The 57,671-nt window shown below is 32.9% G+C and carries 41 protein-coding genes and 1 pseudogene; 28 read left to right on the top strand and 14 right to left on the bottom strand.

What is annotated here, in order from left to right; translation table 11 throughout:
* Positions 1–511 precede the first annotated feature (511 nt).
* The 3 genes from HHU12_RS09500 to HHU12_RS09490 are packed head-to-tail and all read right to left on the bottom strand — an operon-like array spanning position 512 to position 2,239.
* A complete protein-coding gene (locus HHU12_RS09500) occupies positions 512–1,090 on the bottom strand; it encodes a class I SAM-dependent methyltransferase (protein WP_169656507.1) in 579 nt (192 codons plus the stop codon).
* A 38-nt stretch (positions 1,091–1,128) separates the two neighbouring features.
* Positions 1,129–1,764 carry a hypothetical protein gene (locus HHU12_RS09495; RefSeq protein WP_169656506.1) on the bottom strand — a complete coding sequence of 212 codons (636 nt, stop codon included), beginning with the start codon at positions 1,762–1,764 and terminating at the stop codon, positions 1,129–1,131.
* Positions 1,748–2,239 (bottom strand): RNA polymerase sigma factor, encoded by a 492-nt coding sequence (locus HHU12_RS09490; protein WP_169656505.1) that lies wholly within the window; start codon positions 2,237–2,239, stop codon positions 1,748–1,750. The genes HHU12_RS09495 and HHU12_RS09490 overlap by 17 nt, the downstream gene beginning before the upstream one ends.
* A 170-nt stretch (positions 2,240–2,409) precedes the next feature.
* Between HHU12_RS09490 and HHU12_RS09485 the strand changes: the two genes are divergently transcribed.
* The 3 genes from HHU12_RS09485 (at position 2,410) to HHU12_RS09475 (ending at position 5,102) form a co-directional block, all read left to right on the top strand.
* Positions 2,410–3,795 (top strand): cation:dicarboxylate symporter family transporter, encoded by a 1,386-nt coding sequence (locus HHU12_RS09485; RefSeq protein ID WP_169656504.1) that lies wholly within the window; start codon positions 2,410–2,412, stop codon positions 3,793–3,795.
* A 271-nt stretch (positions 3,796–4,066) separates the two neighbouring features.
* Positions 4,067–4,384 carry a DUF6150 family protein gene (locus HHU12_RS09480; protein ID WP_169656503.1) on the top strand — a complete coding sequence of 106 codons (318 nt, stop codon included), beginning with the start codon at positions 4,067–4,069 and terminating at the stop codon, positions 4,382–4,384.
* Positions 4,385–4,784: 400 nt separating this feature from the next.
* The gene (locus tag HHU12_RS09475; protein WP_169656502.1) at positions 4,785–5,102 is read left to right on the top strand and encodes a hypothetical protein; all 318 of its coding nucleotides are present in this window, start codon (positions 4,785–4,787) and stop codon (positions 5,100–5,102) included.
* A 434-nt stretch (positions 5,103–5,536) separates the two neighbouring features.
* On the opposite strand, the gene HHU12_RS35015 is transcribed toward HHU12_RS09475, so the two are convergent.
* The 3 genes from HHU12_RS35015 to HHU12_RS09465 form a co-directional block, all read right to left on the bottom strand.
* Positions 5,537–6,109, bottom strand: coding sequence for an alpha/beta hydrolase fold domain-containing protein (locus HHU12_RS35015; protein ID WP_205959837.1), 573 nt, complete (start codon positions 6,107–6,109; stop codon positions 5,537–5,539).
* Positions 6,110–6,427, bottom strand: coding sequence for a hypothetical protein (locus HHU12_RS35010; RefSeq protein ID WP_205959836.1), 318 nt, complete (start codon positions 6,425–6,427; stop codon positions 6,110–6,112). It abuts the gene before it with no gap.
* 296 nt (positions 6,428–6,723) lie between these two features.
* Positions 6,724–8,361, bottom strand: coding sequence for an acyl-CoA carboxylase subunit beta (locus tag HHU12_RS09465; protein ID WP_169656501.1), 1,638 nt, complete (start codon positions 8,359–8,361; stop codon positions 6,724–6,726).
* Between the two features lie 660 nt (positions 8,362–9,021).
* On the opposite strand from HHU12_RS09465, the gene HHU12_RS09460 reads away from it, so the two are divergent.
* The 6 genes from HHU12_RS09460 to HHU12_RS09435 all read left to right on the top strand — a co-directional run bounded on the left by HHU12_RS09460 (position 9,022) and on the right by HHU12_RS09435 (position 16,379).
* Entirely contained in the window at positions 9,022–9,525 is a 504-nt protein-coding gene (locus HHU12_RS09460) for a hypothetical protein (protein ID WP_169656500.1), read from the top strand.
* 237 nt (positions 9,526–9,762) lie between these two features.
* Positions 9,763–12,318, top strand: coding sequence for a leucine-rich repeat domain-containing protein (locus HHU12_RS09455; RefSeq protein ID WP_169656499.1), 2,556 nt, complete (start codon positions 9,763–9,765; stop codon positions 12,316–12,318).
* Between the two features lie 138 nt (positions 12,319–12,456).
* Entirely contained in the window at positions 12,457–12,744 is a 288-nt protein-coding gene (locus tag HHU12_RS09450; RefSeq protein ID WP_169656498.1) for a TIGR03643 family protein, read from the top strand.
* A gap of 2 nt (positions 12,745–12,746) precedes the next feature.
* The gene (locus tag HHU12_RS09445; protein ID WP_169656497.1) at positions 12,747–14,219 is read left to right on the top strand and encodes a cryptochrome/deoxyribodipyrimidine photo-lyase family protein; all 1,473 of its coding nucleotides are present in this window, start codon (positions 12,747–12,749) and stop codon (positions 14,217–14,219) included.
* Positions 14,220–14,228: 9 nt separating this feature from the next.
* On the top strand, positions 14,229–15,719 hold the full coding sequence (locus HHU12_RS09440; RefSeq protein ID WP_169656496.1) for a cryptochrome/photolyase family protein: 1,491 nt from the start codon (positions 14,229–14,231) through the stop codon (positions 15,717–15,719).
* 48 nt (positions 15,720–15,767) lie between these two features.
* A complete protein-coding gene (locus tag HHU12_RS09435; protein ID WP_169656495.1) occupies positions 15,768–16,379 on the top strand; it encodes an alpha-ketoglutarate-dependent dioxygenase AlkB family protein in 612 nt (203 codons plus the stop codon).
* Positions 16,380–16,649: 270 nt separating this feature from the next.
* On the opposite strand, the gene HHU12_RS09430 is transcribed toward HHU12_RS09435, so the two are convergent.
* The 4 genes from HHU12_RS09430 to HHU12_RS09415 form a co-directional block, all read right to left on the bottom strand.
* Positions 16,650–18,161, bottom strand: a complete 1,512-nt coding sequence (locus HHU12_RS09430; protein WP_169656494.1) for a hypothetical protein — start codon at positions 18,159–18,161, stop codon at positions 16,650–16,652.
* 18 nt (positions 18,162–18,179) lie between these two features.
* Complete coding sequence (locus HHU12_RS09425; protein WP_169656493.1) at positions 18,180–19,817, bottom strand: RagB/SusD family nutrient uptake outer membrane protein; 1,638 nt, start codon at positions 19,815–19,817, stop codon at positions 18,180–18,182.
* Positions 19,818–19,831: 14 nt separating this feature from the next.
* Complete coding sequence (locus HHU12_RS09420) at positions 19,832–22,933, bottom strand: SusC/RagA family TonB-linked outer membrane protein (RefSeq protein ID WP_169656492.1); 3,102 nt, start codon at positions 22,931–22,933, stop codon at positions 19,832–19,834.
* 573 nt (positions 22,934–23,506) lie between these two features.
* Positions 23,507–27,700 carry a hybrid sensor histidine kinase/response regulator transcription factor gene (locus tag HHU12_RS09415; RefSeq protein WP_169656491.1) on the bottom strand — a complete coding sequence of 1,398 codons (4,194 nt, stop codon included), beginning with the start codon at positions 27,698–27,700 and terminating at the stop codon, positions 23,507–23,509.
* Between the two features lie 740 nt (positions 27,701–28,440).
* Here HHU12_RS09415 and HHU12_RS09410 point away from each other — a divergent pair.
* The gene (locus HHU12_RS09410) at positions 28,441–29,955 is read left to right on the top strand and encodes an alpha-L-fucosidase (RefSeq protein ID WP_240970892.1); all 1,515 of its coding nucleotides are present in this window, start codon (positions 28,441–28,443) and stop codon (positions 29,953–29,955) included.
* A gap of 399 nt (positions 29,956–30,354) precedes the next feature.
* The gene (locus HHU12_RS09405; protein ID WP_169656489.1) at positions 30,355–32,085 is read left to right on the top strand and encodes an ABC transporter ATP-binding protein; all 1,731 of its coding nucleotides are present in this window, start codon (positions 30,355–30,357) and stop codon (positions 32,083–32,085) included.
* 413 nt (positions 32,086–32,498) lie between these two features.
* Here HHU12_RS09405 and HHU12_RS09400 read toward each other — a convergent pair whose 3' ends face one another.
* A complete protein-coding gene (locus HHU12_RS09400; protein ID WP_169656488.1) occupies positions 32,499–37,943 on the bottom strand; it encodes a leucine-rich repeat domain-containing protein in 5,445 nt (1,814 codons plus the stop codon).
* A 311-nt stretch (positions 37,944–38,254) separates the two neighbouring features.
* On the opposite strand from HHU12_RS09400, the gene HHU12_RS09395 reads away from it, so the two are divergent.
* The 16 genes and pseudogenes from HHU12_RS09395 (at position 38,255) to HHU12_RS09325 (ending at position 53,053) form a co-directional block, all read left to right on the top strand.
* Positions 38,255–39,337 (top strand): DegT/DnrJ/EryC1/StrS family aminotransferase, encoded by a 1,083-nt coding sequence (locus HHU12_RS09395; protein ID WP_169656487.1) that lies wholly within the window; start codon positions 38,255–38,257, stop codon positions 39,335–39,337.
* A complete protein-coding gene (locus HHU12_RS09390) occupies positions 39,337–39,906 on the top strand; it encodes an acyltransferase (RefSeq protein WP_169656486.1) in 570 nt (189 codons plus the stop codon). The genes HHU12_RS09395 and HHU12_RS09390 overlap by 1 nt, the downstream gene beginning before the upstream one ends.
* Positions 39,907–39,949: 43 nt before the next feature.
* Positions 39,950–41,110: a TDP-N-acetylfucosamine:lipid II N-acetylfucosaminyltransferase gene (locus HHU12_RS09385; RefSeq protein WP_169656485.1), complete on the top strand. Its 1,161-nt coding sequence runs from the start codon at positions 39,950–39,952 to the stop codon at positions 41,108–41,110.
* Between the two features lie 208 nt (positions 41,111–41,318).
* Positions 41,319–41,492, top strand: a pseudogene (locus HHU12_RS35305) (transposase); the annotation flags it as partial.
* Between the two features lie 278 nt (positions 41,493–41,770).
* Entirely contained in the window at positions 41,771–42,757 is a 987-nt protein-coding gene (locus tag HHU12_RS09380; protein WP_169656484.1) for a glycosyltransferase family 2 protein, read from the top strand.
* Positions 42,747–43,544, top strand: a complete 798-nt coding sequence (locus HHU12_RS09375; RefSeq protein ID WP_169656483.1) for a putative nucleotide-diphospho-sugar transferase — start codon at positions 42,747–42,749, stop codon at positions 43,542–43,544. Before HHU12_RS09380 ends, HHU12_RS09375 begins: the two co-directional genes overlap by 11 nt.
* Positions 43,541–44,320, top strand: coding sequence for a glucose-1-phosphate cytidylyltransferase (rfbF, locus tag HHU12_RS09370; protein WP_169656482.1), 780 nt, complete (start codon positions 43,541–43,543; stop codon positions 44,318–44,320). The genes HHU12_RS09375 and rfbF overlap by 4 nt, the downstream gene beginning before the upstream one ends.
* The gene (rfbG, locus tag HHU12_RS09365; protein ID WP_169656481.1) at positions 44,311–45,393 is read left to right on the top strand and encodes a CDP-glucose 4,6-dehydratase; all 1,083 of its coding nucleotides are present in this window, start codon (positions 44,311–44,313) and stop codon (positions 45,391–45,393) included. The genes rfbF and rfbG overlap by 10 nt, the downstream gene beginning before the upstream one ends.
* Entirely contained in the window at positions 45,390–46,361 is a 972-nt protein-coding gene (locus HHU12_RS09360; protein WP_169656480.1) for an NAD-dependent epimerase/dehydratase family protein, read from the top strand. Before rfbG ends, HHU12_RS09360 begins: the two co-directional genes overlap by 4 nt.
* Positions 46,348–46,857 carry a dTDP-4-dehydrorhamnose 3,5-epimerase family protein gene (locus HHU12_RS09355; protein WP_169656479.1) on the top strand — a complete coding sequence of 170 codons (510 nt, stop codon included), beginning with the start codon at positions 46,348–46,350 and terminating at the stop codon, positions 46,855–46,857. Before HHU12_RS09360 ends, HHU12_RS09355 begins: the two co-directional genes overlap by 14 nt.
* A 9-nt stretch (positions 46,858–46,866) precedes the next feature.
* Positions 46,867–47,793 carry a glycosyltransferase family 2 protein gene (locus HHU12_RS09350; RefSeq protein WP_169656478.1) on the top strand — a complete coding sequence of 309 codons (927 nt, stop codon included), beginning with the start codon at positions 46,867–46,869 and terminating at the stop codon, positions 47,791–47,793.
* Positions 47,790–48,881 (top strand): glycosyltransferase, encoded by a 1,092-nt coding sequence (locus HHU12_RS09345; protein ID WP_169656477.1) that lies wholly within the window; start codon positions 47,790–47,792, stop codon positions 48,879–48,881. Before HHU12_RS09350 ends, HHU12_RS09345 begins: the two co-directional genes overlap by 4 nt.
* 25 nt (positions 48,882–48,906) lie before the next feature.
* A complete protein-coding gene (locus HHU12_RS09340; protein WP_205959835.1) occupies positions 48,907–49,968 on the top strand; it encodes an acyltransferase family protein in 1,062 nt (353 codons plus the stop codon).
* Entirely contained in the window at positions 49,958–50,821 is an 864-nt protein-coding gene (locus tag HHU12_RS09335) for a glycosyltransferase family 2 protein (protein ID WP_169656475.1), read from the top strand. The genes HHU12_RS09340 and HHU12_RS09335 overlap by 11 nt, the downstream gene beginning before the upstream one ends.
* Entirely contained in the window at positions 50,818–51,972 is a 1,155-nt protein-coding gene (locus HHU12_RS09330; RefSeq protein ID WP_169656474.1) for a glycosyltransferase, read from the top strand. Before HHU12_RS09335 ends, HHU12_RS09330 begins: the two co-directional genes overlap by 4 nt.
* A gap of 13 nt (positions 51,973–51,985) precedes the next feature.
* Positions 51,986–53,053 (top strand): glycosyltransferase family 4 protein, encoded by a 1,068-nt coding sequence (locus tag HHU12_RS09325; protein WP_169656473.1) that lies wholly within the window; start codon positions 51,986–51,988, stop codon positions 53,051–53,053.
* On the opposite strand, the gene HHU12_RS09320 is transcribed toward HHU12_RS09325, so the two are convergent.
* From HHU12_RS09320 to HHU12_RS09310, 3 genes are all read right to left on the bottom strand, one after another.
* On the bottom strand, positions 53,036–54,361 hold the full coding sequence (locus HHU12_RS09320) for a hypothetical protein (RefSeq protein WP_169656472.1): 1,326 nt from the start codon (positions 54,359–54,361) through the stop codon (positions 53,036–53,038). The genes HHU12_RS09325 and HHU12_RS09320 overlap by 18 nt on opposite strands.
* Before the next feature lie 301 nt (positions 54,362–54,662).
* Positions 54,663–55,184 (bottom strand): helix-turn-helix domain-containing protein, encoded by a 522-nt coding sequence (locus tag HHU12_RS09315; RefSeq protein ID WP_169656471.1) that lies wholly within the window; start codon positions 55,182–55,184, stop codon positions 54,663–54,665.
* 335 nt (positions 55,185–55,519) lie between these two features.
* Positions 55,520–56,008 carry a hypothetical protein gene (locus tag HHU12_RS09310; protein ID WP_169656470.1) on the bottom strand — a complete coding sequence of 163 codons (489 nt, stop codon included), beginning with the start codon at positions 56,006–56,008 and terminating at the stop codon, positions 55,520–55,522.
* Between the two features lie 385 nt (positions 56,009–56,393).
* Here HHU12_RS09310 and HHU12_RS09305 point away from each other — a divergent pair.
* A partial coding sequence (locus HHU12_RS09305; RefSeq protein WP_169656469.1) for an AAA family ATPase occupies positions 56,394–57,671 on the top strand: 1,278 nt, incomplete at its 3' end.

Below are 57,671 nucleotides of genomic sequence, written 5' to 3'. Positions count from 1 at the left end.
ATTGGCTTATTAATTTATATATGTAAATATTACACTTATAATGTGATTTTCTGATAATATATGTCACTAAAAAAAGGTGACTTCATGCAATTGAAATCACCTTTTACAGTTAAGAGGTAAGAAGGATGAGGGAAGAGGTGTGAGGGTATTTCTTTCAATCAACTTAAATTGAAAAGATTTTGCTTTGAGATTCAGGATGACTCAAGTACTAGGACAAATGAAACGGGTGTTTTGTAGACCCATAATTGAAATTATGGGCTTTTGGGGAGATAACTCTTTTTTCAACATTTGATTATAATAATTGGCTTAGTACTTATCCATATTGTAAATAGATGTAATAACTGTAAACCTTTGAGACATATCAAGTTTATTATGAAAGTTGAAAAATGGGACAGCTTCCCATAAGCCCATGACTTCTAGTCATGGTGCACGGTACATTAACCTATTCCTTCTGTGGTAGTACTTATCGTTTAAAAGCCACAACACAAACCACCTCTTCCCTCTTAATTCTTCATTCTTCCCTCTTAACTTTTGCTATAATGACCAAAGAGTCTTCTTCTTCAAACTCTTTGTAGGTTTCTATTTTTAAAACCTCGAAATGCTCTTCATATAAAGCTTGGAGCGATTCCTCAGTTTGATAATTAACAAAAAGGCCTTTGTGGATTTCGTCTCCTTCACCTTTCCAGTAAGAGTGACAAATAACTCCACCTTTATTCAAAATAACAGTATGTTTTTCTAAAGACCTTTTGATTTCATCATCTGTAAGATGTTGCATCACCTTGTTGGCATAAACACCATCAAAACGAAGAAAAGTATCTAAAGTAATCGCATCGAGATGAAGGAAAGTACCAGCAGGATTATTTCTTTTCAGGTATTTTACAAACTCCATTGAATAATCAGAACCTACTGCAGTAAAAGTCTGACTCAAAATTCTCCAATCTGTTCCGGGACCAGACCCCAATTCCAACAACATAGCTTGAGGTGCAAGATGTTCTTTTAGTTTTTCAATCAGCGGTTCACTATTAACCTCTTTGGCCATGTTGACATATTCTTCAACTCCTTCTTTACTTAGATAATAAGTTCCTTCCATATATTAATTTTAGTTTTTGAGATGCTCAGCACATGCTCTTATTCTTCATTTTTCAACTCCTCCATTTCTGTAATCATCTCTCTCAATTTCCTGAATTGAGCCCCATATACCAGATTCATATCAAAATGATATATTTTCTTAGTGAAAACAGCCAATAAAACAGCTCCGACTGCCACCATCAGCAATCCCGTTTTGGGCATTCCCCACAACAACTCTGAAGCTTCAAAATGTTCAATTATTTCTTGCTTCAAAAATGCTTCCCAAACGCCCAAAGTTGAGATAATAAGTACTAATGGATAAACGAATCTATAAATTTTTGTATAACCATTAATTGTATTTTTCAACCAAGCGTCAAATTGTTTGATATAATCATAACTTGTATTAGTTTTTTCTAATCCTTGAAGCACAGTAAGCTGTTTTTGTCCGTAGTACACCACATACCAAAGTGCCAAACAAATGATTATTCCTAAGCCTAAAACATTACCGATAATACTCAAAACGATAGGGACAATAGTAAATATAGCAATTGCCCAAAGATTGATCTTAAAATCTCGAATAAATTTATCAACAAAATTGATGGATTTCTTTTCATAGAGTGCATTGATTTTGGGTGCTACTAATGCTTCTTGATTAATAAATCCTTTTTTCCAGATGTTTTCAATTGACTTTTCCATGTAATAATTTTTTTAATCGTTCTTTAATTCTTTTGATTCTCACCCCAATATTGTTGGGTGTAGCATTAAATGTCTCAGCAATTTCCTGATAGCTTTTTTCCTCCAAGTAAAGTAGAATAATGGCTCTATCGATTTCGGAAAGCTTACGGATAGCATCATAGAGAAGAGAGAGGTCCTCATCATCAAACACTTTCGTTTCCGCTTCCACTTCCGGCGGTAAATAATCGCTGGCGAAATTCTGAACATTGTTTTTCTTCTTTTTCAGCAATGTCAGGCAAACATTCACCGATAATCGATACACCCAAGTAGACCAATCTGATTTCTGTTGGAAGTTGTCTTTGCTTCTCCATATCTGCAGGCAAACCTCCTGATAGTAATCTTCAAAATCCTCTTGAGTGTTGGTATAAGCACGGCATATCTTAATGATAATTCCACTATGAGGCTGAATGTACGTTGTATAAAAATCACTGCTCACAATACTTTTTTTATTTGGTTAGTGGCTCAAAAATGAAATTATTACACCCTTGTCATTTTTTTCGAAATTATTATAAATGAAATCAACTTCAAACAATTACTAATTCTGATAATTTGTGATTTTTTTTCAGTACATTTCTCCACCATTTAAGATTATCAAAAATAAATTACATGTATTTAATCATAGCTTTACTAGCTTTTGTAGGCCTCCTCGGTGTCTTAAAACTTTTATCGGATCGAAAAATTAAATTTCATTATCGCAATCTTTCAGCCATTGGATTAGGAATTCTTTTTGGTTGGGGACTCTTTGAATTTTTACCTAAAGAGACCTATCAGGAATTACAATATTATATGAAAACGGTTTCCAATGTATATATCCGTTTTCTGAAATTGATGATTGTACCTATCGTATTTATCAGTATTACATCTACTCTGGTGAATTTGAATAAGGAATCAAATATTGGAGACAGAATAGGAAAGGTGATCACTTATTTTATTGTGTCTATAGCAGGTGCGGCATCTATTGCATTTATGATGGCCAATTTCTTTAATTTTTCATCACTAATTGATGTTACAAAGCTGTCAGAAGAAAGTATTGCTTCAGGTTATGCCAATAGAATTGAGAGTATTGGTGATGCTTCTTTGGGAAAAGTGATTTATGGTTTTACACAGAAAATTCCTACTTCAATTTTTGAAGCCTTTTCTGAGAATAATATTATCGGAACGTTATTGATCGCACTTCTAATAGGGTTAGCCATCAGAAGAATGGAAAAACGTAAGCCCGAAGAGATGGGAAGAATTATTCGCCTATTGGATAGCACAAAGATCATTATCAACTCCATTACAATGACCATCATTAAATTGACGCCCTATGGTGTATTTTCTTTAATGACCATTGCAGTTTCTAAAAACGGACCTACGCTATTTGGTGATTTAGCAATTTTCATTGGTGTATCTTATTTAACTATGGCATTGATTTTTGGTATGCATATGTTGGTACAGTTGTCTGTAGGAAATAATCCTGTGAAGCATTTCCAGAATCTGCTTCCTGCAATTATTACAGGTTTTTCAACACAATCATCAGGAGCGACACTTCCTGTTACAATTAATTCTTTGACTGAACGTAATGGAGTAGATACAGAAACAGCAAATATTTCCGCTTCATTAGGAACAACTATGGGTATGAATGCCTGTGGTGCAATGTGGCCCGTATTTATGATAGTACTTTCAGTAGGTGTAACCAATGCGTTAGGAATTCAACAAATAGATATTTTATCGCCGGGTGTAATTATCACAATGTTTATTTCTGTGATTATTTCTTCCTTTGGAATTGCTGGTTTACCAGGTACTGCATCATTTGCAGCCATTACAGCAATGACCATTATGGGTATTTCACCAGAGGTGATGGGAATGGTACTGACATTTGTATTATCTGTAGACTCATTGATTGATATGGGACGAACAGCCACTAATATTTTTGGGGTTTCTTCTGCTGCAACATTTATCTCTAAGAAGGAGAAGCAAATGGATATGGAAGTTTTTAACCAGGCTTCATAAGTAGTGTGACAAAAGAAATGGAACAATAATTACGTGCACCATGACTGAAGTCATGGGCTTATGGGAAGCTATAACATTTTCCAGCTTTCATTATAAACTTGATATGTCTCAAAGGTTTACAGTTTTTAAATCTATTTAAATACGAATAAGCCAAATATTATAATCGAAAGTTGATCAATGAGTTATCTTCCCAAAAGCCCATAATTTCAATTATGGGTCTACGAAATATTCTTTTTCATTTGTCCTAGTACTTAACTTAAACAATCAAGTTATGCCTTTATACAAAAATATTTTACTGAAATTTTGCTTTTGCCTCTCATTATTAGTCTTTGTAAGCTGTGAATCGATAGGAGAAGAGAGTGCTGATAAGCCTCGTGTGATTATCGTTACAGAGCAGTGGAAAGCGGATTATGTAGTTGTATCTGTAGATCAGGCTTATAAAGCAGATAAGGTGATTTCCTCAAAATCATGGGAGACCACTGCTGATTGGATTTTGGTAGATGAATTGTACAAGGCCGATTTGAAAATCTATCTTACCTCACAAAGTTATAAAGCTGACTACAAAGTGTTTTTTAAGAAGAAGATTTAAAACTGTGATTTCTTTTGTGGTCCTTAACAATTATTATACTACCTTTGCATCAAAGAAACTTCAAGGGTGTTAACTTTGAAGTTCATTCATTCAAGGTATCGAACAAATAATTAGCCATTGGTTAATTTAAAAATATATCGAAGTATTCTGCCTAAGTGCGCATGCACAAAAAAGGAAAGAACGCTTTCCATGGGGTGTCATTAATTTGGCACCTCTTTTTTTTGTCTAATTTTTAATGAAAATACTTCGGTAATGTTCTCTGTTTAAATAATTTACAATTAATGATAAAAAAATAAACATTTAATTTGTTTAAAAAATAATCATTACCTAAATTTGAACTATCAAACGATCACAAAGTGATTGTAAACAGTAAGAGTTTGTAATTTAAACAGAATATATAATGAGAAATTTCATAATTACCATGTTGACAGTGTGTTTGTTGAGCTTCACAAATAATGCAATTTCTGAAACGTCTCCATCAGCACCTTCTACTAAATCCGCTACGAAAGAAATAAACAGTAATAAAAGAATTATTGCTAATAGTTATACCATTAATGTAGGAAGAGGTGCTACATATTTTGGCATATCAAAGCAGTTGTCACAAGTGGCACATGTCGAATGGTCATGGGAATTGGTTGATACTGTAAAAGGTTATCATCAGTTGAAATATAGAGACGAGGTATTGAAGCCCAATCATCGTTTTACAGTGTCACTTTAGGAATGAAGAATGTAGGTGGTTCGTGTTGTTTCTCTAATGCAATAGGCTGTTGAATGCTAGGTAAAATTGTATCATAATCGTAGAAGAGAATAATGGAACAGCCTGTTGTTAGAAATAACGCAAGTATTAGGGCAAATGAAAATGGGTGGTTCGTAAATTCATAATTTCAATTATGGACTTTTAGGAAGATAACTCATCTATCAACTTTTGATTATAATATTTGGTCTATACCATTTTAAAAAGGAAATGAAGATTATAAATTTTTATGTATACCAAGTTTATCATGAAAGTTGAAAAATAGGATAGCTACCCATAAGCCCATGACTTCTAGTCATGGTGTACGGGATTTTAACCTATTTCTCTTGTCATAGTACTCAAATACTTAATTCAATAGATATTATTAATAACCCAAAACCAGCTGTGCACGGACCGCCTCATTCTTCATTCTTAATCCACTCAATAATCTTATCCAATGCTTCTTTACCCTCTTTCATTACAGGGAGGAAAGCCCAAATATGAGGCATTTCCTCCCCATTAATGACTTCAACTTTCATTTCAGATGCTTTCATCTTTTCAACGGTCAATACTTGGTCAGGATAGGTGACATCATGTTCAGCCATTAAAAATAAGGTGGGAGGAAAGCCATTAAAATGACCGTTTAGTGGAGAAATTCTAGGATCATCTAAATTTTCACCAGCACTCATTTTTTTAGCACTTCGTACGCCCACTGTAGAAAGCATAGGATCTTTAGGTTCAATTTTATCAATTTGAGTATTGCTCATTGAAGCGTCCATTACTGGAGATAATAAAATCAACTTAGATGGTAATTTTCCATTCTGGAGTACTAGTCTTTGTGTCAGTGCGGTAGCTAATGTTCCCCCTGCGGAATCACCAATTAGTAATATTTTACTGGAAGGGTGACGTTGTGTGAGTTTTTCATAAACCCTATCTATGTTTTCTGACACTTCCTCAATTTTATGTTCAGGTGCCTTGGGATAATTACACATCTAAGCGTTTACTTTTCCTTTTTTTACGATGGTTTTCAATACTTCCCAATGATGTTCAGCAGGACCTGAAATAAATGCTCCGCCATGAAGGAAAAGCACAATTTTGTCTGGGGCATCAAGCGTTTTTATCTCAGTGATTTTTGAATTTAATATTTGAAAGGAAGTTATATTTTTTTGTTTGTAGAATGTACCCTTAGGGTGGTGAATATCTCCTTTGCGTACTTTCAAGTAGTCAATAGGATCTTTGCTGAAATCTTTCTTTATACCTTTTAGTTGAAGTACAGTTTTGATAATATAATATGTAAGGCTGTGTTTCATTTTTAGGAAGTAGGTTGATATAAAAAACAGTCTTATAACATTGAATAAAGCATTTGAACATTTAAAATTGGGATAAGTTGGAGCATAATTTTTTAGTCTAATCAAGGCAGAATAGAATAACATAGCCATAGCTACGTGATGATATTCTAACGCTGAGTAGACAAAAAAAGAAAATCCAAAACTTCCAATTTTAAATATCCAAATGCTTAAAAGACTGTTAATTAAAAAATTATCACCACATCAATAGCCCACGACCTAAGTCGTGGGCTATTGATGTGGTGATTCAAATATGATTTTTAAGTTTGAATAACACCAACATTAAAACGTTTATCAATAGGATTTTGATTGGCCATCTCAATGCCTTTTGAAATATACTGACGCGTTTCTTCTGGTTGAATTATCTCATCAATCCAAAGTCGAGCGGCAGCATAATAAGGAGATAATTGACTGTCATATTTTGCTTTTATCTCATCAAACATAGCCTTTTCCTCTTCCTTATCAATGGTTTTGCCTTGTGCTTTAAGAGTCGAAACTTTGATTTGTAATAAGGTTGTAGCGGCAGATTTGCCACTCATCACTGCCAGCTGAGATGTTGGCCATGCTAACATTAATCGAGGATCATATGCTTTACCGCACATCGCATAATTACCCGCACCGTAAGAATTGCCAATGACTAAAGTGAATTTAGGAACAACACTATTCGCCATGGCATTGACCATTTTTGCACCATCTTTAATAATACCATTATGTTCAGAGCGACTCCCTACCATAAAACCTGTAACATCATGAATAAAAAACAGTGGTATTTTTTTCTGATTGCAGTTCATGATAAAGCGTGCGGCTTTATCTGCAGAATCAGAGTAGATCACACCGCCCATTTGCATTTCACCCTGTTTTGATTTTACAATTGTACGCTGATTGGCTACAATTCCCACAGACCATCCGTCAATTCTGGCATAACCGCAAAGGATACTTTGACCATAACCTTCTTTGTATTGCTCGAAATCAGAATCATCCACAATTCTTTCAATTACCTCAAGCATATCATAAGGTTTGGTGCGGTCTTCAGGGAAAACATCATAAATGCTATCCATTGACTTATGAGGGGCCTTTGAAGTGGCTTTATTAAAGCCAGCTTCATTAGAGTTACCCATTTTATCTACTAGGTTTCTTATTTTATTAAGGCAAGCCTCATCATTCTCACATTTATAATCGGTCACACCCGAAATTTCACAATGTGTACTGGCACCGCCAAGCGTTTCATTATCTACGGATTCACCTATAGCAGATTTCACCAAATAAGAACCTGCAAGGAAAACACTGCCCGTTCCGTCAACAATCAACGATTCATCTGACATAATAGGAAGATAAGCCCCACCGGCCACACAGCTTCCCATAATGGCGGCAATCTGTGGTATACCTTCCGCAGACATTACAGCATTGTTTCTAAAAATTCTACCGAAATGTTCTTTATCAGGGAAAATCTCATCTTGCATAGGCAAGTAAACACCAGCACTGTCGACGAGATATACTATTGGTATTTTATTTTCAATGGCAATTTCCTGTGCTCGAAGATTCTTTTTACCTGTAATAGGAAACCAAGCACCTGCTTTTACAGTAGCATCATTTGCTACAATCACGCAGTTTTTACCTGATACTTTTCCGACTTTTACGACTACACCTCCAGAAGGGCAACCTCCATGTTCTTTGTACATGTCTTCACCGGCAAAAGCACCAATTTCAATTGCCTCATTTTCATCATCAAGCAGAAAGCTAATTCTCTCCCTTGCAGTCATTTTGCCTTTGCCTTTATGCTTGGCAATTTTCTTCTCTCCACCACCGAGAAAAACCCGTTCTCTGTTGTCAAGTAACTGTTGGGTGAGTGATTTAAGTGAAGTTTGAGAGGCAGATTTTTGGTTAGTTGAATAATTCATGATTATATGTGTTGTGTTATTATGTTTTAAGCACTAACTGAGAATTATATTAGTACTTATAATTAAGTTAAGAATTAAAAATCAAAAGTGAACAACAGAATACATTTTTTCTTTTTTTATTAGGTGCGAGGATATATGAAAACGGATGTTTCGTAGACCCATAATTGAAATTATGGGCTTATGGGAAGATAACTCATCGCTCAACTTTTGGTTATAATAACTGTATTTAAATGAGCTAAAAAACTATAAACCTTTGAGACATAACTAGTTTAAAATGAAAGTTGAAAAATGTTGTAGCTTCCCATAAGCCCATGACTTCTAGTCATGGTGCACGATATTTTATTCTTATCAGGTATTTAGGACAAAAGAAATGGGATTTTTTAATGAAGAATGAAGGAAAATGTGGTTCGTGTTGTGGTTCAGTGGACGTTGCAATGCAACATCCCTACGAAAAACTACATCACGTAGCACAACACGAACCATATTTCTTAACTCTTCATTCTAAACTCTTAACTAAAATCCCCCTCCCTATAACAAATCAGAAAATGTTAATTCTTTTAGAAAGGTGATTTTTCATTATTCAATGTTAATTATTCATTTAAAAAAAGCTATATCTTTACGCCACTAAACCGAAACATCAAACATTAGTTAGATTTCAGAATGAAATACATCAAATTTATTTGGGCACTTTCCCTTTTCATTTTCCTAGGATATTCTTTGTTGGCATATATCTATTTTCCTGACAGCGGAGTGATGGTAATGGGTGCTACAGAGAACGAAAGTGCAATGGTGATGTCTAAAAGCGACTTTTTCTATAGTTCAATGGGAATTTTGCTTTTTATAAATGTTGCCTTAGCAGGGTTGGGTGCTAGTGTTTTACATTTACCACAACAACTGATTTTGGTGCCTAATAAGGCAAAATGGCTACAATCAAAAGAAACACAACAACAACTTTTGGAGTCTATAAAAGGCTGGACAAAAGGATTAGCAACTTTAATTAACGGATTGTTGTTGACGACGTTGGGTGTGATTTATAGAACTCAAGGGCATGACATTGAAGCTCCAAAAGTAGAGTATTCACCAATGGTATTTTCAATTCTTATTGGCGTATGGTTTTTGGCGTATTTCTTTATCATGAAAGCTCCCAAAAACACAGACGATTAGGCGTAAAGCCGATTGAATAAGATACAAAAGATCCCTATTTGTTTTTCTAAAGATGAAGAGCAGATAGGGATTTTTTTTCAGTATTTAATAAGTAAATAATCCTTATATTCGAGAATATTACTTTTTTAATATTTTACGGCTGGAATGATAAATCTTCAATGATAGAATAAACGACTGAGACAGTGAATTTCAATGCTGTTTACCTTATTTCGGCTTATAAAAAACAAACTTTTGAAAATGAATTTCGACAAATTTCAACCCAATTTATATTGGGATCACTTGAAGCAATTGCAAGGTTTTCCTCAAAATTTTATAGCTCCTATTTTTTTGATAGGCAAATTGACACAAGACAATACTATTGTAGAGGAAATAAAAGAAATTCTTAAAAATAATTTTAGTGTACAAACACTCAAAGCGTTTAATAGTAGGAGTAAAATACCTGTTACAGGGGAACGTAATGATATTGAGAAGACGGTTTCAGCTTTACTTTCTTTTGGTAAAATTGATCCACATTTACCATTAGGTGAAATATTTAATCTTTTAGAATTTGATAATTTATATTTTTCCAACTCCTCCACACTTAAAAAATTAGCGAATAATATACAGTGTCTAAAACAGTTTAATGGAGTTAAAAAATTCTGTATATATAAAGATACTTTCTCTTGCATTCCAGAGGAATTAGGTGAGTTGATTTCCCTCGAAGAATTGCAGATTTTAGGTGATTATGATAGCTTACCTTCAAGTTTAGGCAAGTTGGTGCATCTTAAGAAATTAGAATTAAGCATGCCAAAATTGAAAGAATTACCTCAGTCTATCTCAGATTTAGAATCGCTCAATGTACTCATGGTTAATTCCAACGTTTTGGAAGAAATTCCTGAGGGTATCAAAAATATACCTTACTTGGAAACTCTAGAATTGGGGGCCGATATGTGGACTAGGGGATTGAATGAGAACTTGGGTATTGAACCATGGTTTTCTGAATTATTGGTATTAAAAAAATTGGAGCTGAACAAAGTTGTGATTGATGAAATAACTGAACATTCTTTACCACCGAACTTAGAAGTATTGAGACTTTCTTCGATAAAAAACCTCTCTCAATTACCGGAAAGTATTGGGTCTTTAAAACATTTAAAAGAGTTAGAATTAGTAAGATGTACTAACTTAAAAGAACTGCCAGATAGTATTGGTGAACTAAAAAGTCTTGTGCAATTGGATATCAGTGGTATACCTCAACTTATCACATTGCCAGAAACGATGGGTAAACTAAGTAATCTTGAGGAATTCAATTTAGGTGGTTGTGATAACTTTACACATCTTCCTGAGAGTATGGTATCTCTTTCCTTAAAAATGTTACGCCTAAAAAGACTTCCTGCACTCAAGGAAATTGATGGCACTATTACATTTTCACCTTTAATGGAAATATTATACATAGAAGATGGTCATATCACTATAACTCCACCGGATAAAAAGGTTTTTCATGGTACTTCTTTGACTATTTCGAACAATGCGTACTACACCCACTTAATCAAGAATACAGATTGTTTTCCAAGTTTAGAGCATTTAGTACTTAAGAATATAAACTGCAATACACCTGGAATAGAAAATCTTAAAAACCTGAGGTCGTTAAGTATTGAAAAAGTGACAGGACTAGAATCATTTTTGAGTACTATTTCACTTTGTGAGGATTTAAAAGAAATAAAAATCAAATCATGCAGTGGCACAGTAAATACGGATCTTTTCCCTAAGCAGCTTCATCTGCTTGAAATAGACAATGTGGATTTAGTAGAGATAGGTGATGAAGTTATTCAGCTGAACTCTTTTGTGTGTTCAAGATCTGATATCCTCAATTTCGATAAAATAGACAGGCTTCAAACTAAAAAAATAGCATTTCATATACTCTCTAAGAATACAGTTGATAATGAGGGTTATATACAATCCTTTCCTGAAAGTTTAAGGAATATCAAAGAGCTCACGAGCTTTAAGTTTAGAGGGAGTGTTCACACTGTAAACCATATAGATGCACTTCAAAATCTAACAGAGTTACACTTAGAAGGACATGGTTTGTTTATTTATGATGGAGATTTAACATATCCAATTAGAGAAATTGTCCCCTTCCAATTACCGAATTTGAAGTCTCTTTCTCTTCTTAATTTTATGGGTGATAATTTAGAAGAGATTCTTAAAGGGCTTCCAAATTTAGAGGAACTTAAGCTTAGATCACTGACAGAAAAAGTCTTTCCAAAAGGGAACTATCCTTCACTTAAGACTTTGGATATACATGAATGTGATTTTGAAACAATTCATGCTGTAGAAGCTCCTAATATAAAGACACTAAAAGTGGCACATTGTGATTGTTTCAATAATTCTTCCTTTGATCAAATTAGCCAATGGAGCACTTTAGAAAATTTATCACTTCGTTTCCTTAAATGTATCACAACTCTGCCAGAAAGTTTAGCAAATTTACCTCTTAAAAGTCTTTCAATCGCTTATTTAAATATTGGGGAAGTACCTGATTTTATTGGTGACTACAAAGATTTAGTACTTTTATCAATTGAGAGTATGAATATAGAAACCCTCCCGAATGATATAGCTCAACTTCCAAAATTGGAATATTTAAGCCTATCTGGAACAAAATTAGAGACTTTATCTGATGAGTTTAGAAGCCTAAAATTGAAGGAATTGAAAATGTATAGGAGTAAATTCTCAGGTAATAATATGAAGGAAAAGATTTATGCTAAACTTTTGTCACCTAACTACACTAAAATTATGGATTTACAATTCAGTATAGAATAAATCTACTTGTCAAAGTATTTTTTAGATGGACGTCCTTTGTTTTTAGAGGACGTCTATTTTTTTGCCTCAGTTTTAAGATTAATTCTTTTAATAATAGATGATCCTAAAACAATATCTTATTTCTTTAGTTAACACCTTATGAAATTGCTACTAAATGACGAAGAAATTGACCGTGTAATCGAAATGGCATGGGAAGACAGAACACCATTTGAAGCCATAACAGTACAGTTCGGACTATCAGAAGCAGAGGTGGTAAAGCTGATGCGTAATGAAATGAAAAGGCAAAGTTTTAAAAGATGGAGAAAAAGAGTACACTCAAAAGACAGCAGTAAACACCTCAAGAAACGGTCAAGCGAGATAAGCAGATTTAAATGTAGCAGACAGAGATTAATAACCAACAACAATATCAGCAAAAAAACTTATTGATTATGAATGAAAAGCAAAGAATTAACATCGTTTGGTTGAAAAGAGACCTTAGAACACAAGATCATCTTCCACTACATTTTGCAGAACAAAGTGATTTACCTTACCTCATTCTCTACATCTTCGAAACAAGAATTCTGATGTATAATGATACCTCTTCCAGGCACTTGCAATTTGCTTTTCACTCTATTGTTGATATGAATAATCACTTGTCGGCTTACAATAAAAAAGTGAGTATGACCTACGGTGATGCTGTAGATATATTTGATTATCTGATCAATATATTTGATGTAGATACTGTATTTAGCTATCAGGAAAGTGGCATACAGCTGACCTATGACAGAGACAAAGCAATTAAAGCACTCTTTCAAGGGAATAATATCAAATGGAACGAATTTCAAAGAGATGGTATTAAAAGGGGTATCATCAATAGAGATAACTGGGACAAAGATTGGTACGTGACCATGAAACAGCCCGTAGTAGAAAATAAATATTCAATACGGGAAGAAGTGGAGTATGCTAATTTATATCCCTTACCGGCTTCGTTTAGAAATGTCATCAAAAACTACAGTGAACAATTCCAACCTGCTGGAGAGACGTTTGCTTGGAAATACTTGAATTCATTCACCAATGAAAGAGGTAAGTACTATAGCAAATTTATTTCGAAACCGTTGGAAAGTAGAAAAAGTTGTGGGAGACTTTCGCCTTATCTAGCATGGGGCAATATTTCGATAAAACAAGCCTATCAGCATATAAAAGATCACCCTAACAGAGCTGAATATAAGCGTTCTTTTAATGGAATATTGATCCGTTTGAAGTGGCACTGTCATTTTATACAGAAGTTTGAAGTCCAATGCTCTTACGAGCAGGAGTGTTTAAACAGGGCATTTGAAAATTTGGATCACCAAAACAATAAGCAGTTTTTGGAAGCGTGGAAAACAGGTAAAACAGGCTATCCTATGGTTGATGCATGTATGCGCTGTTTGCATGCTACAGGGTGGATTAATTTTAGAATGAGAGCCATGCTGGTGAGTTTCTTATGTCATCATTTGGATCAAGATTGGAGAAATGGAGTATATCACCTCGCAAAATTGTTCCTGGATTATGAGCCTGGTATACATTTTACACAGTTTCAGATGCAGGCCGGAACTACCGGTATTAATACCATCAGAATTTACAACCCTGTCAAGCAATCTCAAGATCATGACCCTGAAGGTGTTTTTATAAAACAATGGGTGCCTGAACTGAAAGAAATTCCCACACGTTTTATTCATGAACCTTGGCAAATGACTTCTTTGGATAAGGCGTTTATTGGCATTAAAAACTTTAAGTATCCTGATCCAATTGTTGACTTGAAAGTGAGTGGGAAGAAAGCCCGTACTAAAATTTATTCTTTCAAGAAAACACCGGAAGTCAGACAGGAAAAAGAAAATATATTAATACTCCATACCCGGAATATAAAATCAAAAACGGTTTAATTAAATTAGATGATTGCACTTGTCTTTCCTCATCAATTATTTGAAAATTCTCCTTTATTCAATACAGATTGTAATACTTATGTATTGGTAGAGGAGTATTTGTTTTTCTATCAATATAAGTTTCACAAACAAAAACTGTTATTTCATAGGACTTCTATGATGCAATATGCCTCCTTTCTTGAAGAAAAAGGATATGAAGTGGTGTATAGGAAGGCGGAAAATGCGGAGGTATCAGATATACATTATGTGATCAAAGAATTAGGGAAAAAGAACCCTCAAGAAATAGTATATATAGATCCTGTAGATGATTGGCTGAGCCGTAGATTGATCGCTTCATCTGAGAAAGCCAAACTAAAGTTGAGACAACTTAAAACACCTATGTTTTTAAATGATGCTGAGGAAAATTCAAATTATTTTAAAGCAAAGGCGAAGAAATTTTATCACGCTAATTTTTATAAAAAACAAAGAATAGCTCATCGTATATTGATCACAGAGGATAAAAAACCTGTGGGAGGGAAGTGGTCGTTTGATGAAGAGAATAGGAAAAAATATCCAGCGAAAAAGATTCCTCCTTTTACAGCTTTCTGTAAGAAAGACGGCTATGCAACGGAAGCAATGGAGTATGTAGAGGAAAATTTCTCAGGCAATTATGGCATAATGAATAGTAATTTTCTATACCCAACTAATTTTGTCTCAGCAAAGCAGTGGCTAGAATCGTTTTTAATGGAAAGATTTTTAGAGTTTGGTACTTATGAGGACGCAATTGTAAGCCATCAAAGTGTATTGTATCACAGCTTACTATCACCTTTACTCAATGCCGGCTTACTGACTCCTGATTATGTAATAGAAAGGATTAAGGAATTTACTTTTGCAAATAATATTCCTCTTAATTCAGCAGAGGGATTGATTCGTCAGATCATCGGCTGGAGAGAGTTTATTAGAGGTGTTTATGAAGCGAAGGGAAGAGAAGAAAGAACCTCTAATTATTTTAGATTTGATAAAGAAATCCCACCTTCATTTTATGATGGAACAACAGGTATAAGGCCAGTGGACATCACGATTAAGAAAGTGTTGAGCACAGGTTATTGTCATCATATAGAGAGACTTATGGTGCTCGGTAATTTTATGTTGCTTTGTGAATTCAATCCCAACAGTGTTTACCGCTGGTTTATGGAACTGTTTATAGACGCTTATGACTGGGTGATGGTCACGAATGTATATGGCATGAGTCAGTTTGCAGACAGAGGGTTAATGTCCACCAAACCGTATATCAGTAGTAGTAATTACCTTATGAAAATGAGTGATTATCAAAAAGGAGACTGGCAGTTGGTTTGGGATGGATTATTTTGGCGTTTTATGGACAAGCAACGAGATAAAATCGGCAATAACCCTCGTATCAATATGCTTTTAAGAAATTTCGATAATATGAATACAGAAAAAAAAGAATTACTTTTAGAGAAAGCAGAAGACTTCTTGAATAAACTAAATGTAGTCATATAATTAATACACAATTTTAATTGTTGGACTACTTAATAACAAACCAAAATTATGCTCTCATTATTTGATCAAACCGCTGATAAAGCTCAAAATTTGTTGCCTTACGAAGGGGAGGTGTATTATTATGGAAAAGTGCTTCCTTATAATGAAGCTACATCATTTTACAACCTTTTGAATGATACCATAGATTGGCAGTCTGATTTAATCAAAATGTTTGGCAAAGAGATTTTAACCAAACGCAAAATGGCCTGGTACGGCCTGCAACCTTACGAATACACTTATTCAAAAGTCAAGAAAATAGCACACCTTTTTAATGATTCACTAACTCAATTACTGAAAATTGTAGAAGCAAAATCGGGGGAAACTTATAATTCCTGCTTGCTCAACCTTTATCATAATGGAAGTGAAGGAATGGGGTACCATAGCGACAATGAAAAGGAAATGAAAGAGTTTGGTGCTATAGCCTCTTTATCGCTAGGGGCAGAGCGTAAGTTTTCATTCAAACATAGAGAAACAAAAGAAAAGGTAAACCTCCTGCTTGAACACGGTTCACTTTTAGTCATGAAAGGAGAGACGCAGAAACATTGGGTACATTCCCTTCCTGTTAGTAAAAGGATTGTAAAGCCAAGAATCAATTTGACGTTTAGAACGGTAGTGTATTGAATGAAGAATTAAGAGTTAAGAATGAATAATGATGGTTCTTGTTGTGGCTCTTGAAGTGGTTTGTAGTGTGAATTTTTTAAAGATTTGAGAAAATCGTCTCTAGACAAATTTCAATTACCATCACAAATAGAACTTACGAACCACACCACGAACCATTACTCTTAACTCTTAACCAAAAAAAATCTTCATTCTTAACTCAAAAAACCTATTAAACCAAAAAAGCAGAGCACCCATACGGATACTCTGCTTTATTAATTCAATTGATTTATATTATTCTGCTGGAGCCACTTCGTACTCGTACAGTTTAAAGTTATCAAATTCAATTTCTGTTTGTCCACCAGCACCACTAGACACTTGTATGTTAATCTTGGCACTATCCCAATCAGCAGGAGGTTGCTTGTCTGTCAAGATTTGAACTTTTTGCCAAACACCTTCACTATCAGCTTTTAATTGGTCAGTACAGCAAACGCCCAACCATTGTTTATAGTTATCTGCCCAACCATCACTAGGCATTACTCTCCAAGTCATTTGAAGACCGTTTCCACCAGGATTGTTTTTCACTTTCACCCAGAATTCTAAAGCGTATGTTTTATCCTTGCTTAGAGAGAAGAATCCATCATTCATGCTAATTTGAGCATTTGAACCTTCATCCATTACAATGTTTAAAGCATTTGTACCAGATTGAGCTCCAGATGAAACAACAGTTAAATTAACTCCTCCTTTGATAAGGTTTAGATCATCAAAAGGAGAATAATTACCATCCTCAAAATCAGGATTGATATTCAGCAAGTTTTTCGCATAAACAATGACGTTTTCATCAGTGAATGTCTCCAATTTAACAAAATCAGAAGACTGAACACTACCCGCTGAAGCATCATAAGAAACAACTGCAGTCTGTGAATTGTAAATGTCATTTTCCATTACAACTTCAACAATACTTGCATCATTTTTATTCAATTGTACTGTTTTAATTGAACCTGCTACGCCATTTACTTTCACAGTGAAAGCAGAAATATCATTAGCATCAATAACATCCATATCTCTAGAGAACTGTAATTGTATAAAACCAGGGTTCGAACTTTCACTAACACCAGTAAGCTCTACAGGAAGAGTAGAAGGAATAACTTCAATGAAATCCCACACTACTAAACTATCTGGACGACCATAAGGCTCTTTTCTCGAAGAAACTAATCCAACAGTATAAGTACCTAGTTTTTTGAATTGAACCTCAACAGTTTTTGTTTCTAAAATTTCTGACTGACCATCAATCAACCATTGGTAAGTATCAGGACTACCTGACGATGTATCTGTCATTGTAACGATAGAACCCGCTTCAACAACATATTTTCCATCAGCTTCTGTATAGTTACCAGCAATGTTAGTTACAGCAAAATCTGTAGTTATGGTATCAAGTACTGAAACCATAAATGTAGAATCTTGCATGTAAGACCCTGTAGAATCTTGGAATTGCCATTGGATGGATAAAGGAATTTCACCTACTTCCATAAATTTCACAAAAGCAGTTTCTTCTGTCAATACAGAATCCTCATTATTTAAGAAGTAAGAAGGGAAGGGAACGGTCCATTTTCTATCTACAAAACCTTTAGAACCATCAGCAATTGAAATCTGCTGATTCACTTCTACTGTAATTTTGCCTGCATAAGGAGAAAAGATGGCAATATCCTGGAAGTCACCATAAGGTACAACCTCATCTTTTTGGCAGGATGTGAGAGCTATTACTAAAGCAATCACTCCAAGTGATATATTTTTTAGAATTTTCATGTTCTAATTTTTTTTAAATTATTGGCTAATGTTAGGATTAGTAAGTGCTTCGTCTACAGGAATAGGGAAGTAATCATGTACTAGAGGAGTATATGTAGCAGCTCCTTCACCATATTCTTGTAATTTTGGAAGATCAACATCATCAACAGTAGCATATCTTAAATTCTTATCTTGTAAGATAAATTCTAACTTAGATAAACGTTCGTACTGCTCTTTTACTTTACCCCAACGTCTTAAATCTACCCAACGCGTGTCATGACCTTCAAACATTAATTCTTTTGGTCTCTCATCCCACATAATATGCTCCATCAATGACTTTGCAGTGTAGTTTACTGGGTCAATTTGAGTTACACCAGATCTCGCTCTGATTAAGTTTACAAGGTTAGTAGCTTCGTTTACTGCACCGTCACCGCTTAACTCTAAGATACACTCAGCATATAGTAAGTAGATATCAGCCAAACGAATGATTCTTTCATTGATACCTGAGCTATATACATCACCTAAACCATCATTTTCAAACTGGTGATTTTGGAACTTTCTTAAGTAGGATGCTTCACTGTTATTGAATCCCATGTCCTCTACATCTTTAGTGTAAAAAGTAGTACCGTCATCTGCTACTGCAATTGAAGCTTCACATCTTAAAGAATAAACTCGACCATTATTTCTTGAATCGTTAGGATCCATAGGGTCTTCCTTCAATTGCATTGTCATCCAATATGATGGCATTACAACTCTCCATCCACCTGCTTCACCTGGAGCTAAAGTTCTTGCTCTTGTAGTTCCTTCAGATCCAGTAGGACCATCTGGTGAGCCTGCAGCACCTGAACCAGGTTTTTGAGTTGCAGAGAAAGCTACTTCAAAGATAGATTCTGAGTTAAATTCGTGTTCTGCATCAAAGTTCCAAGAGATTTCAGGAGTCAATTGATACAAATCAGATCTGTCGATTAGCTTCTTGTATTCCGTCTTTGCTAATTCATAGTTGTGCTCATTGATATAAACATGTCCTAAGAAGCCAGTAGCAGCCCCCCAAGTTGCACGACCCACGTATTTTTCTTCCCATGTTTCAGGAAGATTCGCTTGAGCGTGTTGTAAGTCTTCTAATAAGAATGCTAAAACATCCGCTTTGTCAGATAGTGGCTTTGCAAAATCCTCTTTCGAAGCAGGAACTGTTTTATGTAAGATTACATTGCCATGGTTGTAAGTAGAATATAACCAGTAATAACATAAACCACGTACAAAACGAGCTTCAGCAATAAATAATGCTTTCTCATCCTCATTCATCTCAATACCAGGTACTTTTTCAATTACTTGGTTGGCACGAAGGATAGCTGTGTATAAATCAGCCCACTTTTCTTTTACTACGTTAGTGTTATCGTTGAAAGATAACTTCTGTAAAGACTGTGCACCTGCATTCCAGTTGTTTGGTCTACCTGTATCAGATCTTACCGGCGTATTCACTGCAGAAGTACCACCTGTAACGCCATGTCCTTGTAGACCACTATATGTAGCCATTAGTCCTTTAAACGCATCCTCTCTTGTTTGCCAGAAAGAAGCCTCAGTAATTGTATTTGTATTTTCAACATCGAAATAGTCTGAGCAGCTTGATAGTGCAGCTGATAAGGCAAGTCCGACAAATATTTTAGATATAAATTTCATGATTGTAAGTAAGTTTAGAATTCAAGAGAAAGACCACCTCTGTACACTGCTGAAATTGGATAGTTACCTCTATCAACACCTCTTAAGAAGATACTTTGTGAACCAACTTCTGGATCAAAACCAGTATAATCAGTGAATGTGAATGGATTCTGAGCACTAACATAAAATCTTAAGTTGTTCATCTTCAATTTGCTGATAACAGCTTTTGGTATTGTATATCCTAATGCGATGTTTTGAACTCTTAAGTAACTAGCATCTTCTAAGAAGTAATCTGAGAAAGTACGAGTGTTGAAGTGTTCGATCTCATCTCTCGGCATTGGGATATTTGAAGTCGGGTTGGCTGGCGACCATGCATTTACAAGTTCTGCATTTCTCTTCGTCAAGTATGAATAAGCTCTTGAACCGTTGAATACTTTTGCACCTACTGAAGCGAATAGCTGAACACTTAAGTCAAAACCTTTGTAAGCAACATTCATATTAAGACCTGCTTCCCATTCTGGAGTACCTGAACCCATGTACTGACGATCTTCTTGGTCAATTAGACCATCACCATTAGTATCGATATATTTCAAGTCACCCATTTGAGCTGAAGGAATCATTTTTTGGTAAGCTGCTAAGTCCTCAGCAGTTTGGATTGTACCATCTGTAGGAATCAAGAAGAATGAACCTGCAGTATAACCTGGCTTTAAGAATGTAGTGGGCTCACTATCTCTAATCAGCATTGGTTTACCACCTGAGATTGATTCAACTGAAGGTGCAAGCGAAATTACTTTATTTACGTTTCTTGTAAATGTACCGTTCACTGAGAACTTCACATCACCGAAGTGGTTATTATAACCTAATGCAATCTCAAGGCCTTGGTTTGAAAGGTTACCAACATTTTGCCAAACTCTGTCATAGTTATTTGAAGATGTCGCACCAGTTGATGGAGGAATCTGTACTGCTAATAACATGTCGCGTTTGTCGTTTTGGTACATATCAACTGATAAAGTAATACGTCCTTCCATGAATTCAGTATCTATACCAATGTTTTGTGAGATGTTAGTTTCCCAACGGATCGCTTTATCTACGAATGTTGGAGCAATAGAACCGAAATATAAGTAATCACTACCTTCTCTACCTAAAATATAATCCACTTGAGGAGTTACGATTGATTGGTAAGGAAGGTCAGCCATTAAGTTATTCAAACCTTGACCTGCCTTATCACTACCTGTTTCACCGTAACCATATCTAATTTTGAAGTTAGAAACGTACTTCTTGATTGGTTGCCAGAATTTTTCCTCTGAAATATTCCAACCTGCAGAAACTGAAGGGAAAGTACCCCATCTATTGTCCTCGTGGAATCTTGATGAACCATCACGTCTGATCGAAGCACTGAATAAATAACGGTTGTCGTAAGCATATTGAACACGACCAAGAATACCGATATTTTTATTTTCAGAATATCTTTCGTCTGCTGCAACTATTTCGTTGGCAGCGCCAATTGATTGTGTATCATTGCTAGGGAAGTCTCTAGCAAATATATAATGTCTATTTCCTTGAGATGATTCAAAAGTAACACCACCTACAAAACCTACTTTATGTTTTCCAAACTTTCTGTTGTAAGTCGTAGTGTATTCTTGGATTGTACGAACGTATTTGTAATCTGTATATTTAAGTTGTGCATATGGATTTGATGCATTTGGTAATGGTAATCCATCTTCATCATAAACATTATATGAAGGTTCGAAAAGCTTCTGGTTGTTGTTTGAAACTGATCCGCCAATGTTTGCGTTTAACTTAAATCCTTTGAATAATTCATAATTTAAACGAGCATTACCATTGTAACCACTGATTGCTTCTTGGTTCACTTGGTTTAATTTACCAACGAAACGACCCATGTTTTCAGGGTTAGCACCTGGTACTACTACATCTGTATCACCTGGCTGGATTCCTGGTAAGAAAGGAGACTGCTTGATTGCATCATATTGTAAAGCCCAAGGTTCTTTATTAGCCATACTGTTGTTAAGTCCCATGTTCACTTGGAACTGTAACTTACCTTTCTTGTAAGTTGTATTTGCTCTCACTGTTTGACGAGCATAATCTGATCCGATAAGAACACCTTGCTGATCAAAAATAGTACCTGTAATGTTGTACGTTAAGTTATCAGAACCACCAGAGATTCTTAAACTGTGGTTTTGCATTGGCGCCATATCATTTTGAAGCTCATTCATCCAGTTTGTATCATAGTACAAACCGTTTTTGTTTTGTTCCAATGGATTAAACTTACCTGACTCTTTTAATAAGTTAGTAAGTTTGTTGATGTAAAGATGATCATTTGTGTTGGCCAAGTTAACACCTGAAGTAATTTTTTGAACACCGTAGTATCCATCATAATTCACCTTCATTTGTCCTGCTTTACCTCTTTTTGTTGTAATCAAAATTACACCTGCTGAAGCTCTTGAACCATAGATCGCTGCAGAAGCACCATCTTTTAGTACTTCTAATGACTCAATTTCCTGGGGAGAAATATTGGGGTTAGAAGTATACGTTACACCATCCACAACATAAAGTGGTTCTGAACCACCATCTTGGAACGAGGTTACACCACGAATCGTGATCGTTGAATTAGCACCGGGAGAACCACCTGCTGATCTAACACTCACACCAGCCATTTGACCTTGAAGTGCTGTACCAATATCTGAAGTAGCTAAACGGTCTAAATCTTCTGATTTCACTTGAGCAATTGAACCAGTTACTTCACGTTTAGACTGTTCACCGTATCCAATTACAACTACTTCTTCCAATGCTTCAGTATCATAAAGCATCACGATATCAAATGTAGTTCTATCACCAACATTTAGTAATTGAGTAGTGTACCCAATGGACGTAATTTCAAGAACACTCTCTTTACTAGGTACTTTCAGTTCAAACTTACCGTTAAAATCAGTAACTGTACCAATAGTAGTACCTTTTACCATAACATAGGCTCCAATCAGTGGAGCTTTCTCTTCATCATTCACAGAACCTCTAATAATAAGGTCTTGTGCAAATAGTTGAATAGAAGAGAACAATACTAGCAGAATTGCTCCGCTTACGTATTTGAATAGATTTGCTTTTGTAAAATAACAACTCATAATCTCTACATACTAAGATTTTAAAAATTCAATTCATTTATCATTGACGATTCAAAACTAAACTGTTAATTTTCCATAAGTGTTAAAAAAACCATTGTAAAATCGGGGGGAAAAAATATTGTAAACCTACTGTATATGTGTTTAGAGCAGGATTTCAAAAATACACCCCCTATAGGTTGAAAAGTTTTGACTTTTGAGAATTTGAATGAATAAGTGAATGGAATAATACGGACAAAAGAGAAAAAAATATTTAAATATTTTTGTGAAAATTAACTTAAAAACCCCTGATAAGCAGGAGGGAAATTTTTTAAGTGAAGAGTGAAGCGTTAAGAATGAAGAAAATGGTTCGTGTTGTGGTTCATAAAGTAAATTTTATGACAGCTCTTATGGTGGTCAGATTTACATTTCAATAAAACGTCCCCACAATGGTATTCATCATAAAGGATATTCTACCAATAATTGTGTGTAGGGACGTTGCATTGTAACTTCCACCGAACCACCATAAAAACCACTTTGCGGTCCACAACAAGAACCATTATCTTAACTGTTAACTCTTCATTCTTAACTCTCAACTCATACAATATCTTCTAAAATATCAGAAGTTTCTGTTTCCGAAGAGTTTTCCTTTAAATAAGCAGAAGGAGGAATACCAAATTCTTTTTTAAAGCAGTTTCTGAAATACTTCAAGTCATTAAAGCCAACCTCATAGGTCACATCACTGACACTATAACGACCTAGTTTTAACATTTGAGCAGCACGTTTTAAACGAATATTTCTAATGAACCCTTTCGCAGTTTGACCTGTCAGTGCTTTTAACTTTTGATTCAGACGGATAGGAGTGGCCCCATACTCAGAGGCGAGCATATCTACGGTAAATTCAGAATCAGAAATATTTTCCTCTACGATATTGACTAATTTCTTTAAGAATTTCTCATCAATAGAAGTGTAAGTGATTTCACTTGGCTTCACATCTACTTTTGTTCTGAATTTCTTCTGCTGATTCTTACGATTTTCAATCAGAGAGTGCATTCTAGCCAGTAAAACATCAGAATTGAACGGCTTCGTGACATAAGCATCTACTCCATATTCATAGCCTTTGAGCTTACTTTTCTCAGAATTTTTAGCAGTGAGTAGAATAATAGGAAGGTGACAAAGTTGATCATCATCACGTATGCTCTTTGCAAGTTCATAACCGTCCATCACAGGCATCATAATATCAGAAACCACAAGGTTTGGCATCACTTCCTTTGCAATTTGCAATCCTTTTTGACCATCTTCCGCAAGGTAAACTTCATAGTTTTCTTCCAATATACCCTTCAATAACTCACGAATAGAGTAATTATCATCCACCACAAGCACTTTAGCTTTAGAAGAAACTTCTAACTCATCTTCTTCCTGCTGTTGCTGTTCTAATAATAGCGTTTCATTTTCAATAGGTTCAATTGTCACCTCATCAAATTCTTCTCCCGCATAATCTTCTTTATGTAATGGGAACTCCATGTAGAAGGTAGTGCCTTTATTCAATTCACTTTCCACCTCAATAGTACCATGATGCAGATCTACCAAACTTTTTGTGAAAGCTAAACCAATGCCTGTACCTCTATTTTTTGCTTTTTTCAAGTTACTTACTTGATAAAAACGATTGAAAAGGTAGTCCAATTTTTCCTCCGAAATACCAATACCAGTATCTTGAAGTTTAATTTTAACCTTGTTCTCATCTTGTGTAAGCGAAAGGTTGATTTCGCCATCATAAGTAAACTTAAACGCATTGGAGAGCAAGTTATACAAGATTTTCTCCAGTTTATCCGTGTCCATATAGCCATGAATATTGTTGGAAGTGACCTCGTAAGTAAAGCTAATATTTTGATGTTCAGCAAACTCTTTGAAAGAATGATGTACCTGATCCAAGAATGTAGACCAATTACCTTTCGATAACTGTAATTTCATTTGTCCTTGTTCTACTTTTCTGAAATCTAGCAGTTGATTGACCAAACGCATTAAATGCTGTACATTTTTGAAAATCATCTGATAGCTTTTCTCTCTATCACTAGAAGAAAGCTGACCGCCTTTCTTAATGAGTTGTTCGATAGGTGTATGAATCAAAGTCAGTGGCGTACGTAATTCATGAGAAATATTAGTAAAGAACTGTAACTTCAATTGACTCAAATCTTCTAATTTCTCACGCTCAAACTTCTCCATTTCCAATTGACTTTTCTTCCTTGCCGTGATGATTGTATATCTTGAGAAGAAGAAAATAATAGCAATAAATAATGAAAGGTAGATTATTTTCGCCCACCAGCTTAACCAAAGTGGAGGTAAAACTTTAATCTTCAGTTTGATAGGGTTGGGGTTCCAAATGTTGTCTCCATTAGATGCCTTCACATACAAAGTATAATCGCCAGGGGAGAGGTTAGTATATTTTGCCTCTCTCTGTTCCACGTCCGCAATCACCCAATCTTTATCAAACCCTTCTAATTTATATTTGTAATGATTGTTCTCTGAAGCACCATAATGCAAGGATGCAAACTTTACAGAGAAACTATTGTGACTGTACTGCAATTTAATTTCTTCTGTAGTTTGAAGCGATGAAGAAAGAATTTCATGGCCTTCAAACTTATCATAGGTATTAATTTTTTTATTTAGGATCTTCAATTCCGTAAAAATCACATCTGCGATCGTATTGTCATCAATAATTTCATGAGGCTTGAAGATGTTCAAACCATTCACACCGCCAAAAAGTAATTCTCCGTTCTTTAACTTAACAGCAGATAACTCACCGAATTCATCATCTTGCAGTCCATCAGACACATCCATATTTTTAATGGACCTTGTTTCTAAATTAATTTTACTCAATCCTTTATTTGTCGCTACCCAGAGATTGCCATAATCATCTTCTAAAATCGACTTGATCACATTACTAGGCAACCCATCGGCATCAGTCACTCTTTCAAATTGAGCTTTATTAATTTTACTTTTAGAAGGATCAAAAACATTTAATCCACCTCCCATTGTTCCAATCCAAATTTCACCATTGGAAGCCTCGAAAATAGGAAGTATATAATTATAACTTAAACTGCTAGGGTAATCTGCTTTATTCTGAATTACTTCGAAGTGAGGTTTTTCCTTTCCTTTTTCCTCCTTAGATAAAAAGGCGACACCTTGATTAGTACCAATCCACAGATTGCCTTTACTATCAATCATTATACTACGTGTAACGTCAATAATATCATCATTTTTATCTAAGATTTGAGGGTAAGACCAATGCATGGTGTCATTCATTTGAATACCTCTCACCACACCACCCCCATAAGTTGCTAACCATAAAATAGAGTCGCCATCATTTTTCACATCAAAAGAGGCATTGCCATGTCCTTTGGGATGAAGAATATGGTCTTCTAATTTACCTCCTAGCTCGGTCGCTTTATCAATATGAATAGCAAGCGTTTTATTGGGGTACCCTATGCCAAAAATCATATGATCTTTAAATTGAGTAATAGCATAGGCCACATTTTGAGCTTTTTTATTTGGGGCAACATTGATTGCCTGAATTTTGTGATTATCAATAACATTGACACCGCCACCTTCTGTACCAACCCAAATTCTTCCTCTATCATCCTCATATGCTCCTCTTATTTTACTGTAGTTCAGGTCCGTATCCTTTTTTCCTTTTTTCAGATGTCTGAATTTTTTTCTTCTTGGGTTGTATTTATTGATACCACTTCCATTGGTTCCAATCCATATTACACCCAATTGATCTTCAAAAATGGATGTGATAATATTGGCACCAAAATATTCACTATTATCACTGTTATGATGATCAATTAATTTTAAAGTCTCACCGATTTCATCTCTTTTAAAACGATACAAACCATCATTAGCACCTGCCCAAATAATACCATCTTGATCTCTCCATAAATGCTCTGATTTAAGATCATAAATTTTCTTGAACTCAGCCTTGCTGTCACCTAACCCCTTTACTTTCAGTTGGTAAATACCATCAAAGTAAGAAACCATTAAACAGTTTTTCCCTTCCGTAATTGAAGAAACGCTATTGTCATAACCCTTGCTGAAACGTTTGAATATACTAAATTCACTTTTTTCTTTAGGGTTGATCAATAACTGAATTCCTCCTTTACTGCCTACCCAAAGGTTTCCACGTTTATCTACATATAACCGAGTGATATAATTTGATGCTATACTTTCATGGTTGTGAGGATTATGATAATACTTCGCAACGTTGATTTTATCTTTTGTAAGATATTTGTCCTCAATTTTATTCAATCCCTTCAAGTTACCAAACCATAAATTACCATCCTGATCCTTCACCATAGTCGAGATGTTATTATCAGTAAGTAGCTTTGGGTTTTTCTTTGTATTGGCAAAGAAGTGAAACTTTTCAGTGGTAAGATTAAAACGGAAAAGACCAGCATCAGCAGAACCGATCCACAAATTTCCATGGTTATCATCCATGATAGAAGTAATCAAGTTAGATGGCAGATCATGCGTGTCCATCCTATAGTTCTTAAATTCATAACCATCAAACCTGCTAAATCCATCATTTGTACCAATCCAGATTAATCCTTTTTTATCTTGAAAGATACAGTTTACATCGTTTTGAGACAGTCCTTGCTTAGTAGTGTAATGAGCAAAAACAGGTGTTTCATCAAATGCACTTGAAGGAACAGCAATAGTTAACAACAAACAAATTGAAGGCAAAATATACGTTAGAAATCGTAAATATTTTGCAGTTTTTGATAGTAATTTCATTTCCAAGTAATAATAATTCATCTATTTCTTTTAAGTCCAAAAAATACATGTACAAAGTACGCAAATCCCCCTATGCTATCAATGTTCTGAAGGGAAAGAATTAATATACACCCTGTATATCCTAAAAAATTTTTCCTCAAAACCTCATTTTAACAGTGTGAACAATGTTTTAAGTAAAAAAGGGACAGATTAGAGTGGTAAACATTAAAAAAATCAATTTACAAAAAATACCCTCTAAAAACTAGCTCGATATCAAGGGTGCTAAATTAACTCCTCGCTATAATTATGATAGAATAGTGTACAGTTATAGTCTATTATAAATTATAGCCCCTCTATTTGAAATGATAATTTCCAAGGTGTCTCACCAATCAGCCATAAATTTGAATTATTGATAAAAGCGAACTTTATCCTAAAAAAAACAAACGGTTTGAGGAAAAGTTTAATATCACTTCCTAAATACTAGGACAAAAGTAAACGAGTGTTTCTTGCACCATAGTTAAAACTATGGGCAGGTGATAGGGCAACCTAATCAAGACTAAAGTCTTGAAGGTTGGTAACGAAGACAACACTTCAGTGTTGTTGGAGTCAATATCATCAGCCCATGACTTCAGTCATGGTGCACGTAATTATTGTTCCATTTCTTTTGTCACAGTACTTAACAAAAGAAATGATATTAAAGCTTGGTTATGATTACTTAAGAAAAGAAATAAGATAGTATGAGAAATGTAGTTATGTTAATTATGGCAGCTTTTCTTGGAGCATGTTCTGTGCAAAAGGAAAACGCTGTATCCAACAAAGAGGTTTTCGAACCAAATTGGGAATCTCTCCAACAATATGAAGTGCCGGAATGGTTCCAAGATGCAAAATTGGGTATTTTTATCCACTGGGGTGCTTATGCCGTACCTGAATACGGTTCAGAATGGTATCCTAGATTAATGTATATGGACAGTGTAGAATGGACTCCAAAAGGGGAAGCAAAGAAAATTGGAGCAACAGACATGAATCAGTATCATGTTAAAAACTTTGGGACGCTAGATAAATTCGGTTACAAAGACTTTATCCCAATGTTTAAAGGAGAGCAATTCAATGCCAAAGAATGGGTTGATCTTTTCCAAAAATCAGGGGCAAAATACATTGTACCTGTTGCAGAACACCACGATGGCTTTGCAATGTATAAATCAAAGCACACACGTTGGAACTCCGTAGATATGGGTCCTAAAAAAGATATATTAGGAGAATTGACAAAAGAAGCAAGAAACCGTAACATCAAAATCGGAGCTTCTTCTCACTACGCCTTCAACTGGAACTACTTCACTTATAAAGAAGGATTTGATACGATGGATCCTCAGTACAGTGACTTATACAGCCGTCCACACGACCATTACGCTCCAGCGGATCAGGAGTTTTTATCACATTGGTGGGACAGAACAAAAGACATCATTGACAGCTACCAACCAGACATCTTATGGTTTGATTTCTACATCGACCGTGAAGAATTTATGCCGTACCATCCAAAATTGGCCGCTTACTACTATAATAAAGGTATAGAATGGAAGAAAGACGTAGTGCTTCAAACGAAAAACTTCAAAATGGTCACTTTCCCAGAAGGTACTCACGTTTTAGACATCGAAAGAGGAAAAATGTCAGACATCAATCCTAAAGTATGGCAAACAGATACATCTATTGGTAAAAACTCATGGGGCTATGTAAAGAACTGGATCTCAAAAGACGCCAACACACTAATCGATGATTTGGTAGATATTGTAAGTAAAAACGGCTGTCTATTACTAAACGTAGGTCCAAAAGCAGATGGAACAATCCCAGAAGACCAAAAAGCAATTTTACTAGAAATCGGCCAATGGCTATCAGTAAACGGAAAAGCTATCTACGGATCAAGACCATGGAAAATCTACGGTGACGGCCCTACAAAAGTAGCCACAGGTCACCACACAGAAGGCAAAAACGAAGACCTTACAGCGGACGACTTCCGTTTCACTACCAACGAAGGAAAACTCTACGCCATCTCAATGGCATGGGCAACAAATGGAAAAGTGAAAATTCCAGTATTGAACCAAAACTCTGAATACATTACTTCAGGCATCAAAAAAATCAAATTACTAGGAAATGATGGTGCACTTGACTTCAACCAAGATGAAGAAGCCTTAGAAATAAAGCTTCCATCTCAAAAACCTTGCGAACACGCATTCGTTTTCGAGATCGAATTCGAGGACAAAAGTCAAATTGCTTTGAAATAGATATTTTAAGCAGTTGAACATTTGAAATTGGAATAAGTTGGATCATTATTTTTAAGTCTAATCAAGGCAGAATAGAAGAGCATAGCCTTAGCTACGTGATGATATTCTAACGCAGAGTAGGCAAAAAAAGAAAAAACAAAACTTTCAATTTTAATTGTACAACAGCTTAAGATCACAGTAATAAAGCCACTTTTCAATGGAGAGTGGCTTTTTTGTTTTTAATAATGACCACAAATTCACTTTTTCCCAAAAGAATTCCCCCACTTCATTCAATTCCCCTATATTTGTGTCGCTAAACAGTATTCAAACTTGAATTAAAAAACCTTCATCATAAAACGAAGTACTAACGTTAAATAAATCTTATGATGAAGCACAATAACTTGAAGAACATTTTTTATTATGAATATCATTTTTCAGACCATACAATTTATTCGTTCTGTTTTACCCAAAGATCAAAAAGTCAAAGCCATAGGCGTCAGCATACTCTTATTCATTAATTCAGGATTAGAATTAATAGGTTTAAGTGCCATGCTCCCCGTTTTCGCCGTTTTATTAGAAGATGATGTAATCAATAAATATGCATGGGCCAACTGGATTTACAACTTATTCGGTTTGACGGATGATAAGCAATTTATCATTTTATTGACATCTGTTTTATTTATTGTTGTTGTGGTGAAAAATATTTCAGGGATGTTTATTGTGAAATTGCAGAGTGAGTTTGCGATGGGGTTATATAGCGATTTTGCCAAGCGACTACATCAGATATATTACAGGAAAGGTTTTTTGTTTTTTAAGGAACAGAATTCTAATGTGCTTAATCGAAATATTCAAGCAGCGACACAAAATTTTGCAAATTCACAAGTTTTGGGAGTATTAAATATTTTAAATGAAATTATCATTTTACTCTCTATTATAATAAGTATAGCGATTTATGATTACAAAATATTAGTATTATTGGCTTCAATTGTGATTCCTGTATTTTTTGTTTTATATAAATTTGTTCGAAATAAATCATTAGTGATAGGTCAAACAAGAATGGAGGTTGGACCTAGATTAGGTCAAAGTGTTTTTCAAAGTATATTTGGTTATGTTGATGTTATTATCTCTGGTTCTGAAAAGTTATTTCGTTCTCGAATGAACAAAGATCTAGATAAATTAGTCAAAGTAAATATTGATTCTAATATCTACAACCTAGCACCAACAAGAGTAATTGAAACGGCATTAATGTTAGCAATTCTAATAATGAATGTTTATGGTGTATATTATTTAAATTCTAGGATTGAATTACTTCAATTGTTAGGTGTTTTTGCAATTGCGGGTTTCAGAATAATGCCATCTATTAATAGAATGATGACCTATTTAAATGGATTGAATCAATATAAATGGACATTTAAGGTGCTAGACCCTCTTAAACAAGAATTGCATCATACAAAAACCATTCAGAAGGAACTAACTTTTGAACATTCGTTAGAATTAAAAAACATAGAATTTCAATACCCTGATGCAAATGAAAAAAGTATCATTAAAGACTTTTCTTTACTGATTAAAAAAGGTGAAACCATTGGTTTAATAGGACCTTCTGGTTCAGGAAAAACTACTATCATGAATATCCTTTTAGGTTTTCTAAAAGTCACAAAAGGCCAATACCTTATCGATGATCAAGTTTTTGGAGATGAATATGTAGACGATTTCTATCACAAAGTAGGCTATGTACAACAATCCGTATATATAATTGATGCATCTTTAGCAGAAAACATCGCTTTTGGTGTTAAAGAAGAAAATATAGATTACCAAAAACTAGAAGAAGTACTAAAAAAAGCATCTCTTTTCGAAGTAAGCCAAGAACTAGAGAATGGAGTGCACACTAGAATAGGGGAGAACGGAACAAAATTATCAGGAGGACAACGTCAAAGAGTAGGCATTGCGAGAGCCCTTTATTTTGATGCTGAAATTCTCTTCTTTGATGAAGCAACATCAGCACTTGATACGCAGACAGAAAAAGAAATTACAGAATCGATCCATAAACTATCAGAATCCAACCTTACTATTATCATCATCGCTCACAGACTAAGTACTTTAGAAGACTGTGATAGAATAATAGAAATCAAAAAAGAAGAAGAAGTTATTTGAGTTAAGAGTTAAGAAAATGTATTGTGATGTGGTCCTTAAATTAGTTGTTACGATGGTTGCCCTTGTAGGGATGTTGCATTGCAACGTCCACTGAACCCCAACAAGAACCATTTTTTGAAAAATTCACAAGGTAAAATACTGATTCCCATGACTCGAAGTCATGGGCTTTTGGGAAGCTATTCCACTTAATAATTTTCATTAGAATCTTGATATGCTTCAATGATTTACAATTGTTGAATTTATCTCAATTCTTATAAGTTTCATCAAAAGCTGATAAACGAGATGCTTTCTCAAAAAAAACATAATTTCAATTATGGGTCTATGAAACATCTGGAATGTGGAATAGCTACATTTACGCCTACATCATTAACCCATGATTTAAATCATGGGTTAATGATGTAGGTAATAAAAGATCACCTCTTGGATACTTTGATGGCAGCAATTCCTTTATCCGTATTCACTCTTACCAAATACATCCCACTAGGAATATCCTGCAAATCAATAGTCCATTTATACAATGATTTCGCTCTACTTTCTACCTTAAATTCTTTACCAGTAACATCAAAAACACTTACTTCTAAAATCCTTATATCCTCAAAAGTTAGAACATTAATATCACTATCCGTTGGATTAGGGTAAACAGATATTTTGCTAGCAATAGGATTTTTAATTCCTGTTACACCATCCACAAGAATAGGAAAGGAAGTGAGGACAATATCTTTATAATGAGAATTGGTGATGGTATAGTTATATTCTCCGATGTTATTGACTCTTATAGAATCAGCGGTTTCCCCTTCTAAAGGGCTTCCTTTATAATACCATTGGTAAGCATCATTTTCAGTTTGGTCTTGCTTTGGAACTTCAAGGTAATTCACACCATTTTCCAGAGTGATGGTCAGATCTGCTTCACCTACTAACTTTTGATTGCCATACACAAAATTGATTCTTTGGTTTGAATTTCTTAACCTTACTTTATCCAATTCTGCAAAAGTGAGATGATTCTGAGAGGCATTGAAATAGGTTAAACTTGGTTCAAGGTCTCCAATGTCATCGGGTAATTCAAAGAGATTGTTCGCACTAATATTTACGCTTCTTAATGCATCAAGTGTAGCAAAATTAACAGGCAGTACATCGATATTTTTATTCCAAATATCTAACTCAACAACCCTTGCTGTATAACCATCCACTTTTACACCTTCCCAAAGTCCAACAGGATCATCAATGGACCAATTTAGCGTATGATTAGCATTGAGCTCTTTAATGCTATTCAATACTAAAGAATCTTCAGGGTTTGTGGTGCCAATAACCACAAAAACACTTGCGGTAGTTAATGTTAAATCACTGTAGTTGGGGTTGTTAATCTCACATACATACTCTCCAAATTCAGAACTTACAAAGTATTCTCTTTCGTTTGCCCCAGGAATCAAAAGTCCTTCATAGAACCATTGATATTGATTTGAGGTTACATCAGGGTCAATAGTAGAATCTATCTGAATTGTAATATTACCAGAAGTTGCTATTCTTTGCTCTTCGCCTACAATACCTTGAGGATTATATTCTTTTTGAGAAGTTTGAGGTATACGGCCAATATCGTCAAAAGTAAAATGATTGTTTTGCATTTGAACGAGTTCTAAATTTACTAATCCGTTTACTTTTTCATCTAATACATGAAGATTATTACCTTGAATATCTAAAACTTCTAAGTTTCCTAAATTATAAATACCATCAATAATAGTACTGATACCATTATTACTGATTTTTAGTGCTTTCAACTCTTGTAAATTTTCAATGCTTGCTGGTAAAGTAGTAATTGTATTATTACCAATATCCAATGTCTCCATTTGAGCAAGTTCACCAATATTATCAGGCAAAGCATTTAACTTTTTATCCTCCAAAATTAGCCCTTGAACTCTTCCTGCACCTCCCACAAGCTGTACTCCTGACCATTCTGAAATTGGTGATGTTAAGTCCCAATCTAATAAATTTCCATTATTTCTAGGGTCAGTATAAATTGAAGCGACAATAGTAGAGTCACTTATAAAATCACTTTCACTATAAATATAGGAGAAAGCAGATTGCAATGTTAAATCTCTAAAATCATCATTGGTAACAGCACAGTAGTACTGACCAATCTCAGATGTTGTATAAGAAGATGTATTTGCTCCTTCAATCCTCACTTTATCTTTATACCACTGATAATTATTTCTGGTATCTTGTATTGTGGGGTCTATTGTAAGCGTTATTTCATTATTTGTAAATGCGAAGGCTCGCTCTTCACCAACAGTAGCTTGATCAGAATAATTAATTAATTCTGCATTTTGATTGATAATAGCTTGAGCATTATAGAGATCATAGAAGGTTAATTGATTCTTTGAAATATCAAAGGTGTCTAGGTTTAATAAGGCTCCATTAATTGTGAAATCGGAAGGGATTGTTATCAATCCTACATTATGTAATTTTACTGCAAAAATTGGGTTTCCTTGGAACCCTGAATGTGAAATACTATCCCAATTTGCTACTTGTAAAGATGGATCCCAATTTAAATTAACTTTAGGATTGACAGAACTTAGTGATAATAAAGCTATTGAATCGGCAAAGAACGCTGATGCATTAATCAAAGTGTAATTTCCAGTTTGAATTTGAGCTAAATCTGGGAAATCAGGGTTTGTGATGATACAGTAATATATATCTTCTGAAGTTACATTAAAATTTCTATTAGTTTCTCCGTTTATCAGGCCTTGTGAGTTATACCATTGGTATTGATTGTTTACAGCAGAGTCTGGAACGGTAATCGTATGTGTATTATTGTAATAGATAGTTACATTTTCTGAAAGGTTATTTTGTGGGGAATATATCTTAGTTGTAATATTATTTATATCTAATATTTCAAGGTCAGAGTATCCCAGTCTATTGTTTTGAGCCCAAGTTTCATTGATGTTATTAAGGTATTGGAATTCTGCAGGTAAGCTTTGAATATTATTGTCACTGAAGAAAAATCTAGTTATAAGGTTTAGATTTCCTAGTTCTTTGGGAAGTTCGTTGAGTTGATTGGTGTGAATACTTAGTATACTAAGTGCTGTCATATTACCTATTTGAGGAGAAATATGATTTATTTCATTTTGAAAAGCAAGAAGTGTTGTGACAGCAGTAAGGTTGCCGATTTCATCAGGTAGATTAGTTAATTTTTTTTGTCTCAGATCTATGGAAACAACTCTATTATTCTGAACGTTAATGCCTGCCCATTGATCCACAGGTTCATCAGTGTTCCAATTTATAGTATTACCTGGATTATTATTCAAGATAGCGATCAGAGCAAGTGAGTCTAAAGGATCTGTACCATTTCCTCTTGAGACATTAATATTTCTACTAGTGAGTGTAAGTTCAGGGTAATTGTCATTTTTAAATGTGTAATTATAAATTCCAGGGTTGTCTAGAATGATAGAATCTTCAGTTGCTCCGTTTATAATATTTTGATTGTAATACCATTGGATCTCAATATTTTGTACCTCTGAATCAATAGTGTAGTCAATACTAATAGTAGTAGGTCTTGTAATAGTATATTTTCTAACCTCTCCAATTGAATCCTGAGGATTGTAATTATACTTATCTATTGAATTGGGGAAAATTGTTATATCCTTGAAGGTTAGTTTATTCTCTTGTATAAGAAGTGTATCAATAGCACTCCATTGCTCTTTTTGTAGAGGTAATGAATCTATTTGATTCTTCATCAGATTGACGTACTTAATTTTATTCCAATTTCCTACTAATGGATTTAAACTATTGAAGTTATTATTGTGAGCATCAAAAACAATCAGATTGGTATTTGCTCCTATTTCATTAGGTAATTCTTGAATGTTATTGTTACTGATGATTAAAGAGTCTAGAAATTGTAATTCACCAATTCTATTAGTGATATTCGTAATATTTTTATTATCAATATTAATCGCCGTAACTCTAAAGTTATTGATAGATATACCATCCCAAGTATGAATAGGTTGGTCATCTTGCCAATTTAAAGTACTTTGAGGATTATCATATAATATTTGTAAAACAGCGGTTGAGTCATTTTGTAATTGATCTTGATCAAACAGAATGTAATTATTGGTTTGTAATGTTAATAGAGGAAAGTTATTGTTTGAAATAGTACAAAAATAAATACCCGGTACTGAAGTATTGTATGTTCTGCTATTTGCATTTTGTATTGGATTTGAAATATCATTCAAGTACCATTGATAATTGTTATTGGCGGTGTTCGGATCGAAAGTAGAAGGAATTTCAAGAGAGGCAGTTTTTCCTCCAGTTATATCAAAAGAAACTTCTTTGCCAATTTTTTGCTGAGGTTGATAGATGAAATTAACAGGAGTAGCAGTGATAGCTTCCATCATTTCAAAAGTAATATTGTTATTATTAATCCATAAAGTGTCTAATTCATCAAGTATGCTGATTGATTTTGGTATAGTATCAATTGCTGCATTTTCAATTTTTAAAGAATTAACCCTTCCATTTGTGAAATTTACACCATTCCATGTTGTGATTGGGAGTGAAGTATTCCATTCTAAACTGTTTTGAGAATTTTTAGAGTAAATTTCAGCAACAGCAGAGGAGTCATTAGCAAAAACGACAGGATCTAGGATATATTGAGGCTCAGAAATTAAAGTCAGTTGAGTGAAAACGGAGTTGTTTATTTCACAGTAGTATGTTCCCAATTTACTGGTAGTGAGTGAGCTACTATTTCCATTTGAGCTAACCGGAACATCATCTTTAAACCATTGATAAGTATTATTAGGGGAAGAGATTTCAACAGGTAGAGAGAGTGTTATTGGATTACCACTATATGGGATAACCTCTGATGAACCAACTTTATTTTGAGGGCTATAGATAAAATTATTGGGTGAGGGCTGTGTTATTTTCTCTAATTCTTCGAAAATTAGGTTATTATTTTGAAGCTGTAGATTGTTTAAAGCATCAAGATTACTAATGTCAGAGGGTAAGATGGAAATATTACTCATACTTATGTCTAACTCCGTTACTCTATCTAGAGGATTTCCAGAGTGTAAAACACCTTGCCAAGTTGAAATAGGTGAGTTTAAATTCCAATTTAAATTATTATCAGGGTTGTTTTTGTAGATATTCGCAATAGCAGTGGAATCATTTAAAAAATCAGTAGCATCAATCATGTTAAACTCCCCTGTTTGTATTGAAGCAAGGCTAGAGAATTCAGAGTTAGTGATTATGCAGTAATATGAGTCATCAGAGTTAATGGTTATACTTCGACTAGTTTCTCCGTTTATCAGGCCTTGTGAGTTATACCATTGGTATTGATTGTTTATAGCAGAGTCTGGAACGGTAATCGTATGTGTATTATTGTAATAGATAGTTACATTTTCTGAAAGGTTATTTTGTGGGGAATATATCTTAGTTGTAATATTATTTATATCTAATATTTCAAGGTCAGAGTATCCCAGTCTATTGTTTTGAGCCCAAGTTTCATTGATGTTATTAAGGTATTGGAATTCTGCAGGTAAGCTTTGAATATTATTGTCACTGAAGAAAAATCTAGTTATAAGGTTTAGATTTCCTAGTTCTTTGGGAAGTTCGTTGAGTTGATTGGTGTGAATACTTAGTATACTAAGTGCTGTCATATTACCTATTTGAGGAGAAATATGATTTATTTCATTTTGAAAAGCAAGAAGTGTTGTGACAGCAGTAAGGTTGCCGATTTCATCAGGTAGATTAGTTAATTTTTTTTGTCTCAGATCTATGGAAACAACTCTATTATTCTGAACGTTAATGCCTGCCCATTGATCCACAGGTTCATCAGTGTTCCAATTTATAGTATTACCTGGATTTTCATTCATTATAGCTATTAGGGCAATTGAATCTTGATATGATATTTGAGAAAATAAGATATTAGGGAATATCAGTAAAAAAAAAACAGTTATATATTTAAATAAGAAAGTATACATGAAACTGGAGTTAACCTTAAATACAAAATAACTTTAATACAAAAGTAATAAATTTATAAAAAAACATTATGTTTACCAATCTATTTAAATATAATAATTCTTTGATGGGTAACAGTGTGAAATCTTAATAATATGTTATCCCGCTTGATGAAAGATTATTACCAAATAGATTCTTTTGAAGTTGATAGAACTGTTCATACATAATGATTAATGTAACAAAACCTTTTTTGCCTCCTAAAAGTGAATATGGAGCTTTAATTAATGATATTTGGGAAAGAAATTGGTTGACTAATAATGGTCCTTTGGTAAATAATTTAGAGTTAAGTATAAAAGAGTACTTAAAAATAGATCATTTTTTATATGTCTCAAATGGTACGATTGCTCTACAGATTGCAATGAAAGCTTTAAACATAAAAGGAGAAGTAATCACAACGCCTTTTTCTTATGTTGCAACAACCTCTAGTATTGTATGGGAAGGGTGCACTCCGATTTTTGTTGATATAGATCCATTGACTTTTAATATTGATCCCGGAAAAATTAGAAATGCAATAACTAAAAATACTTCATGTATTTTAGCTACACATGTATATGGAAACCCTTGTGCAATTGATGAAATAAATGAAATTGCTAAAGAATATGATTTGAAAGTAATATATGACGCCTCCCACTGTTTTGGAGTACAATATAAAGGGGGTTCGATTTTTGAATACGGAGACATAAGTACGACAAGTTTTCATGCTACTAAATTATTTCATACCGTTGAAGGTGGGGGAGTTTTTTCAAAGGATCCAAATATTATTAAGAAAGTTGCTTTAATGAGAAATTTTGGCCACGATGGTGAATTTAAGTTTTCAGGGGTAGGTATAAATGGTAAAAATTCTGAATTTCATGCAGCTATGGGTTTAGTTAATTTAAACTATATTGATCAAATTATTCAAAAAAGGAATAATGATTACCAATACTACATGAACTGGTTCAAAGGTCATGATATAACATTTCAAACTATACAAGCTGAAAGTATGTATAACTTTTCTTATATGCCTGTTTTATTTAATTCAGAAGCATTATGTGAGAAAGTATATTTGATTTTGAAAGAGAATAATATTTATTCGCGTCGATATTTCTATCCATTATTAACAGAACTAGATTATGTGGAATCTTATCCTTTACCAATTGCGAAAGATATTTCAAATAGAGTTTTGTGTTTACCTTTATATTTTCAATTAAAAAAGGAAGAAATTGATTTAATCGTAAGATTAATTATTAGAACATTAAAATATAAATAATGTCTTATTTAAGCAAGCAACAATTAAGTAGTATTGGATTTAAATCTATTGGTGATAATGTCCTCATATCTGATAAAGCGTCTTTTTACGGAGTTCAAAATATTACAATTGGGAATAATGTTAGAATTGATGATTTTTGTATTTTATCTGCTGGGGAAGAGGACTTTTTAATAGGTAATTACATTCATATAGGTTGTTATACTTCATTAATAGGAAAGGGCAAGATAATTTTATGCGACTATTCAAATATATCCTCTAAAGTTGCAATTTATTCAAGTAATGATGACTATTCTGGAGAATTTATGACCAATCCTATGGTACCTAGTGACTTGACAAATGTTACTAAAGGTAGTGTTGTGATTAAAAAGCATGTTATTATTGGCTCTGGTTGTGTATTATTACCAAATGTAACTATTGGAGAAGGGGTGGCAATAGGAGCTCTATCTTTGGTAAATAGTAATTGTGAGGAATTTAATATTTATGCAGGTTCACCAGTAAAAAAGATAAAGAAAAGGAAAAAAGATTTACTTGAATTGGAGAAGAAAATAATTAATAACTACGATTACTAATAATATATATTTGACTTCAACATTAAACTAAGTTTCATTATCAATGTTACTTCATTTCTGTTTAGACGAAAAATTTATTGATAAAGGAGTGATTATACCTTTTGATAAATATTATGACAAGAATACCTTTGTTCTTTTGCAAGAGAAAAGTAAAACAAAGTATGTTAAAACTCTTGATAGAGTTTTATTTTTAGACATCGATAAAAATGAAGAAGAACTAGTTCAACTATGCAACTCTGCAAAAGTAATTATATTTCATTCATTATTCGGATCTTTACCTTTATTAATACATAAAATAACAAATTCAAATGTTAAATTGATATGGTCCGTTTGGGGAGGGGATTTTTATTGTTCAAAATTATTTGATGAAAATTCATTGATTTTACCAGAAACAGCTAAGATATATGAATTGAATCATCAAGAAACACTGTATGCTAAAAGGAAAAAGACCTTTGGGAAATTTTATGACTACTATCTTAAACTTAGAACAGGAGAGTATCCCCGTGAGTACACGTTGTCTAAAATGTATAAGAAAATAGATTATATTTCTACTGTGTTAGACGTTGAGTTTGATCTAATAAAGAGTACTATACCTGAGAATAAAAAAGTACAATATATGCCTTATAACTATGGTAGTGTGGAAACTATGGTTGGAGATAATTATAAAGATATTGAAATAAACGGGAATAATATTTTAATAGGAAATTCTGGAGATCCTTCAAATAATCATCTAGATGTTGTTTATAGTTTGATGAAGAGTAATACTCACAAGAAAACAGAACTAATTATACCATTGAATTATGGTAATAAGGATTATAGAAGATCACTTAAGGAAGCATTTGGTGGTTTTGATGAAAACATATCTATCAGAATCTTAGAAGATTTTTTAAGTTTAGACCTTTACGTTAAAATACTTTCATCATGTTCGGTCATGATTATGAGTCACCTAAGGCAACAAGCTTTAGGCAATATAATCGTAGGTCTGTATTTAGGGATGAGAATTTATTTACATCCTAAAGGTATATTGTATAAATATTTTAAAGATAAGGGTTATTATGTTTATCCATTTAAAGGTGAAGTGATATTGAATAAATTAAACTCTAAACAAAAAGATCATAATCGTAAGTTACTTTTTCAAAATTGGGGAATAGATGTAGTTGAAAGCAGGGTGAAAAATATCATTAATAATGTTGTTAATTGTTGACTTTTTCAGGTTAAATCAAACATTTTATGCTTATCAGCTTAAATAACAGTATGTACTAATAATATTTTCTGATGAGCATTCCAGTATTAAGCACTTTATAATACATCTGTCGTCTTTTAAGATAAAAGTGTATCTGATATTGATATTTAAAACTAGTAGAATACCATTTTGCTGAAAAATCTACAAAAGGTTATTCAAAAAATATAAATTATGTTGGGCTCATATTGCAATAAGTAATGTAAAACGTACATTCCTTGGTTAATATCATCATATGAAGGTACAATATCTACCGAATTACCTTGATGAGTTTTGTTATAAATTCAATAGAAGATATTTCGTTGACAGGTTATTTGATAGAGCAATTATTGCAATAGGCTATTAGTACTGTTAAACTTGTAGATAAGCATGAAACTTTTATCTGGGAACATTATTTGAATAGTTTGAAGTTTAATAATGGTATCGAGGGATATCATATTGAACTATTTATAAGTAATTTAATTAAAGTCGTATGATATTTGTAAAAGTTAGAGATGGGTTAGGTAACCAAATTTTGATTTATTATTGTGTTCTTAAGTCCAAAAAAAATATTGAACTAAATTAGTAAACTTTATTCTAAGAAATCATTTCTTGCAATTTGGAATGATATAAATGAAGACTCTTATGAAAAAAAATAAGTGTATTTCGATAATTATCCCATCCTTCAATAGAGCTAACCTAATATCAGAAACTCTAGATTCTGTATTATATCAAACTTATTCTAATTGGGAATGTATTATTATAGATGATGGATCAACAGATGGGACCCAAAAAATAATACAAGAATATGTTAAAAGAGATTCCCGATTTAAACTTTATCAAAGAGATAGAGAACCTAAGGGTGCTCCAACTTGTAGAAATATAGGTTTAGAAAAATCATCTGGTGATTATATAATGTTTTTTGACAGCGATGATATTTTAAGTTTAACATGTTTTGAAGATAGAATTAAATATTTTAATGAACAAAAAGAATGTGATGCTATAATTTTTTCAGGGTCATCTTTTACTAAAAGCATAAATGATGGAGAGGAAATTACAGAAATAGGAATCGATATAAACTCTTCAGAGTATCTAAAATATTACTTATCAGAAAAAGTAAGGTGGTTAACACCGTCTCCAATTTGGAAAAAAAAATTCATAGAACATCATTTATGGGATGAAAGTATAACAAATTGGCAAGACCCTGAATATCATATCAGAATATTAAATATAGGATTAAAATTTAAAGTAGTCGATAAAATAGATTGGTATTATAGAATTGATAGTGAAATCGAAAGTATTTCTAAAAAAAGATTTAATATGGAATACCTTTTAAATCGAAGAAATACATGTGAAAAAATTATTTCTTACTTAAAAGGAATTGAAAAAGAGATCTTTCAAAAGAAACAATCTAATTTTTTTCTCAAAGAAGCAGAGAAATTAGCCCTTGAAAGTAATTGCGACTTTAAAGATATTAAGCTGTTATCAAATGCTTTAAGCTATTATTCAAATACAAAACATAAAGTTATTTTAAAATACTTGTTCACCCTTCATTTACTGAAACTTTTTAAAGTTCCTTTTTTAAGAGGATTATTATATAAAATTAGAATTACATTCACAGATGAATCATAAAGCCGGTTATTTATATGTCGCAACAGGGCAAAAGTATATAAAGGAAGCAGAATATTCAGCATCATCTTTGAAAGAAGTGATGCCAAATTCAAACATTACTCTAATCACAGATAAAGATTATTCTTCGCCTTTTTTTGATAATGTTATTTTGCAAGGATTTGATTCAATAGATGAGAAATCGTGGAAAGCAAATTTGGTTTACAAAATAATGGGTATATCAAAATCTCCTTATGAGAAAACCATTTTTCTAGATACAGATACCTATATTATTGAGCCATTTAATGAATTATTTGAGTTGTTAGACCATTTTGAAGTAATGATAGCTCCAGATTATTATGATAAAAATAACATTCAGATAAATGGAAAAGTTGTTGAAGGATATTATCCATATAATACCGGTGTGTTAGCTTTTTCTAAGACTCAACAAACTAAAAGGTTCATAGATGATTGGTTGTCAATATATATCGAAGAATTACAAGACTTTTGGAGTGACCAACAAGCATTTATGAAAGCACTAATTAAAGTAAATGTAAAGTTATTTGTATTAAGTTCTATTTATAATTTTAGGTTTTTGAATAATGTTGGATTACCTGATGCAGAGAAAGTACGTATCTTACATTCAAGGTCATCTAAAGAAGAATTTATTAGAATTGCTAAACTTGTAAATAGTGATACCTCTCAAAGAGTATGGGTTGCACCTTTAAGGAAAATATTTAATTGGGAATCTAAAAAGATGTTTCAAGGAATTCGCAATATATTATACCCTTTAATTAAAACAAACAAATGAAAACAGTCATCTTCGCAGGTGGATTAGGTTCTAGAATCTCTGAAGAGTCTCACCTAAAACCCAAACCAATGATTGAAATTGGAGGAAAACCAATTTTATGGCATATAATGAAAATATACCAGTCTCATGGATACAATGATTTTATAGTTTGTTTAGGCTATAAGGGGTATATCATAAAGGAATATTTCGCAAATTACTTTCTACATAATGCAGATGTAACATTTGATTTAGCCAATAATCAGATGGAAATACATAAAGCAAATGCTGAGAATTTGAAAGTAACTTTAGTGGATACTGGTTTGAATACAATGACTGCCGGTAGATTACAAAAAGTAAAATCTTATTTAGAAGGAGAAGAGGAGTTTATGCTAACTTATGGAGATGGTGTGTCAAATGTTGATATTACAGCATTAGTGAATTTTCATCGTCAACATGGGAAAACAGCTACAGTCACAGCGATACAGCCTGCGGGTAAGTTCGGGGTCTTAGAAACAAATAGTAATGAAGAAGTTACAGGATTTGTTGAAAAACCCAATAGTGGAGGAGCTTGGATTAATGGAGGCTTTTTTGTTCTGAAATCGAATGTATTTCAATATCTTGAAGGGAATATGGAAGATGAAATGTGGGAACAGAAGCCTATGAAAGGGTTAACCCAAGATCAAGAATTGGTCGCTTATCACCATCATGGTTTTTGGAAGTGTATGGATATACTAAGAGATAAGGTTGAGTTAGAAAAAATGTGGATTACTAATCCTCAATGGAAAAAATGGAACTAAAGGATATATTATCAAAATCGTATAAGAATAAGAAAGTTTTTGTCACGGGGCATACTGGATTTAAAGGGGCATGGCTTATTCTTTTATTACATAAGTTAGGAGCAGAAGTAAAAGGATATGCATTGCAACCTGAAGAAAGATCATTATATAATGATGTATCAGGTGATAATTTTTGCGAATCTATAATTGGAGACATTAGAGATCAAAGTAATCTAATAAAAGAACTACATGCTTTTCAGCCTGATTTTGTTTTTCACCTTGCAGCTCAGCCTTTAGTATTAGCTTCTTATGAACATCCAGTATATACCTATGAAACAAATGTAATGGGTACGATGTATTTGTTGGATGCTATTAGACAGATGGAAAAAAAATGCCATGTTGTGATGATTACAACTGATAAGGTGTATGAAAATAAAGAATGGCTCTATCCTTACAGAGAGACAGACCGTTTAGGTGGTTTTGATCCTTATAGTTCAAGTAAAGCAAGTTCAGAGATTGCTATAGCCTCTTTTATAAAAAGTTTTTTTCCTGTTGAACAATATAATCAACATCAAAAAGCAGTTGCTGTGGTGAGAGCTGGAAATGTAATAGGTGGAGGAGACTGGGCAACCAACAGAATCATTCCAGATATTGTAAAGGCATTGTCAAATGAAGAAACAATAAAGGTACGAAATCCAAGAGCAGTAAGACCATGGCAACATGTTTTAGAAGCATTGATTGGCTATTTACAGATTGGGAAAAAGTTATCAGAAGAAAATGATATTGCAGTCTGGGCAAGTGCTTGGAATTTTGGTCCTCTTTACGATGAATTTGTGGATGTAGAAACATTAGTTCAGAGCGCAGTGGAAATTTGGGGAAGTGGTAATTATGAAGCAGTTGAAGTAAAACAGCCTCATGAAGCAAAACTGTTAAGACTAGACTGTTCTAAAGCATCTAATTTATTGGGGTGGCAACCTCAAAAAAATGCTTCTGAAGCCATTAATTTCACTATTCAATGGTATAAGGCAGTACTTCAAGAGAAAGTTCCTGCATCACACTATACTAATCAGCAAATAGACGAATATTTAGGATGAAAATAGCTTTAATAGGAGGGTCTTCATTCTTAGCGGAAAAGATACTAGAACAGTATGCTCTGAATGATCAAGATGAAATAACTATTTATACAAGAACAAAAAAAGCTTGGATGTTCTACCCTTTTCAAGAGGGGGATCATTTAAGAAAACCTAAGTATAGAATTAAAACGTTCGATGCTTATGAAGATCAAGTTCATTCATGGGTATACGAATGGTCGAGAAATGATGTCATTATTAATACAATGGCAGCAGGTGTGCAACCAAAACAGGAAGTAAGTTCTCAAGGTATTCTAGAAATTAATGCTTTTTTTGCAATTAAATTGATAGAAGGACTACTTGAACATAAGTTTAAAGGGAAACTATTTACTTTTGGATCCTATTTTGAAATAGGCGATACTGATAGTGAGGAGTTGTTATCCGAACAAGATTTTGTTTTTTCAAATAATAAACTTCCTAATACCTATTGTATATCAAAGAAAACCCTAACACAGTTTATACACCATAAACACCAATCGTCTCCATTTGATTTTGAACACCTGCATTTGATTTTGACAAACATCTATGGTAAGGGGGAAAATGAGAACAGGCTTTTTCCTTATATAGTTCAATCTGTAAAGGATAAGAAAGATCTCAAGTTTTCTTCAGGTTTACAACAGAGACAATTTACACATATTGCTGATGTAGCAAAATTAATTATTAAGTTAGCTAGTTCAACTTCTCATTATCATGGAATATATAATATTACATCTGATAAGACAAATAGTGTAAAAGAGGTAATAGTAATGATGCTACAACAACTTGAGGAGAAAGGTTATGTGTTGCCAAAGTATGAATTTGGTGAAGTCAATAGAAGAGATCAATCCATGAAATTTTTGGGTGTTTCATCAAAAAAAGCTCAAAATGAATTAAATTGGGACCCCGAAATATCTATTGAAGAAGGGTTAAAAGAATATTATGAAAATAATTAACAGTTACTTTGAAGAAGTACACCATATAGAAAGTCATTTTTTTAGTGATACTCGAGGTGTTTTTTTAAAAGCATTTGATAAAAATACTTCAGTTTTTAAGGATTATGTTATTCAACAGTCGAATTATGTGCACACTAAAGAAAAGTACACTTTAAGAGGTATGCACTTCCAGAAAGAGGAGTTTGCTGAAGCAAAGTTTTTTAGAGTAGTACAAGGGAAAGCACAAATAGGTTTTGTTGATGTCTCAGGATCCAAAGAATCTGAAAGTTTGAAGTCCGGGTCCATTGTTTTAAATAATCCGAAGGAAAGTGTATTTATCCCAAAAGGTTATGCAACAGGGTATTTAACTTTAGAACCCGATACTGTTGTTTTGTACTTTTCTGATAATATTTACCAGCCCGATTCGGAGAGCGGAATTCTTTGGAATGATTCTCGCATAAATATTTCTTGGGAATCTCAAAGCCCAATTCTTTCACAAAAAGATAAACTCTGGTAAAACAAACTTATGCTGTTAGATATTTTAATCCCAACTTTTAATAGGGGTGAGGATTTGCTTTTTAATTTGAATTTATTGAGTGATTATATCAGTAAAATAGAACACTCAAATGAAATTCAGATTATTATTTCAGACAATTGTTCAGATGACAATACAGAGCAATTGGTAAGTACATTCAAACACAATAATCCATCATTATCAATTCAATATTTTAGGAATTCGGAAAATATTGGTTTAGAGAGAAATGCAGTTGAGGTTTTAAGTAAATCTTCAGCTGAATATATAATGTGGTTGGGAGACGATGACTATTTACCTAATGGTTATCTAGCATTTATATTAAAGCATATCAGGGATGAAGAGTTAGGTTTTATCTTACCAAGAAACATAAATATAGTTGGTCGGAATGAATTTGAAACTTTTGCTTCTGAGAACCCTACCTATGAGACCAAAAAGGCTGGTTATCAATCAATGTATGAGATTGGACATTTTTCACATCAGATGTCAGGTATTGTTTTAAGGAGAGAAAACTTACTAGATAAGTACCTAGAAAAAGATAATTGGAGAAACGTTTATTTATTTATGTTTTTTACTAATTATTGTATTTTAAATTATAATGGGATTTTTGTTGAAGATTACAAAGTTTCTATAACTCAAGGTAATAGTAAGGCGTGGTCATATGATAAAGCAGGTTTACTTCCTGAAGTATATAAATCTTATTATTATTTTATAGAAGCATTAGGTGAAGAAAAAGTTTCAAATTTAATTTTTGATTTCACTAGAAGACATACTTGGAGATTTGGAATTCAGATTTTTAAACCTTTCAGTTCTTTTAATAGGCTGAATTTTCTTCTTTATCAAACATCAGATATTGATAATATAAAAAATCGTCTCAGAAAATTATTTATTAAGGATTATATATATAGAATTATTCAATGAATAAAAATCAACCAATATTTATAATCTCTAATGAACCTTGGGGAGATATTTGGTATTCAAAGCAACATTATGCTAATGAGCTCTCTAAAAAGGGGTATACTGTTTTTTTTGTCAATGCACCATCGAGTTGGAAGTTCAAGGACTTGTTCTCCTTTTCGATTGAACAAAAAAAGATAAAGGAGAACCTTACGGTATTAGAGTATAGGAATTTTTTACCCGTTCGAATTATTCCATCTCTGATCATGAGAATAAATGATTACATTAATTACTATAAATTTAACAGAGTTTTTCAAATACAAGAATCATTAATGTGGTCTTTTGACCCTCTACGCTTTATTTATAAACCTTTATCAAAGAATATTATTTATCATATTGCTGATCCGTATATGTCAATTGATGCTACAAAAAAATTTCATCCTATTTTGGAAAAAAAAGCATCAAAATTGGTATGTACAAGTCCTCATTATTTTAATTACTTTAAGAAAAAAGGATATACAAATATATTACAGATACCACATGCTATATCTGAGGAAGAATATAAAATAGATTTAAATGAGGTTTCGCAGATAAAAAAAAATTATGGTAAATTTATCTTGTTTGTAGGGACATTAAATGATGATGTTGACTTTTCATTAATTGAAAAAATCACTAAGAATATTAATGTTAATTTTATTTTACTTGGAAAAGATAATGAAGAGAAATCAATTAGAAAAAGAGTAAATTTTAATGGTAACCTACATTATCTAGGAGTAGTTCATGCTCAAAAACTTAAAAATTATATTGCGGCCTCTGAAGTATGTATAACAGTCTATAAGTTTAATTTAGATAAAGGAGTAGGTTCCAGGTCGCCTCTTAAAATATTAAATTATCTAGTACAAAAAAAACCTATTGTGACAAGTATTGATTCAGAAATTATCGAATTGGAAAATAAGGTCATATTTAAAATAAACAATAAAGAAGATTTTATTTATCTACTTAAAGAGATTTTAGAAGGTAATAAAAAAATAGATACTGAATCAATAAATAATTTTTTGTCAAAAAGAACTTATCCAATATTCATAAATAATATACTTGGAAGTTCATTTTAGGAATAATTTTTTAATAATTATGGGTTTGAAAAACAATAACGGGATTAAAGTATTATATTTACCTACTTTAAATTTTGTACGTGCCACAGCAGCTCTTCTAGTTTTATTAGCTCATTCTTTGCCATATTTTAACTTTCACTCTGATATTGGAGCAAAGAGTGTTACAGTTTTTTTTACTTTAAGTGGTTTTTTAATAACCTATTTATTGTTGATAGAGAAAGAAAAAACTAAGAGTATTAATATAAAAAAGTTTTATATAAGGAGAATATTAAGAATTTGGCCTATTTACTTTTTATATCTTTTTTTGACAGTACTATATGTATTAATAAATGAAAATGATTTTGATGCCTACAATAATTTATGGTATTATGTTACTTTTATACCTAATTATGCTTTAACTATAACAGAAACATTTCCTTATTTAGGACATTATTGGTCATTAGGAGTAGAGGAACAATTTTATATTTTTTGGCCTTTGTTATTTTTAACCAAGAATCATTTCAAAACAATATTTATTTTTTTTATCACCTATTTTTCATTAAAAATTGGTGTTAATTTGGTAATAGGGGGATGGAGTTGGCAGTTTGGTCTTTTGAATTTAACAAAGTTTGATGCCATGGCATTAGGTGGTATTGGTGCAATTATTCTACGTAATTATAACTTTCATAAGTTACTAAACAAATATATCTATGGAGGGGCATTACTGTTGATATTATTATCGTTTCTTGATTTATTACCTATATACTCTATTTTTAGATCAAATATATTAGCGGTATCATGTGTTATATTTTTTCTTTTCAATATAAATGTCTTTGGTAAAGATGAAAGTATACTCGAGCATAAAGTCTTTATCTTTCTAGGTAAAATATCATTTGGTTTATATGTATATCATCCTCTTATACAAACGATACTATATAAATACTGTTATCATGGTAGTGATGCTACCATATTAAATATGTTGTCATTTTTTATCTTTTCTACTTTATTATCAATTTTAGTCTCATGGTTATCATTTAATTTTTATGAATCACCATTTTTGAAGTTGAAACATAAACAAGCAGTTATCAATTCGACAAATGAAAAATAGTACAGTATCCATTATAATCCCTGTGTATAATGCAGAAAAGTTCATTATACCAACATTAAAAAGTATATTAAATCAAACCTATAGTAACTTTGAATGTCTGATTGTTGATGATGGTTCAAAAGATACATCAATTACTTTAATACAAGAGTATATAAAAGAGGATATACGTTTTCAGATTTTTAAAAAAGAGAATGAAGGGGTGTCAATTACCCGTAATAAGGGATTTGAAAAAGCAAAAGGAGATTATATTATTTTCTTAGACAGCGATGACCTTTGGTCTGAGGATTTTTTAGAAAAGAGTGTTTCTTTTTTAGAACAGAATAGAAATTATTTAGGAGTAGCTTCTGATGTAGAAAATATTGATGCTGAAGGGAAATCATTAAATCAATATTTTAAGGCTTTAACTACAAGAGAGGAATTATTAACATTTTCTGAAAATACACAAACTTGCCCATCTTCATACCTATATAGAAGATCTATTTTGGTACAATACCAAATCCAATTTAGTGATATATTATTCAATACTGCAGATCGCTATTTTTTACATCAAGTCTTACAGCAGGGTAAAATTGGGTACTATAAAGGAGGAGTGATGTATTATAGAATTTTAGAGAATAGTATGTCTCGAAAAATTTCTCCAACGCTAGTAGAAGACTATATCAATTATATTCAATTGATTCGTCAAAATATTTTATTAACGCCAATAGAGAAAAAGAAATATTTTAGCCATTTTTATTATACAACCGCTGCTTATTCTTTTCATACTCGTCAGTATAAAAGAGGACTTTTTTTTCTAATCCGTTCTTTATTTACAAATACATCAACAGCAATTTCTTTATTAATAAATAGATGAAAGTTTTATATCTAGGTTACTGGGGAGCCAATGAAGGCTTGTCAGTGGCAACTATTTATCCACACCTTTCGATACTTGCATCTTTTGATTCAGTTCAAAAGATCTTTTATTTTTCAATGGAAAGAGATGGTGATATCGATAGTTTGAAATTTGATACTTTAAAAATACAGCACATTCCTTTCTTTACAGGTCATGGATTGAAAGATAAACTGAAAGATTTTACTGCTTTTCCAAAATTATTAATTGATTTCATTAAAAAAGAAAATGTTGATAAAATCATTGCAAGAGGAGCTCCTGCTGGTGCGATTGCATGGATGGTTTGGAAAAAAAATAAAATTCCATTTGTTGTAGAGTCATTTGAGCCACATGCTGATTATATGTTAGAATCGGGTGTTTGGTCTAAATATGATCCAAGATATTTGATGGAGAAATATTGGGAAGAGAAACAAAAAATATATGCTCAAAATATAATAACTGTTTCTAATAATTATAAAAATCAATTAATATCCGAAGGGGTTAAAAGTGATATTCTAGAAGTAGGACCATGTTGTGTTGATACTCAAAAATTTCAGTTTATACATGAGCAGAGAGAATGTATAAGAAAAGATTTAGGGATTCCTGAAAATGCTATTGTTGGCATTTATGTTGGTAAAATAGGTGGGATTTATTATTCTTCTGAAGCGGTTAATTTATTTAAGGATTTTATAAACTTATCCTCTTTACATCATTTAATTATTTTAACACCACAACTAGAAGAATTTGAGGGTCAGTTTTCTTCTGAAAACAATGTTTTTATTAGATCTGTGCCTCATAGTGAAGTACCAAATTATTTATCAGCATCAGATTTTGCTTTTTCTCTACATAGACCTTCCCCTTCTAAAATAGGCCTTTCTCCTATTAAGAATGGAGAATATTGGGCAAATGGACTTCCTATTTTAATTTCAGAGGGTATAGGTGATGATTCAAATCTGATAAAAGAAAATAATATTGGTGTTATTTGGGATAGTAAAAATAATCATAAGGCATTAAACGAAATTGTTGAAATTGTAGACAAGGTGAAACGTTCGGAGAAGACTAATACTATAGTAGAATTAGCAAAAAACAATCGTAAATTTTCTATAGTCGAAAAAGTGTATAAATCTATTCTCTAGTTTTTAAAAATTTATGAAAATATTAATATTAGCACCTTACCCCAAATCTATTGCTCCATCACAGCGATTTCGATTTGAACAGTATTTAGATTTGATAAAAGAGAATGGTATTGAGTATGAGTATCATTCTTTTTTAACTTTAGATGCCTGGAAGATTCTTCACCAACCAGGACATTTTTTTCAAAAGTCAATGGCCATCTTAAGTGCTTTTTTTAAACGATTTCGATTAATGTTTCAATTAAGTAATTTTGAAAAGGTTTTTATTCATCGAGAAGCATCTCATATTGGTCCTCCTATTTTTGAATTCATTATTGCTAAAGTATTAAAAAAGAAAGTCATTTATGATTTTGATGACGCAATTTGGTTACCCAATTATTCTGAGCACAATGCAAAGTTTAATAAACTGAAGATGTATGGTAAAGTAAATTGGATTATCAGATGGGCCTCTGTTGTAAGTGTTGGAAACCAATATCTTAAAGAGTATGCACAGCAATATAATCAGAATGTAGTCATCAATCCAACGACAATTGATACTGAAAATTATCATAATCCATCACTTTTTAGGAAAAAGCAAAATCAGAAACCAATTATTGGTTGGACGGGGACACTGACTACTGCACAGTATATTGAATTTTTAATTCCAGTATTTCAAAAGCTAGAGCAAAAATATGATTTTGAATTTAGGATGATTTCGAATGAAGATCCTAAGTTTCCCATTCAATCACTTATATATCAACCTTGGTCAAAAGAGACTGAAATACAAGATTTGATGCAGTTTGATATAGGGATAATGCCTCTTAAAGATGATATTTGGGCAAAAGGGAAATGCGGTTTTAAAGCACTACAGTATATGGCATTGGGTATTCCAGCTATTGTGTCTCCTGTTGGGGTGAATACAAATATTGTAGATGACGGTATTAATGGTTTTATCTGTTCTTCAGAAGAGGAGTGGTATAATGCATTATCTACTTTTTTAGAAAATGCTTATACAAAAACCATGTCTATTGAGGCTAGAAAAAAAATACAAGAGAATTATTCTGTCCAATCTAATCAAAATAACTTTCTATCTTTTTTTGAATGATTTTTTTTCCTTCGTTTTAGTTTTAAGAATATACTGATAGTGTATCACTAAGAATAAGGTATAAAAGGGCATCATAGGAGTTTTAAAGCGTTGTAGTACACCATAGTTAAATGAAATATACCCTGCAATAAAACCAAAGAAAAGTGCATAGCTTAATACAAAACCTAGATTAGGATCTGTGAAAGTTTGCTTTATAGTATTGATAATTCCGACTTTCAAGAAAATATAAATTGTGAGAATCAGAAAAGCAAAACTTTCAAATGATCCTAAGAGTTGAACCACTTTTTTTGTTTCCCATGGAAAAGGTCTGAACAAAGTGTAACTAATTGCCTCAGGTAGTGATTTTAACATGCCAAAAATACTTAAGTCACCTGCCGTAGTTAAATGATAAGTGGATGCCTGACCTCCACCATGCCCCCTGTTAGTATGCCAGCTACTACCATGATCTCCTTGAAAGCCAGAAATAGTCCGTTGTGCCGCTATAAACTCGTCGTTATTTTCTACGTACTCTTGTATTTTGGGTGCAATAAGGAAAAGTGCTAAAGGAATGGATAGAAAGAGTAATAAAGAAATAGTATATTTTACTAAGATCGTTATTTTATTATAGTAGAAGAGGAATACCCATAATAATAAGCATGGGAATAGAACGTAAATTGTTGCTCCTTTTATATACTTTACAAGAAAAAATGTAATAGTTAAAATAACTAAGGATATAACGTAGTCTTTTTTCCTCAAAAAAATATTACCGAAATAATAGACAAAAAAACCTATTGCTCCAGTAGTAACAGTTTCTTTTATTATCCCACTTGCCCAAAAAAGGCATGAAGGAATAAACAAAACAGCAAGGCATATTAATTTGAAATTTTTTTTATAAATCGGGGTGAATAATTGTACAATTTTCCAAGAACCTAAGAAAGACCAAAAAGCAAAAAATAAAGCTGTAGAGTAAAAGGATTTGAAAGTAAATAATTGAATTATACCTGATAATTGTACCATTGTCCAAGTACTTTGACTACGCTTCATATATATCTTGCCTAAGTAATAAATACTTTGTCCACTTATTGTTTTTCCATCATAAAAAAAAGTTTCAAGTCCTATAACGGGAGAATCTAGAAATGCGTCGGCTAAAATACTCCCCTGATTGAAATAAGCAGTAGTATCCCCGCCACCGTAATAAAATTGATAGATTAAGCAAAAGAATATAGATCCTGTTAATTTAGCATGTAAACCCCACCAATAATATTTTTTTGTGTATTTATTTGTCCATCGTTTAGCAAAATAGGGTGCAATTACAACATAAATAATCAATAAATAAACTGGAGTGATTAATAAGTTGTATAAAGGATCCATTAATGAAATAAAAAAAATGAAACAGAATGTTTGTCGCCCCAAATATAAACCTATTTCCCAAACACCCCAACCACAACTCATTTATAAAAAAAGAATTCGTGAGCAAATGCAACATCACCGAAATTCAAGCATAAAAAAACTCCTTTTCGGAGCATTGTTGATGGGATAATGAGATAAAAGTAAATGTTGTCTGTGACGTAGACGAAAATAGTAAAACAAGAATATGGAAAATAGTGATAAGGGGGTAGGAATCTGAAAATTAAGCAATATGTCTTACTGCCTTGAAGATAATTTCGATAGGGTTACTTTTAGAGGTATGTTGATCTTGGGTGTATTTTTCTTTATGTGCTTTGAATAGTAAGAAGAGAGAGAGGTCGTTTCTGAAATGGAATTTCTTTTTATTGTTTAACCTTTTTTGGTAACGTTTCTTTTTCAATTTTAAATGTAGGGAAGGAGTTTTGAAGTAGTTAGAGTAGACTAATGGTGAGTCAGAGCACCAAAATATTTGCCTGCGGTCGGCATAGAGACGGTAGGGATTTCTTCTTTTGTATTTTCTGAAATACTTTTTCTTTTTGGATAAACCTCCTGTTAACTTTTTTCGGGCAATGGCCAATTGTTGTGCGTAGGTAGCGATGTATTTTGAGCGTTTTGAATTTCGTTTGATTTCACGGTAGATGGTGGAGGGAGCAACGCCTAGTTTTCTTGCGATGGTTGTTTTGCTACGGTTCATTTGAAGGGCAAATTCGATATATTTTCGGTCGGCTAGGGTGAGGTTTTTCATGATGAGGATTATTTTTGAATGAAGAATGAAGAATGAAGAATGAAGAAAGGTGGTTTTTATGATGGTTCTTGAGCCACAACGCATTGTGGCTCTACATGCGATAACTTTTCAATTTAGTAGTTCATTGATTTGAAAGTAGGCCCCCTGTAGAGACGAAATGCTTTACGTCTCACGGACCACAATGCGAACCATTTTCACCTTTTTTTTAAAATTTTCCTTTACTTTTGATTTCGTATAAAACCAAAAGAGCTTGTAACAGTGTACAAGCTCTCAGGTTTAATAAGTACTAAGTCAAAAATAAATCATAGTTAATTTTGAATTTGTACTTCTACTTATTAGACTGCTTTTGCTTTTAAGCCATAGTCATTGACGGTCCAACTTTGAGCATCTACATAATCAAAGATGTCTTTTAAAACACCTAGAAGGGAAGTGGTTCTTAGTTGATTGATGTCATAGCTTAGGCCTCTGATAATCATATCAAAACCGTAACTGTTTTGGAGGTCGAAGTTTGTCTTTTTGACGTCTACTTGAAGTTCTTCTAGTTCAAGTTCCATTTCTTTTCTTCGCAGATCTCCTTCATCAAGTTGTGGGATACGGCCTTCCAAGTACAGAATTCTTGCTTCATTTTCGGCCAATGTCGCTTGATTTCTTTCTTTTCTGTCCATAGTATTGTCCAGGCTCAAGTATTCTCTGGTGTTTCTAGAGGAATAATCAAGATAGGTTTCATTGAGTTGATTGATCAATAGTTGGGCATCTTCTTGCGTTTTTGCAAACAAATTAATATTTGTAGCATTGATGATACTATTTAGGTTTATCGTTTTCATAGTTAGACTTTAATTTAGATTTGAAATTTATTGAGTACAACGAGAGTGTTGAATAGATCTATTTAAGAATCGCTGATATAATCGTATTCGTAAATGCACTTAGAAATGTTTTTCGCATTTCACAAAGCCTAACAGATATTGAGAAGAGTTAATAGAGTGCAAAGTGTTTAGTTTGTAAATTAACATTCATTTAGTGTTGATTTTCAGTTTAACAAATGCTTGATGTTGAATTTTATATGGATGTTACAACTTTGTGAAAGTTTGTTTTCTTCTCCATTCAAAGCACAAAGCTATTATTTTAGTTATCTTTACAGAGTGATATTTCAGGCATCATCAGCCCACGACTTAAGTCGTGGGCTGATGATATTTTAAAAAAGCAATAAGCATGAAAAAATTTCCAATAGGCATATCAAACTTTAAGGAGGTAATCAAAGAAGATTATTACTATATCGATAAATCTCTTTTTATTGAGGAGGTGATTGATAGTAGTGCTAAATCAATTTTAATTCCCCGTCCCCGCCGATTTGGAAAGACTTTAAATATGTCTATGCTTCATGCTTTCTTAGATATTAAAAAGTCAGAAGAAAATGCTTCATTATTCGAGCATTTAAAGATACGGGAGACAAAGTCATGGGAACTTCAGGGGAAATATCCTGTGATTTATCTTTCATTTAAAGACATAAAGGAGTTGACTTATGTAGAGTCAATCAAAAAAGTCACTTCAATATTACAAGACTTTTTAGATGATTATAAGGCTATAATTTCGAGGGATGTATTAGATGAAAGAGATTTTAATTATCTAAACAAACTCTTTAAAGGTGAAGAGGTAGACCCTAGCAGATTATCCAATTTTTTGATTCTATTTTCAAGAGTCTTGCATAAAGTTTATGATCAAAATGTAGTGATCTTGATTGATGAATATGACTCCTGTATTATTAAATCATGGCAGGAGGGCTATTACAATGAAATGATTACGTTTATGCGTAATTTTTTATCAGCAGGTTTTAAGGACAATGATTATTTATACAAAGGAGTAATCACTGGGATTTTAAGGGTTGCGAAGGAAAGCATTTTTTCAGGTTTGAATAACCTTAGAGTTTACAGTGTATTGAATCAAACATTTTCAGACAAGTTTGGATTACAGGAAGAAGAGGTAAAGACTCTACTATTATCCATCTCAGAGGAAGAACAGTTTGATAAAGTGAAGGAATGGTATAATGGTTATCAATTTGGCAAAAGTCAAGTTTATAATCCTTGGTCAATTATTAATTTTGCTGATTCAATTGAAGAAGGGGTACAACCTTATTGGGTCAATACCTCAGCAAATGAATTAATAGAAGTGTTATTGACCAATGCGAATGCAGATCTTGAAAAGAAATTAACGGGCTTGATCGATGGTCAGGTGATGGAAAGTGAAATTTCCGAGACCACTATTTTTAAAGATTTGGAAAGAGGAGCAGAGAAAACGGTTTTAGGGTTATTGTTGTTTAATGGATATTTGACAATTGATTATGCTAAACAAGAAGATATCAACTATTATTATGGTTTAAAAATACCCAATAAAGAGGTGGCAATTGTTTATAAGCAAATGCTAGAAAGACTTCTTAATAAGGCAAATAATGTGAACAGCAGTGAAATCTTAACTGCATTGCTTGATCAAGAA

Source organism: Flammeovirga aprica JL-4 (genome assembly GCF_012844305.1).
Taxonomy (GTDB): Bacteria; Bacteroidota; Bacteroidia; order Cytophagales; family Flammeovirgaceae; genus Flammeovirga; species Flammeovirga aprica.
Note: the sequence above shows the minus strand (reverse complement) of the source record. Positions and strands in the feature narration are given on the sequence as shown.

Coding starts and splice junctions, on each gene's coding strand:
- HHU12_RS09500 (WP_169656507.1), bottom strand. CDS start 1,090: ATGGAAGGAACTTATTATCTAAGTAAAGAAGGAGTTGAAGAATATGTC.
- HHU12_RS09495 (WP_169656506.1), bottom strand. CDS start 1,764: ATGGAAAAGTCAATTGAAAACATCTGGAAAAAAGGATTTATTAATCAA.
- HHU12_RS09485 (WP_169656504.1), top strand. CDS start 2,410: ATGTATTTAATCATAGCTTTACTAGCTTTTGTAGGCCTCCTCGGTGTC.
- HHU12_RS09480 (WP_169656503.1), top strand. CDS start 4,067: ATGCCTTTATACAAAAATATTTTACTGAAATTTTGCTTTTGCCTCTCA.
- HHU12_RS09475 (WP_169656502.1), top strand. CDS start 4,785: ATGAGAAATTTCATAATTACCATGTTGACAGTGTGTTTGTTGAGCTTC.
- HHU12_RS35015 (WP_205959837.1), bottom strand. CDS start 6,109: ATGTGTAATTATCCCAAGGCACCTGAACATAAAATTGAGGAAGTGTCA.
- HHU12_RS35010 (WP_205959836.1), bottom strand. CDS start 6,427: ATGAAACACAGCCTTACATATTATATTATCAAAACTGTACTTCAACTA.
- HHU12_RS09465 (WP_169656501.1), bottom strand. CDS start 8,361: ATGAATTATTCAACTAACCAAAAATCTGCCTCTCAAACTTCACTTAAA.
- HHU12_RS09460 (WP_169656500.1), top strand. CDS start 9,022: ATGAAATACATCAAATTTATTTGGGCACTTTCCCTTTTCATTTTCCTA.
- HHU12_RS09455 (WP_169656499.1), top strand. CDS start 9,763: ATGAATTTCGACAAATTTCAACCCAATTTATATTGGGATCACTTGAAG.
- HHU12_RS09450 (WP_169656498.1), top strand. CDS start 12,457: ATGAAATTGCTACTAAATGACGAAGAAATTGACCGTGTAATCGAAATG.
- HHU12_RS09445 (WP_169656497.1), top strand. CDS start 12,747: ATGAATGAAAAGCAAAGAATTAACATCGTTTGGTTGAAAAGAGACCTT.
- HHU12_RS09440 (WP_169656496.1), top strand. CDS start 14,229: ATGATTGCACTTGTCTTTCCTCATCAATTATTTGAAAATTCTCCTTTA.
- HHU12_RS09435 (WP_169656495.1), top strand. CDS start 15,768: ATGCTCTCATTATTTGATCAAACCGCTGATAAAGCTCAAAATTTGTTG.
- HHU12_RS09430 (WP_169656494.1), bottom strand. CDS start 18,161: ATGAAAATTCTAAAAAATATATCACTTGGAGTGATTGCTTTAGTAATA.
- HHU12_RS09425 (WP_169656493.1), bottom strand. CDS start 19,817: ATGAAATTTATATCTAAAATATTTGTCGGACTTGCCTTATCAGCTGCA.
- HHU12_RS09420 (WP_169656492.1), bottom strand. CDS start 22,933: ATGAGTTGTTATTTTACAAAAGCAAATCTATTCAAATACGTAAGCGGA.
- HHU12_RS09415 (WP_169656491.1), bottom strand. CDS start 27,700: ATGAAATTACTATCAAAAACTGCAAAATATTTACGATTTCTAACGTAT.
- HHU12_RS09410 (WP_240970892.1), top strand. CDS start 28,441: ATGGCAGCTTTTCTTGGAGCATGTTCTGTGCAAAAGGAAAACGCTGTA.
- HHU12_RS09405 (WP_169656489.1), top strand. CDS start 30,355: ATGAATATCATTTTTCAGACCATACAATTTATTCGTTCTGTTTTACCC.
- HHU12_RS09400 (WP_169656488.1), bottom strand. CDS start 37,943: ATGAATGAAAATCCAGGTAATACTATAAATTGGAACACTGATGAACCT.
- HHU12_RS09395 (WP_169656487.1), top strand. CDS start 38,255: ATGATTAATGTAACAAAACCTTTTTTGCCTCCTAAAAGTGAATATGGA.
- HHU12_RS09390 (WP_169656486.1), top strand. CDS start 39,337: ATGTCTTATTTAAGCAAGCAACAATTAAGTAGTATTGGATTTAAATCT.
- HHU12_RS09385 (WP_169656485.1), top strand. CDS start 39,950: ATGTTACTTCATTTCTGTTTAGACGAAAAATTTATTGATAAAGGAGTG.
- HHU12_RS09380 (WP_169656484.1), top strand. CDS start 41,771: ATGAAAAAAAATAAGTGTATTTCGATAATTATCCCATCCTTCAATAGA.
- HHU12_RS09375 (WP_169656483.1), top strand. CDS start 42,747: ATGAATCATAAAGCCGGTTATTTATATGTCGCAACAGGGCAAAAGTAT.
- rfbF (WP_169656482.1), top strand. CDS start 43,541: ATGAAAACAGTCATCTTCGCAGGTGGATTAGGTTCTAGAATCTCTGAA.
- rfbG (WP_169656481.1), top strand. CDS start 44,311: ATGGAACTAAAGGATATATTATCAAAATCGTATAAGAATAAGAAAGTT.
- HHU12_RS09360 (WP_169656480.1), top strand. CDS start 45,390: ATGAAAATAGCTTTAATAGGAGGGTCTTCATTCTTAGCGGAAAAGATA.
- HHU12_RS09355 (WP_169656479.1), top strand. CDS start 46,348: ATGAAAATAATTAACAGTTACTTTGAAGAAGTACACCATATAGAAAGT.
- HHU12_RS09350 (WP_169656478.1), top strand. CDS start 46,867: ATGCTGTTAGATATTTTAATCCCAACTTTTAATAGGGGTGAGGATTTG.
- HHU12_RS09345 (WP_169656477.1), top strand. CDS start 47,790: ATGAATAAAAATCAACCAATATTTATAATCTCTAATGAACCTTGGGGA.
- HHU12_RS09335 (WP_169656475.1), top strand. CDS start 49,958: ATGAAAAATAGTACAGTATCCATTATAATCCCTGTGTATAATGCAGAA.
- HHU12_RS09330 (WP_169656474.1), top strand. CDS start 50,818: ATGAAAGTTTTATATCTAGGTTACTGGGGAGCCAATGAAGGCTTGTCA.
- HHU12_RS09325 (WP_169656473.1), top strand. CDS start 51,986: ATGAAAATATTAATATTAGCACCTTACCCCAAATCTATTGCTCCATCA.
- HHU12_RS09315 (WP_169656471.1), bottom strand. CDS start 55,184: ATGAAAAACCTCACCCTAGCCGACCGAAAATATATCGAATTTGCCCTT.
- HHU12_RS09310 (WP_169656470.1), bottom strand. CDS start 56,008: ATGAAAACGATAAACCTAAATAGTATCATCAATGCTACAAATATTAAT.